A 40,731-nucleotide genomic window follows, 5' to 3' on the forward strand; every position below is an offset into this window, starting at 1 on the left:
TTAGGCTCTGTATACTCTTCTTTTTCTGGGAGTGGTGATGGCTGTGATTCTGGCAATTCTTTTGGTTTCAAGCCTACCAATTCATCCAGACTCTTAACAAAAGCAATATAATCAATTGTAACCTCACTATCTCCCGCTTCATCAGAAGATTTATAAAACTCTATTCCGACTTCTCGCGTTGCATCCCGATGTTCAATACTAGATAGATCAAAACGAAGTTCTTTGTAATCTTTCGATAGATCTTGAGACCCACTATCTACCCATTGCCAGCTATCCCCAACTTTGATAAAAAGCTTAGCAGAAAGAGGTTGGCTCGCCTTGACTCGTACAACATACCAATCATAGGAGGAAAGATCTGAAATTTGATTCACCTTTATTTCTGCCTTGTCGTCTTTCTTTAAAGCTAAGGTAGCATGTAAGGCTCCATCCGAAACTGTTCGTCCTTCTCCTTGCCAATCTGTACTTTCTTGGTCAAATGGATAAAGTTTCGCTTCATATGTCTTGTCTGCTTCCTTTTCAGGCAATGTAGCAAGATTTGGATCCGTGATTGCTTTGATTGTATCCATCCTCAATTGCCCTTTTCCTTTATCTCCACCTAAATAAAGAGCAAATTGCGTTACTTTTTTCAAACGTTCCTTGGTGATTTGAGCAGACTGATGACTTTCCCATTGAGCTGGCTTAAACTCTGACAAAGGGATGGTCACAAGCCCATGAACTCCATTGGAAAGGTCAATGTCTTTTTCAAAGCTTACGCCACCAACTTGAATCTGGACTGTCAAATGACGATTGCTTTGCTGATCTGCATCAAGTTCAAATTGAATAGCATTGGCTACTGACCAATCCTTATCGAAAGACAACTGGCGACCAGCATAGCCATTTCGATCCAATTGGTAATCATAGACGAGACGATAACCATCCTGACCCTGCCTTTTTTCTAGAGACATCACGATAGGATCCCCATTAGATGAGTAAGCACGCTCCAAAAGGTCCCGCTCTCCTAAATAATCTTCAAAATCATCCACGACTAGTGGATCTTGAGGTTGGCTTCCTCGTTTGATATATAAGCGATAATTCTGACTTTCAACAATCTTATCTCCTTGGTAATAATCAAATACAAGGTGGGCGACCTCTCTCTTCACATTTTCCGGCAGTGTGATAGTTCCAGTGTAAAAACCATTGACTAAAGATAAGGATACAGGAGCTTGATCATTGAAGCGAGCGGTGACCTTTGTATCTTCTGTCTTAGCTTTAGCAACAATAGTCAAAGTTTGATCCTTGATAAGGCTATCACTCCCTGGCTGTATTACATAGCGTGTAGAAATATGTGGGCTTGTTTGCAATGATTTACCCGTACCATAGATCGTCCCCACTTCTTTTAAAAAGACAGAATGAGGATCTTGATAGAATTTTTGGAAATCAGCCAATAACTCATGGTCTCCCCCAAGATTTCCATTGACATCTCGATAAGGGGTATAGAGATTATTTCCCATGCCAAAATTCGCCCAGGTCATCATATAGGCAATCTTTGAAGCTGCTGGATCCTTTTGTAAAGCATTGAAAATCCGAGTATACCAATCTAAGGTATTACCAGTATTCTTCAATCCTTGTGCGCTATAACCAAACTCTGTCAGAGCTGCTATTTTATTTCGTGCCTCCGCTTCTTTTACCAACATGGTTGTATCCTTTTTTAAAGCTTGGATATAACTGTCTGAACCAGGTTGGTTTTTATCATCGTAACTATCGATTCCTAACACATCCACGTAAGCATCCCCAGGATAGGTCTTAAAATAACGGTCATTCCCAGCTCCTGGTGAGTAGGTATATAAGAAGTTGTGAACTCCTTTTTGATCTCGCAAGTATTCAACAGTATAGCGATACAAAGCCTTATACTGCTCCGGATTGGTCGTACTTTCTCCCCACCAGAACCAGCTTCCTGTTTGTTCATGAAATGGCCGAAAGATAACTGGAATAGTTTGTCCCTCGTCTGTTTTAAGACTGTGGGCCAACTCTGCGATACGATCTAACCACTGATTAAATTGTTCATTTTTGGAACCTCCAGGTAGAATTTCTTTGACCACATCTCCTGATGTATCATTAAAATCACCACCTGTCACAAAATTATGAGGATGGGTACTCATGGTGATAATCCCGCCCAGTTGATGGGCTGTCTTCATTGATTGGCTTACATTCGCAATACTCTGTTTCAGATCTCCAGATACACCAGGTTTTTCGTAACCATCAAGACTCAAGGTATCCCAGCCAAAAACAGCTGGATAGTCTCCAACAGCATTTTTTACATCCGAGTCTGTCGAACCCGCTCTAGATCCTTCAGAGGTCAAAGTCACCCCTTCATCCAATGCATGTTGCTGGCCAAACAGAATATCCTTCTTCTTGTTCAGGTCTTTTAAGTAGGCATACAATTCTTTGGTTTCTTGACTAGCCTGATCATCTGTCATTGCGAGTAGCCTAGTCTCACTAGTTTGACCAGTCGCTGTATCTTCTGATATTGGGGCTGTAACAGTTGGTGTTCCCTGCGAAGGAGTTGCTTCAGATAATGCAGCCGTTCCTGAACTATTTTCTGAACTCACTTGATCGCCTCCAGTAACCTCCTCAACGGTAGGAGCATTCTGCTCTTCAGCTGCTATTACAACTGGAGAAAATAAAAAGATCCCACTCACTGTTGCACTCAACACTAATTGCTTTTTCATCCCTTGTTTCATTTGATTTTCCTCATTTTTTTAAAAAAGAGAAAACAACGCCCTTGCTAGGCTCAACAGCATCTGCAAGATAAGTTATTTTCTCTTATTTCTTTTTAATTTATCGCATTTTTTTCAATCACTTCTTTGAGCCAGTAACCTGATTTCTTGATCGTCTTCACTTGTGTGTGAATATTGTTCGAAATCAAGCCATAGCGATTTCTGTAGGCATTGGTCCAAGACCAGCAATCAATTGGCGTCCAAAGGTGATAGCCAAAGCAATTAGAACCTTCTTCAATCCCCTTGTGTAACCATTCTAAGTGTTCTTGGATAAAGTTAATCCGGTAGTCATCCTGAATTTGTCCATGTTCATCCATAAATCGTTCTTCACGTGAGACTCCCATCCCATTTTCAGAAACAAACCATGGAATATTTTTATAATTGTCTCGAACATTCAAAGCAATATCATAGATCGCTTTAGGATAGATTTCCCAGCCCTTGTCGATATTCATGCGACGGCCTGGCATATCATAGTTATCAAAGTAACGGCCTGGCATCCAGTCTCCAACAGAATCAGGAGAAATATCTGGTCTCTTAACCCGATTTGGATGATAGAAATTCACACCCAGAAAATCGACCGTATTGTTTCGGAACAATTCTTCATCGCCTTCTTCTGTTTGCCATAATACCCCGTCCTTCTTCAGAACAGCAACCAATTCTTCTGGGAAATGCCCGTGTACAGCAGGCTCTAAAAACATCTTATTGTTCCAAAGTTCAGCAAAGTGAGCAGCATCTTGGTCTTCTTTTTCCTCTGAAGCAGCATAAGTTGGAGTTAAGTTTAAAACTGTTCCAATACGACCGCCATCTTTATCATATCCTTTTTCACGGTAGCGTTCAATCGTTTTAGCCGTTGCCAAATTAAGGTGATAGGCTACTTGAACAGCTTTTTTGCCGTCCACTAATTTTGGATAGTGGAATTGATAAAGGTATTCACCGTCCACTACCACCATTGGTTCATTGTGGACAACCCAGTCTTTAACACGATCTCCGAAATGCTTGAAGCATTGTTCTGCAAAACCAACAAAAAGATCGACAACGTGACGAGATTCCCAACCGCCATATTTATGGTAGAGATCTACTGGTAAATCAAAATGATGGAGATTAAAGATTGGGCGGATTCCATTTGCAAGGAAGGTATCGATCACGCGATTGTAATAGTCCACTCCTTTAGGATCAACCGTATTGGTTTCCAAATCATCAATGAGTCGTGTCCATTGAATCGAAGTTCGTAAACTGTTTAAACCAACTTCTTTCATTTTAGCAATGTCATCTTCGTAGCTATTATAAAAGTTGGATGCTGTATCCGGTCCTACGTAGTTATAAAAGGCTTCGGGTTCAATGTCATACCAATGGTCAAACATATTGCTATGTTTTTTATCAAATCGTCCTTCACTTTGAGGTCCTGATGTAGCAGCCCCCCACCAAAAATTTTCTGGAAATTGTTTCATCACCATTATCTCCTTATTGTTCTATGATTCTCTTTCTCATTTCATCGCTGAATCCTGGTAGGTATTCGTGACCATACTCTGGGTAACAGCTTAATTCTTTCTTCGTTTGCAACTCGTTCCATACTGCAAATTGTAATTTGGGATGACAGATGCGATCTTCCAATCCCATTCCCCAAAAGATGTCAGCCTGAATCCAAGGTGCAAAATTCTTTATATCAATATAGTCTAATGTTTCAAAAAATTTTTTCTCGTTTTTGTGTAATGGATCCCGGAATCGAAACCAATAAGCTAATTCTTCATAGGCCGATTGTCCTTGGTCCAAGTGATAGGCTTCTCGAAAGTCACTTAAAAACGGATACTGAACAAAGGCTTTCTTGATGGACGGGCTTAAAGCAGCAGCCACTAATGCTAGGGCTCCTCCTTGGGAAACCCCATAGGTCATCATCTCTTGAGGATCAATCTCCTCCATCTGCTGCAAGATGCGCGTCAACTGATAAAGATCCTGATAAACCTTTTTGTAATATAGATTGTTTGGGCCATCCTCCACACCACGGATCACATGGCCTTTTAAAGTTCCACCCGTTGTGACCAAACGGTCCTGTGACTTTCCACCTTGACCTCTGACATCTAACGCAAGGACTGCAATTCCTTCAGCAGCTAATGCTACCTTGTCACTCCAATCACCACTACTCACATGGTAACCATGAAACTGAAGAAGAGCCGGAAGTTTTTTATCCTCACTATTTTTAGGACGCAGATATTGACAATAAATCTCAGCTTCTCCAACTCCCTGAAAGCGCAATTCGAAGGCTTCCACTAGTTTAGAAGGCAAGGGATAGGGAGTTAATTGAAAGGCTAAACTAAGATTTTCAACTTCTTGCTTGGCCTTTTGCCAAAATGCATCAAAGTCTGCTGGTTTTTGATAAGGACTACGATAAGAGCCCCATTGCTCATAAGCTATTTCTTGATTGATCATACCATCACCTCAAGACAGGAAAGCACTTGATCGGCTATGATGCGAGCCCCTAAAGGAGTTGGATGCACTCCATCTTCTCCTGTCAAGGCTTGGGCTCCAACACATTTTGCTTCTTCATTGAGCAGATGATCTAGTGCTACCCATTCAAACTGGAATTCCTGGGCCATCTTTTTTACAACCCGCCTTTTTTGATCTAAATCAAGTCTCCAAGTAAGCCGATCCTCTGGAAATGGTAATACAAACGGTTCCAACAATAGAATGTCTTCGACACCCGCCTCCTGCAATTTTTGTAACAAAATCCGGTAGTTCGACTCGAATACTGCATTGATTTCGCGACTTCCAAAATCTGGCTGCCCTACCTGATGCCAAACATCATTGATGCCAATCAACAAAACCACCTTGGTGGGCTGAAGGCTAGTACAGTCCTCCAATCGATTTAGCAAGTCTTGAAGATGGTCTCCACCAATGCCCCGATTATAAATAGCCAAGTGAGGAACTTTCTTTTTCAATACTTCTCCCACATAGTGGACAAATCCTGTTCCCAAATCAGAGGCTTGACTCCGGTCTCGTCCCCATTCTGTGATACTATCACCGAAAAAAACGAGGCGATCTGTTTCTAAGATCTTCATTTTAGGCCCTCTTTTTAAAATTCGCAACAGCTCCTAAGAGATTAGCATCGTTATGGAACCGACAGATCTTGATCTCATAAGGGAGATCCGTTATACCATTTTCTTCTAATAGTCCCTTCACACGTGAATCCACTTTCTCCAAAAGGTCTGGTCTCACTGAGATGCCTCCTCCAATGACCACCACATCTGGATTGAAAACAAACAAAATGTTGTAAATGCCACGTGCCAACTCATCATACAAGTGGCAGACCGCTTCGATCGCTCCTGCTTCTCCTTTTTCTGCTCTTTCAAACAGTTCTTTTCCTGATATAGAAGGTGAAAGGCCTACTGCTTTTGAATAGGTTCCAGCTACATTCACTGGGCTAGCCAGCATGCTCAAGGAATCCTTGGCGGTTTGAAGCATATAACCAAATTCCCCTGCGAAGAGGGAGCTTCCTTTATAGAGCTCACGATTGATCACGATAGCCCCACCAATCCCAGACCCAATGATGAAGAAGGCTGCATTGGTACTCTCTTTTGCCTCGCCAAATTCTACTTCTGCTAGGGCTGCACAGTTGGCATCATTCTCAATCGATACGGGAAGAGAAAACAAGTCCTCTAATTCCTTGAGAATAGGAAAATTATGAAGATAAGGAACAGCGCTTTTCCCTCGGATTTCTCCAAGAACAGCATCCACTGTTCCGGGACTTGAAAATGCAACTCCTTCAATCGACCTACCAGCATAACTTTCAAAGACCCGATAGAGATTGGCTTTCATTTCTTCCCAGTTTTTTGGAGTTTGAAAAGAAGAAGTTTCTTTTAACCCCTGCTCCTCATAGAGAGCATATTTGACAGCTGTCCCTCCAATATCAAATGCTAAAATTCCCATGATTCACTCCTCTTAATGCTTGACCATCATTTCTACAGAGAACTGATCGTAGCGGTGTACACTGATTGAATACTCAAACGGAGCACCATTACTTAAAAAGCCGATCTGTTCTGCTACTCCAACAGGATCCCCTGTCTCCAGTTGCAATTCTTCTACTTCAATGTCATTTGCTTTTCGTACAGAAATCGTTCGGTGCCCACTTTCAATGTACAACCCTAATTTATCTTCGATATACGTATAAATGGAGCCTTCCAAATCTGTTTTCCTCAATCCAGGAATAATAGACACTGGCATAAAGGTTTTTTCAATAACGGTTGGTTGCTTATTCACCAAACGGACACGATAAATTTCATACGCTTGCGTGTCCATAGGAATATTCAACTTACTAGCCACCTTTTCTGTAGCCGGAACAATTTCATATTGAAGAATTTTACTGGTAACCTCCTTATCCGGATGAAAGGCAGAGGTTCCACGCATTTGGTTATCTACAATCAAGCGTTCCATTTCTTCAATGGAGAGTGATTTAACAAAAGTCCCCGATCCACGACGTTTGACAATTAAACCTTCTGAGACAAGGATATCAATTGCTTTTTTTATGGTCAGTTTACTCGCTTGAAAGGTCTCACCCATTTCTTTTTCTGAAGGGAGTTTTTGATCAGGCAAATACTCCCCTTCAATAATTTTCTTTCGAACTGCATTTGCAATGACTTTATATTTTTCCATTGTCTCACTCAACTCTCTTTATTATTCTAGATCTTCCTTATTCTATCATCTTTAGATAAAATAAACGTGAATGAAAATCACCAGGCATTTCTCGCGACCAGAAGTCATTTTGACGTCCAATATAATTTTGGTTCAACAATAGTCCAATCGCTTCTAAATCAGCGCCTGTCCGTACTTGATCCACTCTCTTCTCACTGACATGATATTTTCCATCCGCAAGCAAACCTTGCAATTTCAAACGTTTGTAATTGGGATTTGGTTCTGCCAAAATTTGATAATGGGCAACCAGGGCTTCTTTTTGGTCTTGACTAACCACCATCCAGGCCTTACGATTAGAATCTCCTGTTTCTAAACGGTAGAAGTTTCCTGTATAGATTAAGTTTTGATAAGATTGGTATTCTTTAATATCTAGTTTGATTTGTTCTTTTTCTTCAGGTTCCAGCTTGGTTGGGTCCAATTCATAGCCAAAGCTACCAAACAGTGCTACATTCTTACGCATCTCCAAACTCGTAATCCGAGCCACTTGGTGATTCGGTACAGCTGAAACATGTGATCCCATAGAGGCAATTGGATAAATCATCGACAGACCCGATTGGATTTGAATACGTTCGATAGCATCCGTATCATCACTAGCCCAAATTTGTGGACTATAATACAACATACCTCCATCGAAACGAGCCCCTCCCCCCGCACAGGATTCAATTAAGATGTGAGGGTATTTTTGAATCAGCTTTTCATACAAGCGATAGACCCCTAAAATATAACGGTGACAGACCTCACCTTGTCGATCAGCTGGTAAATGATTGGAGAAGGCTTCTGAAATATAGCGATTCATATCCAACTTTATGTAATCAATTTCCACTTGAGAAAGAATCTGATCCATTTGTCCAAAGATTTCTTCCACTACTTGAGGATTCCCAAAGTCGAGGATATACTGATTGCGTCCATGCGAAATATTTTTCTGACCTTGCCCAATGATCCATTCCGGGTGTTCTTGATACAATGGAGTATCTTTTGAAACCATTTCTGGCTCAAACCACAGTCCAAATAAGAGTCCTTCATCATGCAGGGTTTTCGAAAGTTTCTCGAGCCCTCCAGGAAGTTTTTTACGGTTGATCACCCAGTTCCCCAATGAACCTTCGTCTCGATTTCGGTCACCGAACCAGCCATCATCCAGTACTAAGAGTTCCACCCCTAAATTTTTTGCTTCCCTCGCAATTTCTAGCAACTTTTCTTCATCAAAGTCAAAATAAGTTGCTTCCCAATTATTCAATAAAACTGGGCGTTTTGTATCTCGCCAGCTACTACGAACAAGATGTTTCTGGAAGAACTGATGGAAGGTCTGACTCATTGCATTTAGTCCGTCTTGACGATAGACCATCACTGCTTCTGGGCTGTCAAAGCTTTCACCATCCTCCAACTTCCATTTGAATTGGAAGGGATTGATCCCCAGTTGAATCCGTAAAACATCAAAATTATCTCGTTCGATTTGAGCAAGGAAATTCCCACTATACAGGAGACAGAAACCAAAAGCTTGACCGCGTGTTTCTGTTGTCGTCGGCTCACAGACCGCTAAAAACGGATTGTGCATGTGACTACTTGCTCCTCGAGTACTTGAGATCTGTTGAACGCCTGTGTGAATCTTATCCCGTTTCAAGTGGGCTTCTTTTGCCCATGCTCCGTCTAAATGAAGCCATTCATAGTTTTCATTTGAAAGATCGAGGCTCAATGAGGCCAATTGATGAAGGTTAAAGTTTTGTCCACTCTGATTTCTGATTTGTTGTTGCCGCGTCAAGACAGCCAAATCTTGGAAGACGGTATAGCGAAGGTCTAGATAAAGTTCTTCATAACGATCCTTGAGATGGATGGTTAATACCTGGGCATCCGGCGCATCTGCAAAGCTTCCTGGAAGCCCCTCTAACACTTCTTTTCCATCCCTTATGCTATAGCCTTGATAGGTGAATTGGAAAACATGGTCTCCCGCTTCACTTTCCAAATCGATCGCTGGATAGCGAAAATCAGTTGTTCCAAAAACAGGCATTTCCTGCTTAATGGTTTCAAGAGAGGTCAAGAGACTACCTTCGACTAAATTATTGCCCGGACGAATCTCCCGCTCAATAAAGAGTTCGTAATCTTCCAATTCTGGAATGGGACTTCCAACATAGAGTTGTTCTAAAATCCCTGTTTCTTCCATCACACGAAAGATATAGCTAAAATACTTATTTTGAAGATGAAAAACCTGTTGTTCTTCCTGAATAAAAATCATCTTACTGCACCTTCATCTTTTTCACCAAGATGACAAGGTAAAAATACAAACCTGGAAATAAAAACCAACCAATAATATTTTTTGTGAGTGAAAACCAAATGCCTGCACACAAGCCTAGAAACAAGGTAATAGCAAACAAGGGATCTTTTCGAAAGAGCGAGAAGTTAGTCTCTTCTTTTCCTCCCTTGCCTAAGGCCAAAGCAGTCGCAAATAAGAAGAGAATACACCAAAGGATGCTCGAGAAGACAAAGGCCGTAATCGCAAGCTCGCTTACTTGTCGCATCATGGACATCCACGATGCAAAAATTCCGAAAAATGTCAGGGTCATTAGAAAGGAAATCATATAGGTAATAAGGGTTTGTTCTCTTTTTTTCCCTGACCATTTCCAGATAGATTCGTCTTCTATGTACCGTTCTTGGGCGCATTCTAAACAGTTTTGAATGGTAGCAACCCACGCATAGACCAATCCCTTTCGAAAGAGACTAACCCAAAACAAAACAGATAATTTACCAACATAATAGATTTTTTCAATCAATTGTTTTAGTTTGGATCTTTTTTCCACCATACTTGATTTCCTTTTCTAAGATGAAGTTTCTCCTACTTAACAGCCCCAGAAACCCCATTGTAAATATATTTCTGAAGGGATAAGAAGACGATTAAAATTGGAAGGATGACAATCACAACCCCTGCCAAGATGACTGGCCAGTTTGTCCCATAAGGCCCCTTGAAGGCAAACAAGGCTGTTGAAATAACTTTTAATTTGCGGTCTGGCATGTACAAGAAGGGGCTATAGAAGTCATTGTAGACACCGACTCCACTGATAATTAACATGGTTACGATTGGTGCTTTTAAGTTTGGAAGAATAATTCTCCAGAAGATTCCAAAGTAGCTAGCACCATCTAAAAATGCCGATTCATCAAGGGAAACAGGAATCTCATCCAAGTATTGTAAGAATACATAAACAGAAATGACATCTGTTCCCAAGTTCAAGAGGATAACTGACCAGATTTTGTTAAATAGTCCAAGACCATTAATGATTTGGAAGGTTGCTACCTGGCTGGTGATCCCTGGAATCAACATAGCCAAAACAAAGAGCATCAAAATGGGTTTTTTCAACTTGAACTCAAATCGACTCATCGCATAAGCAAACATAGAAGCGAGGGTCAATTTCCCAACCATACTCACCACAAAGATAAACAAGGTGTTTTTAAATCCTAAGAGCATTTGGCCATTCACAAAGGCTGTTTTGTAATTTGAAAAATCAAATGATTTTGGCAAATCCAAAACTCCACTGCTTAGGAATTCTTTGTTTGTTTTAAAAGATCCAATAAAGACCACTAGGATTGGAAGAAGGGCCACAATGGCTCCTGCCACCAAAATCACATATTGAAGGACCTTCCCTATCGAGACTTTCTGTTTCATTCCTTACTTCCTTTCATTCGTTGCCATTTTTTGAACGAGCGAGACAACAATCACAATCACAAGGAGAATAATTGCCATTGCAGATGCCAGTCCCACTTTATTGTATTTGAAGGCCGTATCAATGGTTTGAATCACAAAGGTCGTTGTTCCATTTGATCCACCAGTCATGATATAAGGGATATCAAATACGCTTAATGATCCGCTGACACCCAAAATAATATTTAAGAAAATGATATTGCGGATACTAGGGACAATGATATAACGGAACTGATCCCAACGGTTTGCACCATCAATCTCTGCCGCCTCATAAACTTCTGGATTGATAGATTGAATCGCTCCTAAGAAGACCAAGAAGTTAAATCCAGTATAGCGCCATACAGAGGTAAAGGCTAGAGAAATATTGTTGATCGAACGATCACCAAGCCAGAGATGGATTTGATCTCCCAATCCGATAGCTTTCAACACTGTATCCAAGGTTCCGTTTCCTTTAAAGAAATAAAGGAAAATGAAACCAATAGCTACCCCATTTAGTAGATAAGGGAAGAAAAGAATTCCTTTCCACAAATTCGCAAATTTCACTTTGAAAGAAAGAATGGTCGCGAACAATAGAGCTACTGCTAATTGGAAAAAGGTTGCAATGAAGTAATACAAACTGGTTTTAAATACAGTAAAGTAATTTGGATTGGTTAAAACCGTTTTATAGTTTTCAAAACCAACATACTTAGCATTTGTGCTATAGCCGTTCCAATCTTGCAAGCTATATTGGAACATTTTGAAGAGAGGGTAGTAAGAAAACGTCAAAATCAATGCGACTGGAATAATCGTAAAGGCAAAGATAATCAACCGTTTTTCTCGATCTCTTTTTGATGTACTTTTAAACATATTCTTCCTCCAAATCAAAAGCTGACAGGGTCAAACTCTTATTTCGTCTTTCTCTGCCAGCTGGTGATCATCCTATTTTTGTGAAACCTTTTCAATCGCTTCTGACCAGCGTTTGTTAAAGTCTTTCATAATATCATCAAAGCTTTCTTTTGAGTTTCCAATAGCAGCATCGATGATACGTTGTTTTTCTTTATCTGTAGAACCAATACCTAATTGTGATTCATCATTGATATCACTAAACAAGGATTCTTTTCCTGCTGGAGCTGGATTTTCTTCAAGCAATTGAACACCAGCTTTTTGACTTGCTTTCAATGATGCTGGATAATCCGCACCTTTCACAGTTGGGAGACCACCATTGTCCTTAGCGTAGTCAGATTCATTCACCAACCAATCCAAGAATTTACGAGCTGCTTCTTTGTGTTTACTATGCTTATTAATACCATAGTTGTAATCTCCTGTAACTGTCATGTATTGTTTGCCATCAGGAGCCGTCATAGGGAAGGCCATATATTGGATATCTTTTGCATTATCAGGATTGGCTTGCTGTACCTGTGGAATTGCCCAGCTACCTAAAACCATAACCCCAATCTTACCGTTTGCAAGATCAACTTTTGATTGTTCCCAATCTGAAGTTGTCGGATCAGCTTCAATCAATTTTTCTTTGCTGACAGTATACAAGGTGTTATAGATGGTGTTCATGACTTTACCATCTTCAAATGGAGCTTTGTCCGTCGTCAATTTGTTTGTGAAGTCCGCATCACCTGCAGCACCAGCTTTTACAAAGTCCCAGTTGGTTAATGTCCATCCAGCTGCATAGTTGGTATACAATGGTGTTACTTCTGAATTATGCTCTTTAACTTTTTTCAGTGCTTTTACAAAGTCTTCAGGAGTTTTTGGAAATTCTTTTACACCTGCATCTTTGAAGACTTTCATGTTTACGACCAAACCTGTTGCATTCATTTGACTTGGAATACCATAACTGATACCGTCATAGGAGCGATCATTCATCCCAAGGTATTTTTTAGAAAGTTCATCTTTTTTACCAAGTGGTTCAAAGAAGTTCTTATAATCTTGAGGTTTAATGTCAGATGGAATCATTAGGATATCCCCATAATCATCACTATTCATACGAGTTTTAACTTGACCCGCATAGTCTGTGATCGTTTGGACCTCAATTTTGATATCAGGATTTTTTTCATTAAATTGTTTAATGTATTCATCCCATTTTCCATTTGTTTCCCAGTCTGTCCGATGGTTGATGAAAGTAATGGTTTCTTTCCCGCTATCCTTAGACTCTCCATTTGAGCATCCCACTAATAATAGAGTTGCAAGAGTTGCAGCTCCTAATCCTAACAAACCTTTTTTCATTAGATTTGCCTCCTTGAATGAATTAATTGTTTTCTTTTATGAATTCATTATAACACAGAAATTTTAAAAAGTATATACTTTTTATTTAAAAATATATACTTTTTGTAAAATATTTTTAAAATCATCGTAAAAAAGAATTTTTTTATCGTTTTTCGATATATTTTTATTGACTAATTTTTTATAAGGAGTATACTATAAGTGAAAAATAAATAAACTTCAAGGAGGCTTGCGATGAAAAACTCAAAAACCTTAAAAAATGTCATTGAAGTCTTGACGGCTTTCATTTACTTCTGTGGCTTTATGACTGTGGCTGCACTGGTCGTCCACCTGCTTTCACGGATGGGAGTGTTTAAAGATCTCATTCAAACTGGACGCTTGTCCTTTGATGTGAATGGCATCCAACTCTTCCCCAAACATCCGCAACCTCTCTGGCAGCTGCTCTTCCCACTAGCCTCAAGCGCTATCTATATTTACCTTCTCATCACCATTCGCAGCTTCCTCCAAAATCTCTACCAAGAAAAGATCTTTTCTCACTCTAACATTGATCTTTGCAACCGAGCTTGGAAGATTCTCTTGGTCTTGTCCTTTATGTCTGGCACACTTGAAACCAGTGGAAATGCTTATCTCCTTCCCTTCACTTTCCAATTTACCTTTAACACAGGGCTTCTCCTTGCCGTTCCAATCGTCTGGGTCTCTGGCAAGATTTTAGAGAGAGGTATTGAGATTGCTGAAGAAAATGAGCTAACCATTTAAGGAGGTTGCCATGATTATCGTCAATCTAGATGTCATGCTAGCCAAGCGAAAGATGAAATCCAACGAGCTAGCCGACAAAATCGGCATCACCACAGCCAACCTCTCCATCCTCAAAACCGGCAAGGCCAAAGCCATCCGCTTCACCACCCTTGAAGCCATCTGCAAAGAACTCGACTGCCAGCCAGGAGATATCCTAGAATACCGGCCGGATGAATAGGAAAATATAATTTGAGACCTTCCTTGGGTGAGGACGGACGGTAGCGAATCCCTTTGGGATTCCATACCTAATATTTGAGCCTACTGTCTCAAATCTCCCGAGAGATGCTGGGACAAAAGTACTAGCCTCTCAATTGTTTTTGGATTGTCGAGCAAGACGCAGTGGTTGAGTGGGCTCTACTAGCTGATTTCATCAGCTTTTACAGCCCTACTCAACTGTGCGGAGGTGGGACGACGAAATCGAATTCTAACGAATTACTGATTTCTGTCCCACTCTCTCTTTTCTCACTGCGGAAGTCTCCGTTAACATCCATTGCTAATAGGACTCATCTACCATCCTTGTAAAACTCAATGATAGGAACCATATCAATACAACAAAAGCACTCCCGCGGGAGTGCTTGAGAGCGTAGACAATTTGTTCTTCCTTACAAATCAAATTAATTTTATAAAAATCAAAAAATTTATTCGTTAGAATTATTCAATCATCTACTGAAACTTTCCGCCGTGAGAAAAGTGCTAGAAACAATTGTGTTTCTAGCACTCGGGAGTTTTGGAACCTAGGGTCCAAAACTAAGTCATGGAACTTCTTCGAAGTTCGCTGACGTCCGTACTCACCTAAGGAAAGTTTTTTAGATGATTTTTTCTTTGTCTATCGTTTAGCCGATGATGCTTCCATTTGGTACAGATGGATCAACTGTTAAGACTGTTAATTGATCTCCGTGTTCCGCGGAAAGAATCATGCCTTGGCTGACATATTTCTTCATCATCTTACGTGGTTTGAGGTTGGCCACGATTTGGAGTTTCTTGCCGACCAATTCTTGTTCATTTGGATAGAATTGAGCGATACCTGAGAGGATTTGACGGTCTTCGCCATCTCCTGCATCTAGGCGGAAGCGAAGCAGTTTGTCTGATCCTTCGACGCGTTCCACTTCTTTGACTTCTGCTACACGGATTTCAACCTTGTCAAATTCTTCAAACTTGATCTCATCTTTTTCAGACTTGAGTTCCACTTCTTCTGGAATCCATTCTTTTTCTTGTGGTTTACCAGCAGTCATTTGCGATTGGATGTAGGCAATTTCTTCTTCCATGTCGAGACGTGGGAAGATTGGAGTTCCTTTGGCAACCACTGTAACATTTTCAGGGAAGCCAGCTAGGGTCAAGTTTTCAAGATCGAAGTCCAAGCCCAAGCCTAGTTGTTCCATGATGGCATTTGAGGTGTTCATCATGAATGGTTGGATCAAGTGAGCCACGACACGGAGGCTGGCTGCCAAGTGAGCCATGACCGCTGCCAATTGTTCCTTGTCGCCATCTTCTTTAGCGAGAACCCATGGAGCTGTCTCATCGATGTACTTGTTGGTACGAGAGATGATGTTCCATACGGCTTCCAAAGCGCGTGGGTAATCAACCGCGTTCATTTGCTTGTGGTATTCAGTGATGTTTTCTTCAACCACCTTAGCCAAATCTGCATCAAATGCTGTGACATTTTCAACATAAGCTGGAACTTGACCACCAAAGTATTTATTGATCATGGCTACCGTCCGGTTGAGGAGGTTTCCAAGGTCATTGGCCAATTCATAGTTGATGCGAGCCACATAGTCTTCTGGTGTGAAGGTCCCATCAGAACCAACTGGAAGGCTACGCATGAGGTAGTAACGAAGTGGATCCAAGCCGAAGCGTTCCACCAACATTTCTGGGTAGATGACATTCCCTTTAGACTTAGACATCTTGCCGTCCTTCATGACAAACCAACCATGAGCAATCAAGCGTTCTGGCAATTTGATATCCAACATCTTGAGAAGGATTGGCCAGTAAATCGAGTGGAAACGAAGGATGTCTTTTCCGACCATGTGGAAGACCGTTCCGTTCCAGAACTTGTCAAAGTTTTCATGATCTTCTTGACCATAACCAAGAGCTGTCACATAGTTGAGAAGGGCATCAATCCACACATAGACCACGTGTTTTGGATTAGATGGAACTGGAACTCCCCAAGTAAAGGTAGTCCGAGATACTGCCAAATCTTCCAAACCGGGCTCGATGAAGTTTTTCAACATTTCATTGAGACGGCCATCTGGTGTAATGAAATCAGGTTGTGATTTAAAAAATTCAACCAAGCGGTCTTGGTATTTGCTGAGGCGAAGGAAGTAAGATTCTTCAGAAACCCATTCTACTTCGTGTCCTGATGGGGCTACCCCACCGATGACCTTGCCATTCTCATCACGGAATACCTCAGCCAATTGGCTTTCTGTAAAGAACTCTTCATCAGAGACTGAATACCAACCAGAGTACTCACCCAGGTAGATGTCGTCTTGTGCCAGCAGGCGTTCAAAGACCTGAGCCACTACTTTTTCATGGTAGTCGTCTGTCGTACGGATGAATTTATCATATGAGATATCGAGTAATTGCCAGAGTTCTTTCACTCCAACGGCCATCCCATCTACATAAGCTTGTGGCGTAATCCCAGCTTCTTCTGCTTTTTGTTGGATCTTTTGACCATGCTCATCAAGACCAGTCAGGTAGAAAACATCGTAGTTCATCATGCGTTTGTAACGCGCCAAGACGTCACAGGCAATCGTTGTATAAGCTGAACCAATATGCAATTTACCAGATGGGTAATAGATAGGGGTTGTGATGTAGAATGATTTTGTCATTTTCTTTTCCTTTCAGGGCTAATGGAACCCAATTTAGTAACACTCTATTATAACATTTTTAGGAGACCCTGAAAACCCAAAACCAGCTAGGATCTAAGGAAGACAAGCAAAAAAGCTGACCGAAGTCAGCTTTCTATGATTGATAACGAATCCTGCTTTCTTACTTTCCAAGATAGTATTCTTTTACAACGTTCAATTTTTCGTCAAATTCGAATACCAATGGTGGGAAGTTAGGGATTTCCACATCCATGATTTCGTCGTCTGACAATTGTTTGATGTGTTTTACAAGGGCACGGATTGAGTTACCGTGTGCTCCTACAAATACGTTTTTACCGTCTTTAAGAGCTGGAGCGATTTTATCTTCCCAGAATGGAAGGGCACGTTCCAAAGTAACTTTCAAGTTTTCAGCATCTGGAATCACTGAATCGTCAAGTGAAGCGTAACGACGGTCAGTGTGTGCTGAGTGTTCATCATCACGGTCCATTGCAGGAGGCAATACATCGTAAGAACGACGCCAGATGTGAACTTGTTCATCACCAAATTGTTCAGCAGCTTCTGCTTTGTTTTTACCAGTCAAACCACCGTAGTGACGTTCGTTCAAGCGCCATGATTTTTCAACTGGAACCCACAATTGGTCAGAAGCTTCAAGAGCCAAGTTAGTCGTTTTGATCGCACGTTTCAATACTGAAGTGTAAGCTTGGTCAAATTCGATACCAGCTTCTTTGATCAATTTACCAGCGTCGATCGCTTGTTGTGTACCTTTTTCAGACAAATCAACATCAGCCCAACCAGTGAAAAGGTTAGCTTTGTTCCATTCAGACTCACCGTGGCGAGCAAAAACCAATTTTACCATTAGATGGATCTCCTTTTTATTCTCCGAGGTTTCCCCCGTTTATCTATTTTATTCTACTAGATTTTCAGTAAAAAATCTAGTGGCGACCATAGAAAAGTGCAATTTCTCACAAAAAAGAGCCTGACGGCTCTAATGGAATGTCTTTATCATTGTTTTTGACAGTCAGGGCAAATGCCATAGACGGTCATCTGGGTCTTGGTGATCTGGTAGCCACTTTGACTGGCTGCTTCTTCGCGAAGATCTGGAACTTCAATGTCCACATCTGCGATACGGCCACATTTTTCACACACCACATTCAAATGGTCATGCCCCATGAAATCAAAATAGGTCGTGGTATCATTGCGAACCTTAATCTCAGAAACGACACCCTCATCAATCAAAACCTTGATATTGTTGTAGACAGTTGCTAAACTCATGCTTGGAAACTGAGGCAATAAATCGCGATAGATCTTCTCAGCGCTTGGATGTTCATGACTCGCCACTAAATAGGAAAGAACTGCTCTGCGGGTATCAGTAATCCGAATACCCTTGGCACGCAAATTTTGCAAGACTTCTTCCACGCGCTCTTTTTCATGACGACGCAATGCGTTCACTATGTTTCCCCCTTTCCAATATGATTTAATCGATTCGTTACCCCTATTATAGCATGTTTCAAAATAAATCACTATTTAGAATGCTTTTAATTAAAAAAAATGTCCAGTGGACATTTTTTTCACGAGCCTGAAAACGGAGAAGCAAGTTCATGTCCAGCGGACATTGATTCACGAGCCTGAAAATGGAAAAGCGAGTTTATGTCCAGTGGACATTGATTCACGAGCTTGAAATAGATTCATCTACTCTCAGCCGATCCAACTGGTCATCCAGCGTACGGTTCCTAGGATCATCTTAACCACGAGGATCATAAAGCAAAATTCCAGTACAAACCACAGCCCTTTCAGTAGATACAAAATAGGTCGGATAAACAACAAGGCAAAGAGTCCTAAAATGAATCGCATGGTCTTTTCTCTCTCTTTTTTTTTCCTATTATATCCTTATCCTATAGAGCTGTCCAACAAAAAAACCACCCTAGAAATCTAGGATGGCTTTTCAAAATGCAATTATTTAACTGCTTCTTTAAGAGCTTTACCAGCTTTGAACGCTGGAACTTTAGAAGCTGCGATTTCAATTTCTTTACCAGTTTGTGGGTTGCGACCTTTACGAGCTGCACGTTCACGAACTTCGAAGTTACCAAAACCGATCAATTGAACTTTTTCACCTTTTGAAAGGTACTCTGAAACTGCGGCAAATACAGCGTCAACTGCTGCTGCTGAATCTTTCTTAGTCAATTCTGTAGCTTCTGCCACTTTTGCGATCAAATCTTGTTTGTTAGCCATTTAACAAATCCTCCAATATTTTTTAGGCTTCATGCCTTAACAGTATTATCATATCTAAAAAAAACCTTTAGGTCAAGTACTAAACCTGTTTTTTCGAACTTTTATTAGAGCTTATTGGTAGCGTACCAAAACCGCAAATGCATTCTCCCCTGTATGGGTTTGAATAATTGAGCCGGTTTCTAAAACAGGGATTGCTTTTTCAACGAGTGATTGCAACTGAGCCTTCATTTCATTGGCCCACTCCGGTGTTCCTGCATAAGAAATCCCGATCTCAGCCACCTTGCTGTGGGATAGTTTCTCTACCAATTCATCCAACCATTTCTTAAAGGTCTTGTTTCCACGTCCCTTGACGATTGGTTCTAATTGATGGTCCTTCATTTCCATCACCACACGGATGTTAAGAAGCGAGCTCAAAAGTCCGGTAACACGACCAATCCGACCACCTTTAACTAGATTTTCCAAGGTAGATACGCCAATGTACAATTCAGTTTTTTCTTTGACTTCTTCGATACGAGCTAAAATGGTGTCTAGATCTGCTCCTTCTTTAGCCAACTTAGCTGCCTCAACCACTTGAAACTTCATGGCTTGGTCTGTAAAGCCACTATCAATCACGGTCACATCTGCTCCTGATAAGGTTGCCCCTTGGCGAGCTGCCTCTACGGTTCCTGACAAGGCATGGGACATGTGAATCGAAACGATATGAGATCCATCCAGTGCTAAGTCTTCATAAATCTCCGCAAAGACTCCAACAGGTGGTTGGCTGGTCTTTGGAAGATTTTTGCTAGATTGCATTAAGCGCAAGAAGTCCCCTTCACCCAACTCACTGTCAGAATAAAGAACTCCATCCACCATAACAGAAAGTGGCACAATGGTAATGCCATATTCTTCAACCACTTCAGGCTCAATTGTAATAGATGAGTCTGTAACTATTTTAATATTTGCCATATATTCCTATACTCTTCCTAGAATGTTCTGCTTTTATTATATCAAAAAACACGGGGTTTTGCAGTGAAAGATATCCATTCCTGCTTCCTCAGTCGTCTGCGGCAGAAAAACCTGTATTGTGAAGGACATAGTCATGGACGATACCTTGATTATCCAAGAGTAGCCCATGGAGAACTCCACCATAGACAGCGCCTCCATCAACGCCCATTTTCTGATCTGAAATCCAAAGATTTTCGGTACCGACCGGCTCATTGAGCAGTCCATAAATCGGTGTATGGCCAAAGACGATCCATTTGCCTGTATGATTCTTCGCTTCATGGAATGGTTTTCGGATCCAGACCTTTTGGTAATCACTGGTTTCCCGCCAATTTTCAAGGGTTAGATCCACACCAGCATGGACAAAATAATAGGTCTCTGTCTCGTAGTCAAAAGGCAAACTACGGATGAAGGCCACCAAGTCAGGAACGGCATTTTCTACTGCTTGCGCATCCGCAATGCCATCTACAGGAGCATCGAGTGGCCGTCCTAACAAAGAGTTGATGGTCGTATCGCCACCATTTCTTCGGTAGTGGTCATAACGCTCTTCTGGATTGTCCAACCAAGCTAAAAACATGTACTCGTGATTCCCGGAAAGGCAAACAGCTCCGTGATGGTCTACGTAGTCTTTTACGATTTCAATCGATCGTTTGCTGTTTTCGCCTCGATCCATCAAATCCCCTAAAAAGACCAATTGAGCTTTTCCATCCCACTCTGTCATGAGCTCTTCTAGCATTTGTGCTTTCCCGTGAATATCTCCGACTACAAAGTATGTTGACATTGTTTCAAACCTTCTTTCTCTTAACGCTTGAGAAGTTGCTCTGCTTGTTGACGGGCAGCCTCCGTTAGATCCTCTCCTGCGAGCATCTTGGCAATTTCTTCGATTCGTTCTTCTCTATTGAGCAAACGTACTGTGGATACGGTTGAGTGTTCATCACTGATTTTCTCAATATAGAATTGATAATCTGCTGCAGCGATGACTTGAGGCAGGTGAGAAATGGCAAGCACTTGGCCATTTTGACCAATCTTATGAATTTTCGCTGCGATGGCTTGAGCCACGCGCCCAGAGACTCCTGTATCTACCTCGTCAAAGACAATACTGGTTTTTCCTTCTTTTCGAGAAAAAGCCGACTTAATGGCCAACATCAAGCGTGACAATTCTCCGCCGGATGCTACCTTGACAAGGGGTTTAAAGTCCTCACCTGGGTTGGTCGAAATATAAAATTCGACAGCTTCATTTCCCTCACGATTAAACTTAGCCTTGCTAAAACGTACTTGGAAACGCGCCTTATCCATGTAGAGATCTGCCAATTCTTGCTGGATTTCATTTTCCAAAGCTTGGGCCAGGGCATGCCGCTGATCACTCAAATCTTGAGCCAAGGTGACCAAACTCTTTTCCAAACGTTTGAGTTCTTTTTCCAAGTCCTCAGACGAGAGGTCACTTCCGGTGAGGAGGTTATATTCTTTGGTGATTTGTGCCAGGTACTCCAAGACGTCCTTGACTTGGCCACCATACTTGCGCGTGATGGAGTGGATCAAATCCAAACGCGATTCCACCTGCATGAGGCGATTACCATCAAACTCCAGACCATCGACCACATCTTCTAAGCGCTTGGTAATGTCCTCGAGGGCATAGAAGGTTTCAGATAACTGGCTTGAGAGCTCTTTGTAGCTGGGATCATATTCCTCGATGCTCTCCAGATCATTCATGGCTGAGCGAACATTGGAGAGGCTCGAAAACTCTTCTGCATCCAGCATGGTATAGGCATTGGTTAGGGTATCAGCAATCATCTTGTGATTGAGCAGACGTTGGCGTTCTTGCTCCAGACGCACGTCCTCATCCACTTCCAAGGCAGCTGCCTCAATCTCTGCAATTTGAAACTCCAACATCTCAATACGGGCCTTATTTTCCTGCTGGTTGCGCTGGAGTTCCACTACTTGTTTGCGCAGGCGTTTGTAGTCTTCAAAGGTTTGACGATACGCGTCTTTGGTTTGGAAAAAGGCTGCATCTCCAAATTCATCCAGCATAGCGATATGCAGTTGGGGCCGCATAAGTTCTTCCTGATCATGCTGGCCATGAATGTCCACCAAATGTTGGCCGACTGCCTTTAAGACCGATAAATTCACCATCTGACCATTGATCCGGCTGACACTTCGTCCATTTTGCAGGATCTCTCGGCGAATGATCAATTCATAGGTCCACTCTAGTCCTTGTTCTTCAAAGAGAGCCGTCAAGTGGCGATTGTTCTCAACGGTGAAGAGACCTTCGATTTCTGCTTTTGGGGCTCCGTGTCGAATGACATCGGTCGTTGCACGACTTCCCAGCATCATGTTCATGGCATCGATGATGATGGATTTACCAGCACCCGTTTCCCCTGTCAGTACCGTCATTCCCTTTTCAAAATTTAAGGAAATCTCTTCGATAATGGCAAAGTTCTTAATCGAAATTTCTAATAGCATAGGCTCTTACCACCCAAAGATTGATTTGAGGATATTCTCTGCTTCTGGAGCTGAATAGGCGATCAGCAAGATTGTATCATCATCTGCAACAATACTAAAGATATGATCCTTATAAATCTCTCGCAAGCGACGTTTGACTAAAGGAGCCGTACCTGGAACCATGGTGAAATTGACATATTCTCCCATCCGACGATGAGACAAGATATTGCTTTCGATCATCCCGATCCCTTGGTGGTGCTTACGTGGCAATTCATAGACATAGGTCATGTCTTTTAGAGGGCGTTTTACGATGCCCAATTCTTTGATATCCCGTGACACCGTCGCTTGGGTTGCTGAGATGCCTTCTTCTTTCAAATGTTCGACGATCTCTTCTTGCGTCCCCACTTCATGATCGCGAATGAAGCGGCGAATTTTTTCTAATCTAATATTCTTACTCTTCATGTTTAAATTCCTTGTGTGCCAGCTCCACAACAGCCTCCAGCTGCTCTGTAGTTGGCTTTGTTTTCTCTTCTTTTTTTTCTAGATACATCAAAAATTCGATGTTGCCATGGCCTCCTTGGATAGGGGAATAATCTACTCCCATTACCGCAAAGCCATGTGTCCCTGCAAAAGCAGCGACCTTTTCAAGAACGGCTAAATGAATCTTAGGATCCTTAATGATCCCATTTTTCCCGATCTGCTCGCGTCCTGCCTCAAACTGAGGTTTCACCAAGGCCACGACTTGTCCATTTTCTGCCAAAATCCGGTGAAGGGCTGGCAGAATCAAGTCCAAGGAAATAAAGCTGACATCGATACTCGCAAAGCTCGGTGTCGCTTCAAAATCATCTGGCTCGGCATAGCGGAAATTGAACTGCTCCATCGAGACCACCCGAGGATCATTGCGCAATTTCCAGGCCAACTGATTGGTCCCGACATCCACCGAAAAGACCTGGCTGGCTCCGTTTTGCAGCATGACATCTGTAAAGCCACCTGTAGAAGCTCCAATATCAATCGTAATTTTACCCTCTACAGATAAACCAAATTGGTTCAGTGCTTTTTCTAATTTAAGACCGCCCCGGCTGACATATTTGAGCTTTTCACCCTTTAATTTCAACTCGGTTGCTTCATCAATTTTTTCACCCGGTTTATCGAAGCGCTCACCATTGATAACGGCAACGACAAGACCTGCCATCACCCCTCTTTTGGCTTGTTCGCGGGTATCAAATAGGCCTTGTTTATAGGCTAATACATCCACTCTTTCCTTAGCCATCTATTCGTAATCCTTCTATTAATTTCTTGATCGCTCGCGGATCAAAGTTGCAAGCAGCTGTAATCTGATCCAACAAGTCCTCGCAAGCGTCTAATTCGCTTGTCAGCAAAGCTTTTGATTCTTCCAATCCCAACAGGGCTGGATAGGTCGATTTTTCAGCTACTAAGTCCTTTTGAGGAGTCTTACCCAAAGCTTCAAAATCAGCTACCAAATCCAAAATATCATCCCGCACTTGAAAAGCCAGGCCTAATTTTTTCCCGATTTTTTCTAAGAGCTGAGCAATGTCTGCTTGCAACTCTAAAATCAAACCAGCTGCGATGAAAGGATAGGCAAGGAGGCGTCCTGTCTTATTGGCATGGATGGTCTGCAACTCTGCTAGTGTGAGCTGTTTGTGCTCCCCTTCCATATCAAGGACTTGGCCAGCTACCATTCCACGACTACCGGAAGCATCCGACAATTCAAGGATCAAAGAGACCTTGACCTCATCAGGAAGGGCACTTGCAGCTATCATTCCAAAGGGATCGAGAAAAAGCGCATCCCCTGCTAAAATCGCCAGGTCTTCTCCGAATTTCTTGTGATTGGTCAATTGCCCCCGACGGTAATCGTCATTGTCCATGGCTGGCAGATCATCGTGAATAAGGCTTCCTGTGTGGATCATCTCCAAAGCCCCTGCCACTTGAAAATGAGCCTCTGTCAATTCCTGTCCAAAGGCCTCTAACAATTCTAGAAGGAGCAAGGGGCGCAGGCGTTTTCCACCTGCCTGGATCGAATAAAGGACCGACTCCACTAAATGGGGGGCAACGGCTTTCTCCTCATAAAAAGAGCGAACCGCTTGCTCTACTCTATTTCGTTTTTCTTCTTGTCTCATGCTAGATCCGCTTCAGTACCATCTGCTTGCATGACCTTGACCAAGGTTTTCTCTGCTTGATCCAAGGTATCTTGCAATTCTTTTGACAACTTCATTCCTTTTTGGAATTCTGTAATGGCTTCTTCAAGAGCCACATCTCCACTCTCCAATTTTTGGACGATGGCTTCCAAATCTGCTAAATTTTCTTCAAATTTCTTTTCTTTCGACATGTTTTACCTCTACTTCTAACTGGCCATCTCTCATGATGAGTGATAGCGGGTCCCCTTCTGTTACTTTCGCAACCGAATCTAGAACCTGATCTCCTTCCTTGACCATGGCATAGCCACGCGCAATAATCCGACTCGTATCGAGCATCAAGAGGGCTTCTGATAAGCCTTGCACCTTGATTTTTTGCTCTTTTAAAACTTGTTCCATTCGGTTGGTTAAGATTCTCTTATCTTGTAGCAGGCGGTCCTGGTATCGCTCGATGCGATGCAAAGGAGACATGGCCTCTAAGCGATGACGCAAACCTTGCAGTTGATTGGCCCCTTGTCCATAAGCATCACGCATTCCTTGTTTCAATCGCAATTGCAACTGGTCAATCTTTTGCAGGTAGCCATCATAGAGTCTTTCAGGCTGTCTAAAAATAACCGATTGGCTTAATTTGGCCAAGCGTTCACGATTATAGGCCAAGCGATTGGACATAGCTGTTGCCATGCGATTTTCCTGCTTTTGTAAATGGGACAAGAGATCCAACTTCGTTACTGGAGTGGCCAATTCAGCAGCGGCTGTCGGAGTAGCGGCTCGTCGGTCTGCTACAAAATCGGCTAGAGTCGTATCTGTCTCATGTCCAACACTGGAGATAATCGGAAGCCGCGATTCAAAAATGGCTCGCACCACTGCTTCTTCATTAAAGGCCCAGAGGTCTTCAATCGAACCACCCCCACGACCGATAATCAAGACATCCAAATCATCCCGTTGGTTAGCCCTTTGAATATTAGCAACCACCTCACTAGATGCGCCTTCCCCCTGAACCTTGGTCGGGTAGAGCACAATCTTTACACCAGGGAAGCGTCGGCTCACCGTTGTGATAATATCGCGGATCACGGCCCCACTTTGACTGGTGATGACCCCGATCTTTCTTGGAAATTGTGGCAGAGCTTGCTTCCACTGATCCTGAAAGAGACCTTCTTCGGTCAACTTTTTCTTGAGTTGCTCAAATTGGATGGCCAAGGCCCCTACCCCATCTGGCTCAGCCTTTTCAATGACAATGGAATAACTCCCACTTGGCTCATAGAGCTGAATGCGACCGATGACATTTATCTTCATGCCTTCTTCTAGCTCAAAACCAAAGCTTCGATAAACCCCAGCCCAGACCGTCGCCTGAATAACCGCTTTTTCATCCTTTAATGAAAAATACTGGTGGTTGGGACGTTTTCGGAAATTGGAGACCTGCCCTGTCAGATAAACCCTTTCCAAATAGGGATCCTTATCAAATTTTAATTTCAAATATTTGGTCAAACTTGATACGGATAAATAGTTGGACATAGGAACTCCTTTCTGCAGAATATGATCAAGTTTAATTATACCAAAAAACACCAAAAAAGGCTGGCAGACAAAGCGAAATCATGAATTTCCTTTCTCTACAAGCCTCATTTTATTCAAGTTGCTCTCTACTTGTCTGTTTGACACCAGCTTCCCTATTTTTCACACTTCTCTAACCGTTCAATAAAGGAGCTAAGAAGCGCTTGGGGTTCCCCTTCATTTGGGTAAGCATAGCTAATATAGAAGACTGTTTTTTCCTCTTCAACCAGCGGAATTTTGACAACATTTGGATATTCTGGAAAGAGAGTCAGATCCGTCATGAGACCAATTCCCAAATTTTCTTCGATGAACACAAATCCTATTTAGGATACAACAAAAAGACAAGTCACAGGACTTGTCTTTTATTCTTTAGGAGGCTATTACTTTCCTATTTTTGATAGATTTTTACGACCAAATCAACCCCTTCATCTGCCGTGAGAGTATAGACGGGATTCTCAGTCGTTTCATAAAAGGTCATCGAAAGAGTTTTACCATCCACGAATACTTCGATTGAGTTGGTATCGCGAATGATCGAAAAATGATGATCCTTTTCAGCATCCAACTGAATCCATCTCGATTGAAATGTGGGTTTTTCTTTTCCAGTAATGAGGTGTCCAAATTGGTCTCGACTTAAGCTAAAGCGTTTTTGAGAGGCGTCGTAAACCAATTTCAAGACACTATCAGGATCAGCTTCATCACCATATTCAAGGATAAAGGAGCAACCCGGTTTGGCATCTAGCTCAAACAAGGTTTGTTTCCCTCTCGCTGGAATCGTGATCTGATTGCCCTGAACAATGGTTTCTGACGCATGTTCTACAAGAAAGTGTTCTTTCACTGACTCAGGTAACTCTTGAACCAATCGTCCGTCTTTCAAGGACATTTTTCTTGGAAGAGTCATACTACCTGCCCACCCATGAGCTAAATCATGACTGGGGATAGACCGGTGCCACATTTGCATCCAGGCAACCATGTAACGTTCGCCATTTGGTCCTTGACAAGTTTGAGGAGCATAGAAATCCAAACCACCATCCAATTCATCATAGGAATCGACATGAAAGCGCCCTGTTTCCCAATTCATGTCACCGATAAAGGCAACCGTCGAATTTAAATTCCAGTATTTTTCTTGCTGCCTTTCCATTTCAATAGGAGACAAGATTAAGACCCATTTGCCATCTAAAGGGAAGAAATCAGGACACTCCCACATAATTCCTTGCCCTTCTTCACCTTCTAAAAGAACCGATGTAAAGGTCCAATCTACTAGATTACTTGATGCAAATAGGAGAATTTGACCTCTGTCATCCGGTGTCTTAGAAGCAACGACAGCATAATAGTTTCCTTGATATTCAAATACTTTAGGATCACGAAAATCTGCAATATCTGCGATCCCCTCAATATGTTGAGCATGGATCACTGGATTAGTAGGCAATTTTTCAAAGGTAATTCCATCTGTTGACACCGCAAGACACTGAGTCTCTTCCCGCTTTTGCTCATCATCTACATGACCAGTATAAAGCAAATAGAGCTTGTCATCTTTCACAATAGCACTACCCGAGAAACAACCATCCTTATCATAGCTTTCACTTGGCGCTAATGCTACTGGCAGTTCTTCCCAATGGAGAAGATCTTTTGATTTGGCATGCCCCCAATGCATGGGCCCCCAAACACTATCATAGGGATAGAATTGGTAAAACAAATGGTATTCCCCACGGAAATAAACAAAGCCATTTGGATCGTTCATCCAGCCGATTGGAGGTAGCAAATGAAATGCCCCTCGATATTGCTGGTCAACCTTCTCCCTGTTTTCATCGATATACTGATTTGCTTTCCGAATGCTTTCCTTCATACTGATCACCTACTTAATACCTGTACCAGATCCACCTAGACCTTGAATAATATATTTTTGTGCTACGATATATACTAGAATAAGTGGAATTGTAGAAATTGTCAAAACAGCCATTACTTGATTGATATAAACTGGTTGAGTTGTATTAATGGTTGTAATCGCCACCTGCATTGAAAATTTTGACGAATCGGTTAAAACCATCAACGGCCAGATATAATCATTCCAACTAGAAATAAAGGAAAGAACACCGACTGTTGCAACTGCTGGTTTCGACATCGGCAACATAATCTTGAAAAAGATCCGCAGGATACTTGCACCATCTATTTTTGCAGATTCGATAATTTCTTCTGGAATGGCAATAAAGAAATTCCGGAAAAGATAGATATTAAAGACACTAGCTAATCCTGGGATAATTACTGCTAAACGATTATTGACTAATCCGAGTGAATTAATAATTGTAAATTGAGGAATCAACACTGTTTCCATCGGAATGATTAACAAGGCCAATAAAAAGCCAAACAGAATTTTTTTACCTGTAAAATTAATTTTTGCAAATGCAAATCCCGCTAAGGCATTTACTATAATAGACCCAAGTGCAAATGTTCCTGCATAAAAAATACTGTTCCCTAAGTATGTCAGAATACTAAAACGGGCAAGAACTTCTTGGTAAGGTTTAAACCAATCAGCTGGATTAAAACTAGGTAAGAAAGCTTTCCAACTTGTTAAATTCTTATACACATCTGCTTCTGGCTTCATTGCTGAAACCACCATCCAGATCATAGGAAATAAAAAGAGGCCTGCTAATAGAATTAATAAAACATATTCTAAAATAGTAGTCGGTTTTAAACGTTTCATCCTAATCATCCTCCTTCAAAACTCGCCGTTGTACAAGACTAATCATACCAATCAATGTTGTAAATACTAGGGCAATTGAACTTGAGTAGCCAACGAGACGGTCAGTGAAACCTTGTTGGTAAATATAATATACCATAGTGATTGTTGAGTTCAATGGACCACCTTGAGTCATGACCATTGGTTGTACAATCAATTTAAATGCTGAAATCAATGTCGTCAAGAGTACAAATAAGGCAGTTGGTTTCAATAAAGGCATCGTGATGTATCTAAATTGAGCCCATTTTGAAAATCCATCCAACTCTGCTGCCTCATAAATATCTTGTGGAATATTTTGCATTCCTCCAAGGAATAACAACATTTGATAACCTGCACCTTGCCATGCAGAAACAAATACAATTGCATACATGGCCTGTTTTGGACTTGTCAAAAATGGTTGTGAAGAAATACCAATTTTATTTAGTAGAGCATTGAGCAAACCATTATTTGGATTTAACAAGTATAACCAGAGGATAGAGATAACGACAAGAGACATCACAACAGGAGCAAAAAATGCTACCTTAAAGAACATATTTCCTTTACGTTTCTTATTAACAATTAAGGCCATCCCGAGAGCCGCACCAAGTTGCACTGGAATAATCCAAACTACAAATTTCAAGGTATTCAAGAAGCTTTTTATAAAGATTGGATCTTGTGCTAAGCGCATGAAATTTTGTAGTCCTACAAATTTTCTATCCTCAGGCGTTAATAGATAATAATCTGTAAAGGCATAATAGATCACCATACCAACAGGTATCACTAAAAAGATGAAAAGTAATATTAAAGCTGGAGCTAAAAAGCTATAGCCCATAATATTTTCTTTAAGGCGTTCTTTCTTTTTTGTTTCGACTTTATTTTTTTCGCTCATTGTTCGTCTCCTAAGATGAAACTATTAAATAAAATAAGGTGGAAGGTACATTCCATAACTTACCTTCCACCTTTTTGAATGTCAACTATTTATTTAAAGATTGGTCGATTGCTGTTTGCATTTCTTTCGCACGAGCATCTAATACTTTTTGTACATCTGGATTATCTTTATAATAGCTGATATCTTGCATTGCTTGTTGGAAAGCACGTGAAACTTGTGGATAAGCTACTACAACTGGACGAGCATGAGCTGTTTTAGCATTTTGTTCCATCAAGAAACGCATTGGCTCAGATACTTTGTCCTTAATATTTTTAATTGTTGATTTTCTGATTGGAAGAACACTGTTACCTAAGCTTAGAATTTCACTAGATTCAGTATTTGTAGCAAACTTAACAAATTCAGCGGCTGCTTCTTTTTTATCAGATTTTGTTGTAACGGCTAATTGCCAACTACCTGAAGGTGATACCAATTTCTTCGTTTTATCTGAAACTGGATAAGGAAGAATACCAAAATCGATATCTTTGTAATTTGTTTGTAAGTCCGCAATCGTCCAAGAACCGCTCAGAACCATAGGATATTCACCGGTTTCAAAACCTTTTTCAACAGGACTAACTGTCGTATATCCATCCTTCACAAGATCTTGAATAAATTGAACAGCTTCAACACTTTCCTTACTATTGAAGTAGCCTTCAGCTTTTGTTCCTTTAGAATTCACAACAGATCCACCATTTGACCAAATGAGAGGCATGTAAGCATATGGTAACATCTCATCATTTGAGTTCAAACGGAAATCAATTGCTGGTTTATTAAAATGATCTTTTAATTTCTTAGCAATGGCATTAAACTCAGACCAAGTCCATGGTTTTTCTAGGGTTGGTAAACTAGCTTCATCAATCCCAGCTTCTTTAAACATTTTCTTATTATAGTAAACACCTACATTGGATTCTGAATAACCAAATGCATAAAATTTACCATCATAAGTTCCCTGTTGTTTAATACTGTCCAGTACATCATCCATATTATCGTCTTTTAGATAATCATCCAAAGGAGCAATCACTTTTGATTTTGCATAGGCTGCAGTATTAGGACCATCTAAGGTAATGACATCTGGTAAACTATTTGTCGTAACAGCGGCGTTAACTTTATCTTCATATCCACCACCACTACCGCTACGTGGAATAAATTCTGTCACAACCTTATATTTCGTTTTCTTTGATTTATTGAAATTATCAACAACTTGTTGCCAAGCTTTTCCCTCAGCAGTCTCATCTGAGAATTGAACCCAGACTTTAATCTCATTTGAAGAACTTGCAGTTTTGGATTTTGATCCCCCACCACATCCTGCAAGCAATCCTAATGATAGTGCTGCAACTACAGATAACTTAATACCTTTACGCATAGCGTCCTCCTTTTTGAAACGTTTCATTTTCGGTTGTATTTTTAACTCAAACTAAAACAGTTGAGTTTTTTGAAACGTTTCATTTTATAGCTAAATTATAACAGCGCTTTCATAATTTGTCAAGCACTTTTTATAATTTTTTTGTAGTGTTCCCTTCAAAGAAATGTACGGGTAAACTAATCACATTCTTTTCTATTTTTTCTTGTCGAATCAATTTGAGTAATAATTCTACTGCCGCTTGGGCCATCTGAGCTATTTCTTGAACAATGGTCGAAAGTAAGTACGGTTGATCAAAAGCAGGTCTTAATCCGTCAAAACCAATAATTTGATAGTCTTCTAGGGGAGTTTTTCCCATCTCAGTCAAAACTTTTATAACACGTAGAGCCATAAAATCATTTACTGTAAAAATCCCATCAATCTGAGGATGAGCTTCGAAAAAGGACTTGATTTGTCTTTCTGCTTGATCTAACGGTTCTGGCATTTCAAGACTACAGAGTTTTGTATTTTGCTGTTTAGCTTCATCTTTAAATCCTCTACCCCGTTCAGTTGTTTCATTCAGATGTTTGTTCACACCGCTGATATAAGCTAAATTCTGGCAACCGCGTTTGACTAACTCTCGGCAAGCCAGTTGACCACCATGATAATTTTCAGAGGTTACGTAATAGACATTTTCTGAAAAATGACGGTCAATACTAACAAAAGGTAAATTGGATGAGATATACTTATCGATATCGGAGTAGGTGATCCCAATGATCCCATCTACCTTATTTTTTTCTAGTAATTTTATGTACTCTATCTCGTTTTGAGCATCTTTATCTGCATTACAAATCAATAATTTACATTGATTTTTCAATAATTCCTTTTCTACATGATAAGCAAACTCAGAAAAGAATGGATGCCAAATGGTTGGAATGAGTAAAGCGATAATATTACTTCGATTCGTTTTTAAGCCTCTCGCATATTCATCCGGAACATATGATAATTTTTCAATGGCCTGTTGAACCTTCTTCAGGGTAACTTCTTTTATTCCTTGTTCTTTGTTAATAACTCGCGAAACTGTTCCAACACTGACGCCAGCTTCTAAAGCAACATCCTTCATGGTAATTGATTTTTTCTTTTCTTTCATTTTTTCACCTCCTTTTCTTAAATACTAACATGAAAACGTTTCATTTTCAACTAGGAAATTATTTCCCTCATCCATTTGGGGATTTCTTGGCTGATGGTTGTCGGTAGAACCACATAAGCCTCCTTGCTCAAGTCTTCAGCAATGGCTGAATGAAGATAGGTCGCAACCACCACGCGCTCATAGAGACTGACCTGTGGAAATTGACCTGCAAACCCCGCGATCATCCCTGCCAAGGTATCCCCCATGCCACCTGTTGCTTGGTAGGGACCACCAACATCTAGCTGATAGCCCTCTTCTTGCCCACTTGTCCAAATGCGGGTGTGGGGTCCTTTTTCTATAATGACAGTCCCTTTAGGAAAGTTCTGTACTGCTCTTCGACTCTTGTCTTCAGTCTGGCTTGCTAGATCAAGCCCTGACAGTTTTTCCCATTCTTTTTGATGAGGGGTAAAGACCAACTGAGCCTCTGGAAGGTCAAACTGAGAGGCTGCAAAAAGACTAATAGCTCCTCCATCTAAAATCAAGACCTGCTGGCTAGAGACTTGCTCAAAAATCATGTGCAAGATTGCTTGGCTTTCTCTTGCTTCCTTTAAGCCCGGTCCTACGAGAATCACGCTAGCTTTTTGGAGTTGCTCACAAAGGAGTTGGTGATCGGCTAGATCAAAGCCCATGGCTTCAGGAAGATGGCTATGAAGGGCTGTCAGATTATCAGGATCTGTTGCGACAGTAACCAGCCCCGCACCACTATGAACCGCAGCAAGCGCCGCCATAATGATGGCTCCCCCATAGGGGTAAGTCCCCCCAATCAAGAGCAGGCGACCAAAATCTCCCTTATAAGAATTCGCCTCTCGCTTTGCAATGACACGCTGGATCTCTTCTTTTTGAACTGTTCTCATACCTTCCTCATTTCTAGCGAAAAAGGAGAAGCCACGACTCCCCCTCCATCTTTTATTTTCCTCTGAATTCTGCGAAGACTTGCAAGATCTTAGCAGCCACAGCTTGTGGTTGATTTTGTTTGGCTACCAATTGATCATCAGCATATGGCCGAAGGGCTGGAAAATCACCAATCTGAACTGCATAAAGAGCTTTTTCAAAGAGCTCGATATCTTTTTGATCATTGCCAAAAGCTACGAAATTCTCTCCACAGAGTTCTTCTACCGTTGTTGCTTTATGCGTGTCTGCTGGATTGAGATAGATGCATTTTTCATGCGCATGATAGCGAATATGGGCCTTGTCTGTCTTTTCGATCCGCTCGATGATCTCATCCACGAGCTCCTCATGGCCACCCATATAGATCACGACCTTAATCGGATCTGTCAGATCCTCTAACGAACGATACTGGGCTTTCTTGAGGGGATCTACATTAGCAACAAAAGGAATCTTTTCCAAAATCTGTCCGCTATAATCAAAGGTATCATCCACAAAAAATGGTAGATTGTAATGGCGACAAAAGCCAAGGACTTCCCGATACACGTCCTTGTCCAATTGTTCCTCATATACCAATTGCCCCTGACGATAGGCCAATCCACCATTTAAACCAATCACGAGTTGCTGACTCAATGGATCTCCTAAAAGGCCCAAGCAGTCCCGGTAAGAACGTGCAGAAGCAAAGGCAACTTCATGGCCAAATTCTTCTGCTCTCAATAAGACCTGTTTGATTTCATCATCGATTGTGACACCATCGAATGACAGGGTTCCATCTAAATCAAATACAAACTTCATCTTGTTCACACTTTCATTTTTTTAAGGCACGAACAGCTGCTTCGTAGGTCTGCTCCATCAGCATGGTGACGGTCATAGGCCCAACCCCTCCTGGTACCGGGGTAATATGACTGGCCAAAGGGGCAACGGAGTCAAAATCGACATCCCCACACAATTTGCCATTCTCATCACGATTCATTCCGACGTCAATAACGACGGCGCCTTCTTTCACGAAGTCTGCTGTTACAAATTTCGCACGACCGATCGCAACAACCAAGATATCTGCTCTTCTAGCAATTTTAGGCAGATGATGGGTCCGGGAATGGGTCAAGGTTACCGTCGCATTTTTGGCGAGGAGCAACTGCGCCATTGGTTTTCCAACGATATTGGAACGACCAATCACGACTGCTCGCTTCCCTTCTAGATCAATCCCGTACTCTTTGAACATCTCCATGATCCCAGCAGGCGTCGATGGCACCATAATAGGATTTCCAGCCCACAAGCGTCCCATATTCAATGGATGAAAGCCATCCACATCTTTTGCCGGGTCAATGGCTAAAAGGACTGCATCCGCATCGATATGCTTAGGCAGTGGCAACTGCACCAAAATCCCATGCCAAAGGGGATCCTGATTGTAGTGTTCGATCACTTCTAATAATTCAGCTTGGCTGATGCTTTCAGGAAGTCGTCTCACTTCACTCCGAAAGCCTGCCGCAATAGCAGAACGCTCTTTATTTCTTACATAGATTTTGCTAGCTGGATTATCTCCTACCACGATGACAACGAGGCCAGGCACAACTCCTGTCTCTTCTTTTAATCGTGCTGTTTTCTCTGCAATCTCACCCTGTAATTTTGTAGCGAGCGCCTTCCCATCAATGATTGTCGTCATGTCAATTCTCTTTCTAGTCAAGTAATGAAAATAGTCCTCTCTATTATAGCAGATTTCAACTCTCAAACCTAACTGTTCCTAATTAGAATTTCTTATAGACGAAAACTATAGCCAGATGGACAAAAAATGAGCTTGAGACCACCCCAAACTCATCCACACAGCTGCTTAGTAAAGCAATTCATAAATTTCCATTGCAATTAAATCAATGCTATCAAATGTATAGGTTTCACGCGCTTCAACATCACGAAGTGTAAAGGTTGAACCTTCTTCTTCATTGTGGTTGTAGGCTACTTCAGCGACAACAACACCGTCACGTTCAAAATTACGTTTCAAGTTTCCACCGTCTTTTGTCATTGTCTCCAAACGGTTGATAATCCGTACTAAATGTGATTCCATTTTATTTCTCCTCTTTACTTTCTACTCTCCTATTTTATCATAAAAGAGAAAGCTCTTCCAATAAAAATTTACATTTTTCCATTGATTTGCTCTTTCTTCAATCCTTAGCGACATTCCGTAGCAAATTCTTGCAAACTTCTAGAATACTGATATAATGAAACTATAAATCTTTGACTATTTTTGACCTTTCAAAAATAGGCTCGTCTCTTGATGGAAAACCATCAAAAACCTACTGTGAGGTATGTATATGCTTTGTCAAAATTGTAAAATAAATGAATCAACCATCCATTTATATACAAATGTAAATGGACGTCAGCAGCAAGTAGACCTCTGTCAAAATTGCTATAAAATTATGAAAACAGACCCAAATAACAGCTTCTTGAAAGGCATGACCCAACGGAGCCAACTCACTGGAGATCCTTTTGAAGATTTCTTCAATAACCTTGGAAACTTCCAAAGTCCGCAAGAACCTCAAACCCCTCCAACTCAATCCGGAGGCAGTTATGGAGGTGGCGGCTACGGCCAAAACAATAACCGTGGTGGCGGTCAAGACCCTCGTCAAGCCCGTCCTCAAAAGCCAAAAGGTCTTTTAGAAGAGTTCGGCATCAATGTCACAGAAATTGCCCGCAAAGGAGATATTGACCCTGTTATTGGCCGTGACGAGGAGATTATCCGTGTCATCGAAATTCTCAATCGTCGAACCAAGAACAACCCGGTTCTGATTGGAGAGCCTGGGGTCGGAAAAACTGCCGTTGTGGAAGGCCTGGCTCAAAAAATCGTCGATGGAGACGTTCCTCATAAGTTACAAGGAAAAGAAGTCATCCGCCTAGATGTCGTCAGCCTCGTTCAGGGCACAGGCATTCGTGGTCAATTCGAAGAACGCATGCAAAAATTAATGGATGAAATTCGTCAACGCGAAGATGTTATTCTGTTCATCGACGAAATCCATGAAATTGTTGGTGCAGGATCAGCTGGCGAAGGCAATATGGACGCTGGAAATATCCTCAAACCAGCCTTGGCGCGTGGAGAACTTCAATTAGTCGGTGCTACTACCCTCAATGAATACCGTATCATTGAAAAAGATGCGGCCTTGGAACGTCGGATGCAGCCCGTTAAGGTCGATGAACCAACGGTTGAAGAAACCATCACCATCCTCAAGGGTATCCAGAAAAAATACGAAGACTACCACCACGTCCACTATACAGACGGAGCTATCGAAGCAGCAGCTATTCTTTCAAACCGCTACATCCAAGATCGCTTCCTGCCAGACAAGGCCATTGATTTGTTGGATGAAGCCGGGTCTAAAATGAACCTGACTCTGAACTTTGTGGATCCAAAAGTGATTGATCAGCGCTTGATTGAAGCTGAAAACCTCAAAGCTCAAGCAACCCGCGAAGAAGACTTTGAAAAAGCAGCCTACTTCCGTGACCAAATCGCGAAATACAAGGAAATGCAAGGTCAACATGTCACTGATCAGGAGACCCCTGTCATCAGTGAAAAAACTATTGAACACATCGTTGAACAAAAGACTAATATTCCTGTTGGCGATTTGAAAGAAAAAGAACAGTCTCAATTGATCAATCTGGCTTCTGATTTGAAAGCTCATGTGATCGGTCAAGATGATGCAGTAGATAAAATTGCAAAAGCCATTCGACGCAATCGTGTCGGCCTAGGATCGCCTAACCGTCCGATCGGAAGCTTCCTCTTTGTCGGACCAACCGGTGTCGGGAAGACCGAACTGTCTAAACAATTGGCGATCGAGCTCTTTGGCTCTGCAGATAATATGATCCGCTTTGATATGAGCGAATACATGGAAAAACATAGCGTAGCGAAACTAGTCGGAGCTCCTCCGGGCTATGTTGGCTACGATGAAGCTGGACAACTAACTGAAAAAGTCCGTCGCAATCCTTACTCCCTCGTGTTGTTGGATGAAGTGGAAAAAGCCCATCCAGACGTCATGCACATGTTCTTGCAAGTCTTGGATGATGGCCGTTTGACAGATGGTCAAGGCCGTACCGTCAGCTTTAAAGATACCATTATCATCATGACCTCTAATGCTGGAACCGGCAAAGCTGAGGCCAATGTTGGTTTTGGAGCTGCTCGCGAAGGTCGAACCAACTCTGTACTTGGAGAACTCGGTAACTTCTTTAGCCCTGAATTCATGAACCGTTTTGATGGCATCATTGAATTCCAACCTCTATCAAAAGAAAACCTTCTTCAAATCGTTACCCTCATGCTCGATGAAGTCAATCAACGTCTCGCACAAAATGAGATTCATCTGGATGTGACAGAGAAGGTCAAAGAAAAATTGGTCGATCTGGGATACGATCCAAAAATGGGGGCCCGCCCACTCCGTCGTACCATCCAAGACCATATCGAAGATGCCATTACAGATTATTACCTGGAACATCCAAGTGAAAAACAACTCAAAGCAGTCATGACCAGCAATGGGAATATTAGCATCAAAGCTACTAAAAAAGCAGAAAAGAACACTTCTGAAAAGGAAGACTAAATTTTCTAGTTTTATAAAAAGAACAGGAAGTCTTATTTCCTGTTCTTTTTAATTCTCTTCTTGAATCTGATAACGAAGAATTGTTTTTAATTTATATGGATCTGTTCGATGGAGATTGTTTAGATAAATCTCACGATGAACTTTCGAAATTCTTTTAAGTTTATGGAGTTTGCAAAAACGCTCCATTTCATCAAAAGTCTGATTTTCTGTATCAAAAGGTCCTACATGAAGCATGGCAAGACTGTAGCCTTCTTCTAGTTCTTCAAAACGAATAGCATCATAGAGCTGATTGGGTTTCTTAATTTTAACCTCTTCCAAAGCTTTATCAAACAGGTCAGTCGTAATAAAATTGGGTTGACCAATCATAATACTATAAGACAGTTCACTTTTAACAAGTTTCCCTTCATTCTCCTGTTTCCATAAGCCTTCTAATGGAAAAACGGTAAAATCCATGTAGTCTTGATCCAGAGGAGACTTTTTATACTTCATCTTTATAGCATATGCTAACGCATATAAGGCACTCACTCGTTGAGAAAAATCTTCTTCATTTGGATCCCCTTTGCCGTCAATTATGATATAGGATTTAGAAGGTACTTGCAGGATAGTGGGCTTATCCTTGATTTGATAGAGAACTTTCTCTATTTTTCTCCATTCATATTTCATTTGACCTATCTCCTTTCTATCTCAATTCTAGCATTAAAACCCTGACATCTTTTGTCAAGGTTTATAAATCTTTTGTATTTTTTCTAATCTTGAAATCATTGATCTTCTCAGATGATCCGGTTCAATAATCTCTACCCCATCTAAATAAGACAATAAGTAAGTATAAATACTCTCGTGCTCTGGCAATTGGGTTTTAACATATAAACATCCATCCTCACACTGAAAAATCTCTTCTTCTAAAAAGTCTTCATAAACTCTAAAAGCGAGCTTTTGACTAAACTTCAATGATACTTCCATTAGATTTTCCATCTTAATTGAAGTATCAATAGGTTCAATCACATTTTTTTGGTTAATTGTTTCTTCCAGTAGTTGATAGTCATTAATCCTAGATAATTTAAAAAATCGCCAATCTTCTTTTGAACAACAATAAGCATGAAGATACCAGTCTCTTTTTTTAAATACTAGTTTAAAAGGCTCAACTGTACGAATCATTTTCTGACCATTCCCACTCAGATAAGTAATCGAAAGTCGTCTTTTATCTAAGATAGCTTGTTTAATTGTATCAAAGAGATCTTTTTGCCCTTTTCGTTTCCTCCAATCTGTTAAGTCGACTTCTAACCAAGATTTAGCTGAAACTTTAAAAATAGATTCCAATTTTGTCAGTAAAAAATCTTGTTTATCTTCTGTCAAAGTCTGGAGACCTTGTAAAGCAGATAAAAGTTTTATTTTTTCCTCCGCTGATACAAGGGTGCGATCAAGAACGAAGTCTTTCATTAAAAAGGTCCCTCCAGCCTTTCCAGGAACAGAATAAAGAGGAATACCTGCTATGCTTAATCTCTCAATATCACGATAAATTGTACGTACTGAGACTTCAAATAATCGAGCAAGTTCAGGAGCGGTTATTCTCCCATTTTCTAAAAGTATGTATAAAATACGAAATAGTCTTGATTCAGCCATAAAATCACCTCCCTTTTATTATATCAATTAAACTAATTTGATAGGAGTGTTTAACTAAACAAATTTATACTTCAGACAAAGTAGCTACTTTTACACAAGTTCGGCAGTTTATTCTTGACAGCTTTCACCTCGTCCATTATGATAATAATAAAGATACTAGATAATGAGGAAAATTCAATGACAAATCCTACATTTGGAGAAAAAAAACAAGATGTGACCTACGTCAATCGCTATGGTGTCTACGCTGTTATTCCCAATAAGGACAAGGATCAGATCATCCTCGTTCAAGCTCCTAATGGAGCCTGGTTCTTACCAGGTGGGGAAATCGAGGCAGGTGAAGATCACTTGCAAGCTTTGAAACGGGAACTGATCGAAGAATTAGGCTTTACTGCTATTTTAGGGCAATACTATGGCCAAGCAGATGAGTATTTCTATTCCAGTCATCGCGACACCTACTACTACAATCCCGCCTATATTTATGAAGTGGTAGGCTATACAGAAGCTCAAAAACCACTGGAAGATTTTAACAATCTTGCTTGGTTTCCTGTAGAAGAAGCTATTGAAAAACTCAAACGTGGCAGTCATAAATGGGGCATTGAACAGTGGAAAAATACCCACAAAAGATAAAGGAATTCTTTCACAAAAAATAAAAAAGTGCTATAATAAATGAAGATAGAGGTTAGGAGGAACTCATATGAAGCTCATTAATACCACAAATAGTCATGTTGCTCTGGTAAAAAGTCAACTTGCCAGCACTGACGCCTTGCTTGTTGAGGTTTATTCCGCGGGCAATACAGACGTTGTTTTTACACAAGCCCCAACACACTATGAATTGTTGATCAGCAACAAACACCGAGCTATTCGTGAAACTGAAGTAGAAAAAATTCGTGAGTTCTTTTTAAAACGTAAGATTGATCTTCAAATTATTGACCAATCCGCTATTAAAACCCTCTACTCCGATAAACTAATTGAAATTTCCTTTCCAATTACAAAGTAAGGCCAATTTGCCTTACTTTTTTTATTTCCTTAATACATGAATCTATACACCATTCTAGCCATTAAAAAGAGGCTGGGACAAAAGTCCTAGCCTCTCAATTATTTTTGGATTGTCGAGCAAGACGCAGTGGTTGAGTGGGCTCTACTACGCTGATTTCATCAGCTTTTACAGCCCTACTCAACTGTGCGGA

Annotated in this window: 40 protein-coding genes (1 of these 40 running past the window's edge); 5 read left to right on the top strand and 35 right to left on the bottom strand. The window is 41.1% G+C overall.

Annotation, left to right across the window (positions count from 1 at the left end; all coding sequences use genetic code 11):
• From PCY07_RS03420 to PCY07_RS03470, 11 genes are all read right to left on the bottom strand, one after another.
• Positions 1–2,720: the 5' portion of a glycosyl hydrolase gene (locus PCY07_RS03420; RefSeq protein ID WP_301355164.1), read on the bottom strand. It extends 337 nt beyond the left edge of the window; only the first 2,720 of its 3,057 coding nucleotides appear in the window; its start codon is at positions 2,718–2,720; its stop codon lies beyond the left edge, outside the window.
• A gap of 92 nt (positions 2,721–2,812) precedes the next feature.
• Positions 2,813–4,204, bottom strand: a complete 1,392-nt coding sequence (locus tag PCY07_RS03425) for a glycoside hydrolase family 1 protein (RefSeq protein WP_141751189.1) — start codon at positions 4,202–4,204, stop codon at positions 2,813–2,815.
• Between the two features lie 13 nt (positions 4,205–4,217).
• Positions 4,218–5,180: an acetylxylan esterase gene (locus PCY07_RS03430; RefSeq protein WP_301355161.1), complete on the bottom strand. Its 963-nt coding sequence runs from the start codon at positions 5,178–5,180 to the stop codon at positions 4,218–4,220.
• Positions 5,177–5,809, bottom strand: a complete 633-nt coding sequence (locus tag PCY07_RS03435; RefSeq protein WP_223345410.1) for a GDSL-type esterase/lipase family protein — start codon at positions 5,807–5,809, stop codon at positions 5,177–5,179. Before PCY07_RS03435 ends, PCY07_RS03430 begins: the two co-directional genes overlap by 4 nt.
• A gap of 1 nt (position 5,810) precedes the next feature.
• A complete protein-coding gene (locus tag PCY07_RS03440) occupies positions 5,811–6,677 on the bottom strand; it encodes an ROK family protein (RefSeq protein WP_195487016.1) in 867 nt (288 codons plus the stop codon).
• A 12-nt stretch (positions 6,678–6,689) separates the two neighbouring features.
• Entirely contained in the window at positions 6,690–7,400 is a 711-nt protein-coding gene (locus PCY07_RS03445; RefSeq protein WP_301355159.1) for a GntR family transcriptional regulator, read from the bottom strand.
• Between the two features lie 37 nt (positions 7,401–7,437).
• Positions 7,438–9,666 (bottom strand): alpha-galactosidase, encoded by a 2,229-nt coding sequence (locus PCY07_RS03450; protein ID WP_301355157.1) that lies wholly within the window; start codon positions 9,664–9,666, stop codon positions 7,438–7,440.
• Between the two features lies 1 nt (position 9,667).
• Entirely contained in the window at positions 9,668–10,231 is a 564-nt protein-coding gene (locus PCY07_RS03455; protein WP_070659976.1) for a hypothetical protein, read from the bottom strand.
• Between the two features lie 32 nt (positions 10,232–10,263).
• Entirely contained in the window at positions 10,264–11,088 is an 825-nt protein-coding gene (locus PCY07_RS03460) for a carbohydrate ABC transporter permease (protein WP_070659973.1), read from the bottom strand.
• Between the two features lie 3 nt (positions 11,089–11,091).
• On the bottom strand, positions 11,092–11,970 hold the full coding sequence (locus tag PCY07_RS03465; protein ID WP_070659970.1) for a carbohydrate ABC transporter permease: 879 nt from the start codon (positions 11,968–11,970) through the stop codon (positions 11,092–11,094).
• 72 nt (positions 11,971–12,042) lie between these two features.
• Positions 12,043–13,338 (bottom strand): ABC transporter substrate-binding protein, encoded by a 1,296-nt coding sequence (locus PCY07_RS03470; protein ID WP_070659967.1) that lies wholly within the window; start codon positions 13,336–13,338, stop codon positions 12,043–12,045.
• Between the two features lie 231 nt (positions 13,339–13,569).
• Here PCY07_RS03470 and PCY07_RS03475 point away from each other — a divergent pair, with 231 nt between their 5' ends.
• Together PCY07_RS03475 and PCY07_RS03480 are read left to right on the top strand one after the other, a co-directional pair.
• A complete protein-coding gene (locus tag PCY07_RS03475; protein ID WP_003006066.1) occupies positions 13,570–14,091 on the top strand; it encodes a DUF2975 domain-containing protein in 522 nt (173 codons plus the stop codon).
• A 10-nt stretch (positions 14,092–14,101) separates the two neighbouring features.
• On the top strand, positions 14,102–14,308 hold the full coding sequence (locus tag PCY07_RS03480; protein WP_003006064.1) for a helix-turn-helix transcriptional regulator: 207 nt from the start codon (positions 14,102–14,104) through the stop codon (positions 14,306–14,308).
• Positions 14,309–14,963: 655 nt separating this feature from the next.
• Here PCY07_RS03480 and metG read toward each other — a convergent pair.
• From metG to PCY07_RS03590, 22 genes are all read right to left on the bottom strand, one after another.
• Positions 14,964–16,955 (bottom strand): methionine--tRNA ligase, encoded by a 1,992-nt coding sequence (gene metG, locus PCY07_RS03485; protein ID WP_301355148.1) that lies wholly within the window; start codon positions 16,953–16,955, stop codon positions 14,964–14,966.
• Positions 16,956–17,115: 160 nt separating this feature from the next.
• A complete protein-coding gene (locus tag PCY07_RS03490) occupies positions 17,116–17,808 on the bottom strand; it encodes a phosphoglycerate mutase (RefSeq protein ID WP_003012031.1) in 693 nt (230 codons plus the stop codon).
• Between the two features lie 146 nt (positions 17,809–17,954).
• Positions 17,955–18,401 carry a Fur family transcriptional regulator gene (locus PCY07_RS03495; protein ID WP_301355145.1) on the bottom strand — a complete coding sequence of 149 codons (447 nt, stop codon included), beginning with the start codon at positions 18,399–18,401 and terminating at the stop codon, positions 17,955–17,957.
• Between the two features lie 504 nt (positions 18,402–18,905).
• Positions 18,906–19,181 carry an HU family DNA-binding protein gene (locus PCY07_RS03500; RefSeq protein ID WP_003017594.1) on the bottom strand — a complete coding sequence of 92 codons (276 nt, stop codon included), beginning with the start codon at positions 19,179–19,181 and terminating at the stop codon, positions 18,906–18,908.
• Positions 19,182–19,292: 111 nt separating this feature from the next.
• Entirely contained in the window at positions 19,293–20,126 is an 834-nt protein-coding gene (locus PCY07_RS03505; protein WP_301355142.1) for a DegV family protein, read from the bottom strand.
• An 88-nt stretch (positions 20,127–20,214) separates the two neighbouring features.
• On the bottom strand, positions 20,215–20,943 hold the full coding sequence (locus PCY07_RS03510) for a metallophosphoesterase (RefSeq protein WP_301355140.1): 729 nt from the start codon (positions 20,941–20,943) through the stop codon (positions 20,215–20,217).
• A 20-nt stretch (positions 20,944–20,963) separates the two neighbouring features.
• Positions 20,964–22,622 (bottom strand): DNA repair protein RecN, encoded by a 1,659-nt coding sequence (gene recN, locus PCY07_RS03515; RefSeq protein WP_301355138.1) that lies wholly within the window; start codon positions 22,620–22,622, stop codon positions 20,964–20,966.
• A gap of 6 nt (positions 22,623–22,628) precedes the next feature.
• Positions 22,629–23,063 (bottom strand): arginine repressor, encoded by a 435-nt coding sequence (locus PCY07_RS03520; RefSeq protein ID WP_003012247.1) that lies wholly within the window; start codon positions 23,061–23,063, stop codon positions 22,629–22,631.
• Positions 23,053–23,871 carry a TlyA family RNA methyltransferase gene (locus tag PCY07_RS03525; protein ID WP_049503544.1) on the bottom strand — a complete coding sequence of 273 codons (819 nt, stop codon included), beginning with the start codon at positions 23,869–23,871 and terminating at the stop codon, positions 23,053–23,055. Before PCY07_RS03525 ends, PCY07_RS03520 begins: the two co-directional genes overlap by 11 nt.
• Positions 23,864–24,739, bottom strand: coding sequence for a polyprenyl synthetase family protein (locus PCY07_RS03530; RefSeq protein ID WP_049487495.1), 876 nt, complete (start codon positions 24,737–24,739; stop codon positions 23,864–23,866). Before PCY07_RS03530 ends, PCY07_RS03525 begins: the two co-directional genes overlap by 8 nt.
• Complete coding sequence (locus tag PCY07_RS03535; RefSeq protein ID WP_003006013.1) at positions 24,736–24,948, bottom strand: exodeoxyribonuclease VII small subunit; 213 nt, start codon at positions 24,946–24,948, stop codon at positions 24,736–24,738. Before PCY07_RS03535 ends, PCY07_RS03530 begins: the two co-directional genes overlap by 4 nt.
• Positions 24,926–26,266 carry an exodeoxyribonuclease VII large subunit gene (gene xseA / locus PCY07_RS03540; RefSeq protein WP_301355132.1) on the bottom strand — a complete coding sequence of 447 codons (1,341 nt, stop codon included), beginning with the start codon at positions 26,264–26,266 and terminating at the stop codon, positions 24,926–24,928. Before xseA ends, PCY07_RS03535 begins: the two co-directional genes overlap by 23 nt.
• Positions 26,267–26,418: 152 nt before the next feature.
• Positions 26,419–26,616 (bottom strand): hypothetical protein, encoded by a 198-nt coding sequence (locus PCY07_RS03545; RefSeq protein ID WP_014712992.1) that lies wholly within the window; start codon positions 26,614–26,616, stop codon positions 26,419–26,421.
• A 74-nt stretch (positions 26,617–26,690) separates the two neighbouring features.
• Positions 26,691–28,145, bottom strand: a complete 1,455-nt coding sequence (locus PCY07_RS03550) for a glycoside hydrolase family 32 protein (protein WP_301355129.1) — start codon at positions 28,143–28,145, stop codon at positions 26,691–26,693.
• Between the two features lie 9 nt (positions 28,146–28,154).
• Entirely contained in the window at positions 28,155–29,000 is an 846-nt protein-coding gene (locus tag PCY07_RS03555) for a carbohydrate ABC transporter permease (RefSeq protein ID WP_161800641.1), read from the bottom strand.
• Between the two features lies 1 nt (position 29,001).
• Complete coding sequence (locus PCY07_RS03560) at positions 29,002–29,904, bottom strand: carbohydrate ABC transporter permease (protein ID WP_014712989.1); 903 nt, start codon at positions 29,902–29,904, stop codon at positions 29,002–29,004.
• 85 nt (positions 29,905–29,989) lie between these two features.
• The gene (locus PCY07_RS03565) at positions 29,990–31,303 is read right to left on the bottom strand and encodes a sugar ABC transporter substrate-binding protein (RefSeq protein ID WP_041826251.1); all 1,314 of its coding nucleotides are present in this window, start codon (positions 31,301–31,303) and stop codon (positions 29,990–29,992) included.
• A gap of 130 nt (positions 31,304–31,433) precedes the next feature.
• On the bottom strand, positions 31,434–32,429 hold the full coding sequence (locus PCY07_RS03570) for a LacI family DNA-binding transcriptional regulator (RefSeq protein WP_014712987.1): 996 nt from the start codon (positions 32,427–32,429) through the stop codon (positions 31,434–31,436).
• A 50-nt stretch (positions 32,430–32,479) separates the two neighbouring features.
• The gene (locus PCY07_RS03575) at positions 32,480–33,322 is read right to left on the bottom strand and encodes an NAD(P)H-hydrate dehydratase (protein WP_301355126.1); all 843 of its coding nucleotides are present in this window, start codon (positions 33,320–33,322) and stop codon (positions 32,480–32,482) included.
• A 52-nt stretch (positions 33,323–33,374) separates the two neighbouring features.
• Positions 33,375–34,148, bottom strand: a complete 774-nt coding sequence (locus tag PCY07_RS03580) for an HAD hydrolase family protein (protein WP_101771004.1) — start codon at positions 34,146–34,148, stop codon at positions 33,375–33,377.
• Positions 34,149–34,161: 13 nt separating this feature from the next.
• Entirely contained in the window at positions 34,162–35,016 is an 855-nt protein-coding gene (locus PCY07_RS03585) for a bifunctional methylenetetrahydrofolate dehydrogenase/methenyltetrahydrofolate cyclohydrolase (protein WP_301355124.1), read from the bottom strand.
• 165 nt (positions 35,017–35,181) lie between these two features.
• Entirely contained in the window at positions 35,182–35,412 is a 231-nt protein-coding gene (locus PCY07_RS03590) for a DUF1797 family protein (RefSeq protein ID WP_003005989.1), read from the bottom strand.
• Positions 35,413–35,659: 247 nt separating this feature from the next.
• On the opposite strand from PCY07_RS03590, the gene PCY07_RS03595 reads away from it, so the two are divergent.
• A complete protein-coding gene (locus PCY07_RS03595; RefSeq protein WP_049518649.1) occupies positions 35,660–37,924 on the top strand; it encodes an ATP-dependent Clp protease ATP-binding subunit in 2,265 nt (754 codons plus the stop codon).
• Between the two features lie 48 nt (positions 37,925–37,972).
• On the opposite strand, the gene PCY07_RS03600 is transcribed toward PCY07_RS03595, so the two are convergent.
• Both PCY07_RS03600 and PCY07_RS03605 read right to left on the bottom strand, forming a co-directional pair.
• Positions 37,973–38,587 (bottom strand): GyrI-like domain-containing protein, encoded by a 615-nt coding sequence (locus tag PCY07_RS03600; protein WP_049518652.1) that lies wholly within the window; start codon positions 38,585–38,587, stop codon positions 37,973–37,975.
• A 54-nt stretch (positions 38,588–38,641) separates the two neighbouring features.
• The gene (locus PCY07_RS03605; RefSeq protein ID WP_301355117.1) at positions 38,642–39,544 is read right to left on the bottom strand and encodes a YafY family protein; all 903 of its coding nucleotides are present in this window, start codon (positions 39,542–39,544) and stop codon (positions 38,642–38,644) included.
• 177 nt (positions 39,545–39,721) lie between these two features.
• On the opposite strand from PCY07_RS03605, the gene PCY07_RS03610 reads away from it, so the two are divergent.
• Positions 39,722–40,171, top strand: coding sequence for an NUDIX hydrolase (locus tag PCY07_RS03610; RefSeq protein WP_041818100.1), 450 nt, complete (start codon positions 39,722–39,724; stop codon positions 40,169–40,171).
• A gap of 67 nt (positions 40,172–40,238) precedes the next feature.
• Positions 40,239–40,541 carry a DUF1827 family protein gene (locus tag PCY07_RS03615; RefSeq protein ID WP_301355116.1) on the top strand — a complete coding sequence of 101 codons (303 nt, stop codon included), beginning with the start codon at positions 40,239–40,241 and terminating at the stop codon, positions 40,539–40,541.
• The last annotated feature ends 190 nt before the right edge of the window (positions 40,542–40,731 follow it).

Origin of the sequence: Streptococcus sp. SP1, assembly GCF_030440005.1 — a bacterium.
Classification (GTDB): domain Bacteria; phylum Bacillota; class Bacilli; order Lactobacillales; family Streptococcaceae; genus Streptococcus; species Streptococcus parasanguinis.

What these genes read in the sequence shown, in the direction of transcription:
- PCY07_RS03425 (WP_141751189.1), bottom strand. Translation starts at nt 4,204, where the DNA reads ATGAAACAATTTCCAGAAAATTTTTGGTGGGGGGCTGCTACATCAGGA.
- PCY07_RS03430 (WP_301355161.1), bottom strand. Translation starts at nt 5,180, where the DNA reads ATGATCAATCAAGAAATAGCTTATGAGCAATGGGGCTCTTATCGTAGT.
- PCY07_RS03435 (WP_223345410.1), bottom strand. Translation starts at nt 5,809, where the DNA reads ATGAAGATCTTAGAAACAGATCGCCTCGTTTTTTTCGGTGATAGTATC.
- PCY07_RS03440 (WP_195487016.1), bottom strand. Translation starts at nt 6,677, where the DNA reads ATGGGAATTTTAGCATTTGATATTGGAGGGACAGCTGTCAAATATGCT.
- PCY07_RS03445 (WP_301355159.1), bottom strand. Translation starts at nt 7,400, where the DNA reads ATGGAAAAATATAAAGTCATTGCAAATGCAGTTCGAAAGAAAATTATT.
- PCY07_RS03450 (WP_301355157.1), bottom strand. Translation starts at nt 9,666, where the DNA reads ATGATTTTTATTCAGGAAGAACAACAGGTTTTTCATCTTCAAAATAAG.
- PCY07_RS03455 (WP_070659976.1), bottom strand. Translation starts at nt 10,231, where the DNA reads ATGGTGGAAAAAAGATCCAAACTAAAACAATTGATTGAAAAAATCTAT.
- PCY07_RS03460 (WP_070659973.1), bottom strand. Translation starts at nt 11,088, where the DNA reads ATGAAACAGAAAGTCTCGATAGGGAAGGTCCTTCAATATGTGATTTTG.
- PCY07_RS03465 (WP_070659970.1), bottom strand. Translation starts at nt 11,970, where the DNA reads ATGTTTAAAAGTACATCAAAAAGAGATCGAGAAAAACGGTTGATTATC.
- PCY07_RS03470 (WP_070659967.1), bottom strand. Translation starts at nt 13,338, where the DNA reads ATGAAAAAAGGTTTGTTAGGATTAGGAGCTGCAACTCTTGCAACTCTA.
- PCY07_RS03475 (WP_003006066.1), top strand. Translation starts at nt 13,570, where the DNA reads ATGAAAAACTCAAAAACCTTAAAAAATGTCATTGAAGTCTTGACGGCT.
- PCY07_RS03480 (WP_003006064.1), top strand. Translation starts at nt 14,102, where the DNA reads ATGATTATCGTCAATCTAGATGTCATGCTAGCCAAGCGAAAGATGAAA.
- metG (WP_301355148.1), bottom strand. Translation starts at nt 16,955, where the DNA reads ATGACAAAATCATTCTACATCACAACCCCTATCTATTACCCATCTGGT.
- PCY07_RS03490 (WP_003012031.1), bottom strand. Translation starts at nt 17,808, where the DNA reads ATGGTAAAATTGGTTTTTGCTCGCCACGGTGAGTCTGAATGGAACAAA.
- PCY07_RS03500 (WP_003017594.1), bottom strand. Translation starts at nt 19,181, where the DNA reads ATGGCTAACAAACAAGATTTGATCGCAAAAGTGGCAGAAGCTACAGAA.
- PCY07_RS03505 (WP_301355142.1), bottom strand. Translation starts at nt 20,126, where the DNA reads ATGGCAAATATTAAAATAGTTACAGACTCATCTATTACAATTGAGCCT.
- PCY07_RS03510 (WP_301355140.1), bottom strand. Translation starts at nt 20,943, where the DNA reads ATGTCAACATACTTTGTAGTCGGAGATATTCACGGGAAAGCACAAATG.
- recN (WP_301355138.1), bottom strand. Translation starts at nt 22,622, where the DNA reads ATGCTATTAGAAATTTCGATTAAGAACTTTGCCATTATCGAAGAGATT.
- PCY07_RS03520 (WP_003012247.1), bottom strand. Translation starts at nt 23,063, where the DNA reads ATGAAGAGTAAGAATATTAGATTAGAAAAAATTCGCCGCTTCATTCGC.
- PCY07_RS03525 (WP_049503544.1), bottom strand. Translation starts at nt 23,871, where the DNA reads ATGGCTAAGGAAAGAGTGGATGTATTAGCCTATAAACAAGGCCTATTT.
- PCY07_RS03530 (WP_049487495.1), bottom strand. Translation starts at nt 24,739, where the DNA reads ATGAGACAAGAAGAAAAACGAAATAGAGTAGAGCAAGCGGTTCGCTCT.
- PCY07_RS03535 (WP_003006013.1), bottom strand. Translation starts at nt 24,948, where the DNA reads ATGTCGAAAGAAAAGAAATTTGAAGAAAATTTAGCAGATTTGGAAGCC.
- xseA (WP_301355132.1), bottom strand. Translation starts at nt 26,266, where the DNA reads ATGTCCAACTATTTATCCGTATCAAGTTTGACCAAATATTTGAAATTA.
- PCY07_RS03550 (WP_301355129.1), bottom strand. Translation starts at nt 28,145, where the DNA reads ATGAAGGAAAGCATTCGGAAAGCAAATCAGTATATCGATGAAAACAGG.
- PCY07_RS03555 (WP_161800641.1), bottom strand. Translation starts at nt 29,000, where the DNA reads ATGAAACGTTTAAAACCGACTACTATTTTAGAATATGTTTTATTAATT.
- PCY07_RS03560 (WP_014712989.1), bottom strand. Translation starts at nt 29,904, where the DNA reads ATGAGCGAAAAAAATAAAGTCGAAACAAAAAAGAAAGAACGCCTTAAA.
- PCY07_RS03565 (WP_041826251.1), bottom strand. Translation starts at nt 31,303, where the DNA reads ATGCGTAAAGGTATTAAGTTATCTGTAGTTGCAGCACTATCATTAGGA.
- PCY07_RS03570 (WP_014712987.1), bottom strand. Translation starts at nt 32,429, where the DNA reads ATGAAAGAAAAGAAAAAATCAATTACCATGAAGGATGTTGCTTTAGAA.
- PCY07_RS03575 (WP_301355126.1), bottom strand. Translation starts at nt 33,322, where the DNA reads ATGAGAACAGTTCAAAAAGAAGAGATCCAGCGTGTCATTGCAAAGCGA.
- PCY07_RS03580 (WP_101771004.1), bottom strand. Translation starts at nt 34,148, where the DNA reads ATGAAGTTTGTATTTGATTTAGATGGAACCCTGTCATTCGATGGTGTC.
- PCY07_RS03585 (WP_301355124.1), bottom strand. Translation starts at nt 35,016, where the DNA reads ATGACGACAATCATTGATGGGAAGGCGCTCGCTACAAAATTACAGGGT.
- PCY07_RS03590 (WP_003005989.1), bottom strand. Translation starts at nt 35,412, where the DNA reads ATGGAATCACATTTAGTACGGATTATCAACCGTTTGGAGACAATGACA.
- PCY07_RS03595 (WP_049518649.1), top strand. Translation starts at nt 35,660, where the DNA reads ATGCTTTGTCAAAATTGTAAAATAAATGAATCAACCATCCATTTATAT.
- PCY07_RS03600 (WP_049518652.1), bottom strand. Translation starts at nt 38,587, where the DNA reads ATGAAATATGAATGGAGAAAAATAGAGAAAGTTCTCTATCAAATCAAG.
- PCY07_RS03605 (WP_301355117.1), bottom strand. Translation starts at nt 39,544, where the DNA reads ATGGCTGAATCAAGACTATTTCGTATTTTATACATACTTTTAGAAAAT.
- PCY07_RS03610 (WP_041818100.1), top strand. Translation starts at nt 39,722, where the DNA reads ATGACAAATCCTACATTTGGAGAAAAAAAACAAGATGTGACCTACGTC.
- PCY07_RS03615 (WP_301355116.1), top strand. Translation starts at nt 40,239, where the DNA reads ATGAAGCTCATTAATACCACAAATAGTCATGTTGCTCTGGTAAAAAGT.